Below are 57,671 nucleotides of genomic sequence, written 5' to 3' on the forward strand. Positions count from 1 at the left end.
ACTAACAATAGAAACAGTCAACTCTGTGCTGATTCACGGCAAAAAAGTGATAGTCGTAAAGCGTGAAGCGCCTCACTTTTTATTTTCATCACACCCTCTATCCGGGCAAGGTTGATGTCACAAAACACTACCCACGACCTATCAAACTGATTACACTGACAATCGTTTTTGTTTACACATATGTCAGGATGTATATGTTGGATCTCACCCTATTAAGCGCATTTATCCCTACTTTTTTCTTTGTTTCGATTACACCTGGTATGTGCATGACGCTCGCCATGACACTGGGAATGAGCATTGGCGTTAAACGCGCACTCTGGATGATGATGGGTGAACTGCTCGGGGTGGCTCTGGTTGCCATTGCGGCCGTGATGGGCGTTGCCACCGTCATGCTGAACTATCCTCAGCTTTTCAGTGCGCTCAAATGGGTTGGCGGTGCTTATCTGTTCTGGCTTGGCATTAATATGTGGCGCAACCGGGGTAAAATGTCACTGAACCTAGAGACACCCACAGTGACACAGCGGGGACAGCTCATTTCTCAGGGATTCATCACGGCCATCGCCAATCCTAAAGGCTGGGCATTTATGATTTCCCTGCTGCCACCTTTTATTAACATTGATTTGCCAATGGCACCTCAAATGGCCGGGTTGCTGACTATCATTCTGATGACCGAGTTCGTTGCTTTGCTGGTGTATGCGAATGGCGGCAAGAGTCTGCGTCTGTTCCTGACCAAAGGCGACAATCTGCAGTATCTCAACCGTATTGCCGGCACTTTGATGATGGGCGTCGGTATCTGGCTGGCGCTGGGCTGAGCCGGAAAATAAACGGAAACGCGAACAATTATGCCGACATTTGTTCGGCATTTTTTATGTCTGAATGTCGTCAATATATCGTCACACACCAGTAACCAACTGAAATAAATCGTCAAAATTCAGTCTTATTAGCGTCATTATCATCGTCTTCCACGAAATTTTGCGAGCAATATCACTTCCATTTGAGCAACGATGTGCATTACACTTTGCTTGCTGTCAAAAAACACACTAAAAAAGGAAAAAAAATGTGTTGTGATTCTCCCAATTTAACCAGGGTTAAACGCGCCATCTGGCAACGATTAACCTGTAAAGCCATCTATCTTTGCAAGAGCTGCAACAAAAAAACGAAAATCTAGCATCACGGCAGGTTCTGACTTCCTTTTCCCCACCTTTTGAACCTGTGACATTGTTATTTGTGGGAGCAAAGCTCCCATTCACCGACTGAACAACCCCCGGTTTCCAATCACACACACTCTCGCCTCATGATGCTTAATGTCTTGTTTATAAAGCGTAAAAAGCAAAAAATCGCTACCATAAGTCAATATTGCGTCACGCTACAGTCAGATTTGTGTCACCAATAAAGCTGATGTGATATATGTCACACTGATAAGCAACTGTACGGCTTACACTGCCGGCATCTGTCATTGTTGAACGATCTGAGAGAAAGATGTGTTGCGATAATCCAATGTTATACCGAGTGAAACGAACACTGTGGGAAAAACTGACCTGCCGTGCAATCTACCGCTGCAAGACATGCAATACGAAAATGAAAGTGTGAGAAAAAGGACGACTGACTTCACCAGTGACTTGTTGCGCTGAACACCATCAACCGCAGCAGCAACTGCTATGTTTGAAACATGGTGGTAAAACACTGCTGAGGCCGATATGCGCTTCCTGCCTGCTTACTTACTGGCACTGACATTAACAAGTTGTTCATTAACCGACGAATTCAGCCCCAATACGGTCAATGGCGTGCCCAATGTCAGTGTCACCGAATCAAAAAATGCACGCCAGCGCTTAGCGTCGGCGAACAGATTGTTTTTCGCCGTGAGAGAGCTGCCTTCGCTGAACTGCTGTGATGAATTACCCGTGCTTTTTACCCTCTCCAGCGATGATGTGATCTTAGAGCTATCCTCCGGACGCAGTTTCGTCAAACTGATAAAACTCAGCCCTCAGCTCAGACGGCAAGATCTGACACTGACGAGCCTGGTCAGCCAGACCGTTTTTGCACCACAAGTGCAGTTCTATACCGAAGATTTCCTGCTGATTGACAGCCTGACAGCCTACCGCTACCGCCCTTTCTCCTATCAGGAGCCGGATCGGCTGGAAATCACCCTGCCTCTCAGTCAGTACAACACTCCAATTCACTATGTACTGGTTTACACCAGCCAGAGTGAAATGGACACCTACACCCCTTTGCTGGACATTGAGTCTAAGTATGATCGCAACCTGGGTCTGGATATCATGCCCCGCCCCTGGTTCATTGCCCCGCACGCCCCCACCGGGACGCTGATTTTACATCGCGCTAAATAACCGGTTCCGATAAAAGAAGAAGCCAGTCAGCAAAACCGACTGGCTCCTTATTATGTATGCTTCTAGTGGATCATTCGGCGAACCATTTAGCTGATACGTTCAACCTGAGCACGACTTAACATCCTCCAATTCTGGGGTAACACACGCGTATTGCCGGTCACAGTGACGGTCGCAGACTGTGTAATGTCTGAGCTGGAATGACCAAACATCAGGTCAAATTCACCCGGTTCCACTATCCGCTCATGCTGATTATTCGTGAAATTCAGCATATCAACAGGGAGAGTGAAAAATACTCTGGCCGTCTCGCCCGGATCAAGCTCAACCCGCTCGAACCCTTTTAATTCACGTATTGGCCGCACCTGAGAAGCCAGCTTATCACGGACATATAACTGTACTACTTCGCAACCTCGGCGATCCCCCGTATTGGTCACATCGACAGACACCTGAACATCCCCCTGAATATCCACCTGCGGTGTTTGTAACAGTAAGTTATCGTATCGGAATGAGGTATAGGTCAGACCATATCCAAAGTTATATTTTGAGCCAAAATGGTATGGGATGGGCGTACCGCCACTTTTCAGTTTGTGGTTGTAGTAATACGGAACTGCACCGACATTTTTGGGAATGGATAATGTCAGACGTCCCGAGGGTGAAGCAGCGCCACAAAGAATATTACCAATCGCATCAGCCCCTTCCTGACCAGGCGCCCAGCAGTACAGAACGGCTGCGGCTTTCGCTTCCCATCCGTTCAGGTTATATGGCCGGCCACCGGTCACCAGTACAACTGTTGGCGTACCTGTGCTGATCACAGCTTCAACCAGTTCCTGCTGCACACCCGGCAAATCAAGCGTGGCTGCGTCTGAACCTTCGCCAACAGTGCCCGTCTGGAACAAACCTGCCAAATCACCGACACACACGACAGCCACTTCCGCCTGCTTCGCTTCAGCCACAGCCTGGCTGATTTGCGAGCGATCCTTCGATACCGGGGATTCCTGTGTCTGACTCAAAGCCAGATCCACATCTCCCGGAAAGACGGGCGCACCTGCATTCCGCTCGGTAAGAATGTCACAGCCTTTTGCGTATCCAGTCGTCTGAAAACGTTCCTCAATCGCTGCCCTGATGGTTTTGGCAACGTTGGATGTATCTTCAAGGCTGCTGAGAATCAAGTGAACCGGAAAGCTGTAGCCACCTAATAATGCCAGTTGATCATCTGCCGTTGGACCAATCACGGCAACAGAGGTCTCAGGAGCCAGAGGCAAAATACCCTGATTTTCTGTCATTACAACAGACTCAAGGGCCACCTGATAAGCCACTGCTTTCGTGCTTTCCTGCTGCAAACGAATCTTAGCGCTATCGGTATAGGGCTGCTCAAACAGACCCAACTGAAATTTCACCGACAGGATCCGGCCGACAATTTCATCAATTTTACGTTCCGTGAGCAGGCCCCGCTCTACCGCATCCCGAATTGACTGCGCACACAAATCATCCGGCAGCTCAATATCCAGACCGGCATTCAACGCCAGAGCGACAGATTCAGCCCGATCGGCAGTAATCGCATGATGAGAGGCCAGCAAATCAATGCCGCCGTAATCGGCAACAATCAAACCATCAAAGCCCCAGCGCTCGCGCAAAACCGTCGTCAGCAAATAGTGCGAAGCATGGCAAGGCTCGTTATCAATATCATGGTAAGCAGGCATGACTGACCCGGCATTGCCCAGTTTGACCGCCATTTCAAAGGGCAGCATGAAAGTATCATTCAGCTCTTTGAAACCAAGGTGAACTGGTGCATGGTTGCGTGCCCCCTCACTGAAGGAGTGACCCACATAGTGCTTCAGGGTCGCCAGAACATCCCGGCTCTGGCCCTGTAAACCCTGCACATAACGAGTCGCCAGTACACCGACATGATAAGGATCTTCTCCCAGCACTTCTTCGGTTCGTCCCCAGCGAACATCACGAGACACGTCTAATACAGGTGACAAGCCCTGATGTGCCCCAACCTGGCGTATTTCCTGCCCAATCGCCTCGCCCACTTGTTCAATCAGGACTGGGTTCCAGGTATGACCATAGTTCAGCGATGAAGGGAACAGTGTCCCTCCTTTTGCCATCAGGCCGACCAGGCATTCTTCATGCGAAATGGCAGGTATCCCCAAGCGCGTTTCTTCCACCAGATACTTCTGCAATGCATTTAATGCTTCAACACCCGTCTTTGCATCAACCGAATGTGTCCCTAATGGGCGGGTAATCTGGCCTAAACCGTGCTGCAGTCTCGTTTTGATATCTGCACGCTCAGCATCCCCTGTAAATTCCATCTCCCTTTCCTGATGCTCTCCTTCGGGATCAAGCATCAGCCATTGAGCATGCATCTGAGCAATTTTTTCTTCCAGCGTCATCTGGCTGAGCAAGTCTTGCGTTCGCTCGGCAACAGAATAAGCAGGGTCTTTATAAATACACATCGCTTTATCCTAACTCTGCATGATGAACTTTCACTGCAACGTCCTGAGTGTCCTTGGCATCCAATGCCAGCAGCGCTTTAATTTGCTTCAGCTTCTGACTATCCAGATCATAGAAAGCCATCACCAGTGCCAGCAGCGCGAAAATCACACCAGGGAAAACGGTATAGAGTAAATTAATCCAGACGACAGCTTCTGCCGACTGGCTTTCTGCCCCGCCGACATAACCGACAGCGGCAAGAATCCAGCCGACCATGGCGCCGCCAATTGCGATGCCTAATTTGATAGCAAACAGATTGGTTGAAAAGATCATGCCGCCCAGTGCACGGTTACTGCGGGTTTTCTCGTAATCCACTACATCGCTCATCATGCTCCACAGCAAAGGTGTTGTACTCATCTGAACAACCCCCAGCAAGATAACGAGAGCAAACACCATACCCACATTGCTTGGCTCAACCAGAAATAAAGCCGCTGACAGCAAACCAGACAGTACAATCAGTACCCGATACGTTTTCACCTTATCGAAGCGTCCCAGCACAGGAGCCGAACCAATGGCACCGAGAATATTTGCCAGCATGCCGGCTACCATAAATAAAGTGGCGATATCCGGACGCTCCATCACGTTATTGACGTAATACATGGTAGAGGCCCCCTTAAGCACCACACCGGTCAGCAGTAACACGTTGAGCACGAACAGCACCCGCCACTGGGTGTTTTTCCATAAGACTTTCATATCGGCAAAGACTGACTGCTGGACTTCGTTGGCTTCCGGTAAGCATCGCTCTTTTGTGTTTGAAAAACTGTAAAAGAACAGGCCAATCGCGCCCAGCCCCATCACCGCCATGGCTCCCAGATACCCCAGCTGTTTATTGCCGTCACCAATGATATCAACCAGCGGCAGAGCAATCAGTGCGACCACTAATCCCCCTGCTGTGCTCAGCGCAAAGCGGTAAGACTGCAAAGATGTACGCTCTTTGGAATCATTGGTCAGGGCATTTGCCATCGCGCAGTAAGGCACATTGATGGCCGTATACATCAGCGTCAGAAAAATATACGACACATAGGCATAGATAATTTTGCCGGTTTCGCCAACATCCGGGGTATAAAAAGTCGCCGTACAGGCAATACCGAATGGCACTGCCACCCAGGCAAGGTAAGGACGGTAGCGTCCAAACCGGCTTTTGGTCCGGTCGGCAATGGACCCCATCACTGGGTCTGTGACAGCGTCAATCACACGCACCAACAGGAACATGGTGCCCATGTGAGCAGGAGATAATCCGTAAATATCGGTATAAAAATAAGCGAGGAATAACATTACCGTCTGCCAGACAAAATTACAGCCGGTGTCACCCAGGCCGTAGGCAATCTTTTCCTTTGCCGTTAGCTTTATCGTTTCCATTTTTTTCTCCAGAGGTACAGGTCATTTATTTTTTTAATCTCCCTCTTATTGTTATGAATTATCCCTCCAAATCAATTTATGCAAAATGACATCAGTTTTACGATATTTCACATGTGTGAACCGAACTGTATTTCTACTTTTATCCGTCATTTTCAATTACTAAAAATCAATCAGTTAACATTTAAAATTTATTACTCACTTAACTATTACCTTCTTTTTCGGGAGCCAGAGCACATTAGTTAAATCCGTGAAATTCACTATTAAATTTCATAATTGCTGAGCCACCCCAAAAAGCAAAAGATAGATCTCGAACCGATCTCCGACGTATATGGATTATGACTATGACTGAATTTTTCAAAAACATCAGCAAGGTACAGTTTGAAGGAACTGAAACAACAAACCCGCTTGCATTTCGTCATTACAACCCAGATGAAGTCATTCTGGGTAAGACAATGAAAGATCACCTGCGCTTTGCTGCTTGCTACTGGCATAACTTCTGCTGGCCAGGTTCAGATGTATTCGGTGCCGGCACTTTTAACCGTCCCTGGCACCAGGCAGGCGATGCAATGGAAATGGCAAAAATGAAAGCTGACGCCGCTTTTGAATTCTTTTCTAAACTCAACGTCCCTTACTACTGTTTTCATGACGTTGACGTTGCCCCGGAAGGCAACTCCATTAAAGAATACGTCAACAATTTTGCCGAAATGGTGGATGTGCTGGAATCCAAACAGGCTGAGACAGGGCTGAAATTGCTCTGGGGTACTGCTAATGCCTTCTCTAACCCTCGCTATATGAATGGTGCCGGCACCAACCCAAATCCAGAAGTATTCGCCTATGCAGCTACGCAGATTTTCAATGCCATGAACGCGACTCAGCGACTGGGCGGTGAAAACTATGTACTTTGGGGCGGGCGAGAAGGTTACGAAACGCTGCTAAATACTGATTTGCGTCAGGAGCGTGAACAACTGGGCCGCCTGATGCAGCTAGTGGTTGAGCATAAACACAAAATGGGTTTTAAAGGCACCATACTGATTGAGCCAAAACCGCAAGAACCCACCAAACATCAGTACGATTACGACACAGCTACAGTGTATGGTTTCCTTAAACAGTTCGGTCTGGAAAACGAAATTAAGGTCAATATTGAAGCCAACCACGCCACTCTGGCAGGCCACAGCTTCCACCACGAAGTGGCAACGGCAACTTCTCTGGGCTTGTTTGGTTCTATTGATGCCAACCGCGGTGATGCGCAATTGGGTTGGGACACAGACCAGTTCCCAAACAGCGTGGAAGAAAATACTCTGGTGATGTACGAAATACTGAAAGCCGGTGGCTTCACCACAGGCGGTTTCAACTTTGATGCCCGCGTTCGTCGTCCGTCGATTGATGCCGAAGATCTGTTCCACGGCCACATCGGCGGCATGGACACCATGGCACTTTCCCTGAAACGGGCTGCCGCTATGATTGACAAGGATCTGCTGGCAAGCCACGTCGCTCAGCGTTATGCCGGCTGGAACAGCGAGCTAGGACAGCGAATCCTTCAGGGTAATCTGTCTCTGGCATCACTGGCTGACTTTGCGCTGACCAATGATATCCAGCCTCAGCCGATTTCCGGCAAGCAAGAATACCTGGAAAACCTAGTGAACGGTTTTATCTATAAATAACAAACTCTTATTGTTTAATCCTGGCCGGGTATATCACCCGGCCTTTTTCATTCTGTCAGTCACTGATTTAACGAATGAGCAGTGTGATGTCTGATAATGCTGCCACCCCCGCAACAGTCCCGTTCATTTTCTGCATGACAGACTCTGACAAACCAGCCAGCAACTTGCTCTTACCTGCTGTGAACCAGCGAATCCACAGCAATCCAACCAGATCCGGTGCTCTATTAACCTTCGGTGCGAAAGCCAAACAAAGTGCAAGAGCGCCATTAACCATGGATTTCACATCCCCTGTCCAGCACGAACAGGTGGCGGCTTACCCATCGCCCAGAAGTAAAAAAGCCCGCATTGCGGGCTTCAACATCAGTATCACAGGTGCTCAGAGATTAAACATACTCAGCTTTGCCTTTCACTTCAGCCGGTGTCCATAAACTCTCCAGCTGCTCGAGCGATTTTCCTTTCGTTTCCGGTACCCACCGGTATACAAAATACACAGTGAAGATCCCCATCACACCATAGAGCCAGAACGGAAACCCGCCGTTATAAGTCTGATATAACCAGCTGCTATGGTCATTCATCATAGGGAAGGTCTGAGAAACGACAAAATTGGCAAACCACTGGGCAAAAACCGCAATGGACAACGCTTTTGAACGCACACTGTTAGGAAAAATTTCAGAAAGCAGCACCCAGGTCACAGGGCCAAGCGATAATGCGAAAGCAGCAATATAACCCAGAACAAACACCAGCAAGTAGCCGCCAATGGCATTCATATAGGCTGCCGTACCAATAGCTAACATACTGATAGCCATTATCCCTGCACCAATCATCATTAGCGGCCGACGGCCAAACCGATCAACGGTAAAAATCGCGACGACGGTAAAGGTCAGGTTCACAGCTCCCACCAGTATCGTCTGCAGCAGCGCGATATCAATACTGGATTCGCTGAAGCCTTTGAGAATAGTCGGTGCATAATAAAGAAACACATTAATACCCGTTACCTGCTGCAGTACACTGAGCATAATGCCGATGATCAGCACACCCAGCAGCCCTTTTGACACAATGCCGCCAGTCGTTTTTTCTTGCAGTGAAACTTGGATGTCCTGCCACTGGCTTTCAATATCAGCACCTTTGTTCACGGCTTTCAGCAATGTGCGGGCTTCCTGATGACGTCCCTGCATAGCCAGCCAGCGAGGCGTTTCAGGTACAGTAAACAGTAACAGCAGAAAAATACCGGCAGGAAGCACTTCAGAGCCAAACATCAATCGCCAGCCCATCGTATTTAGCCAGATCTCAGAGCCCAGCTGCGCAATTCCGTAGTTGACGAAGTACACCACCAGCATACCAAAAATAATGGCGAACTGATTACAGGACACCAGGCTGCCACGGCGCTGTGGTGGCGCCACTTCGGCAATATACATAGGCGAGACCATCGAGGCGATCCCCACACCGACTCCGCCAATCACCCGGTAGAGAATAAACACCCAATAGTTTTCCGGGATTGCCGAACCGATGGCTGAGATCAAAAAAAGCAGGGCCGCAATGATCAGCGCGCCACGCCGGCCATATCGTGCACTCAGTCCGCCGGCAAAAATGGCACCGATAACGCAACCAATCAAGGCAGAAGAGGCAGCAAAACCTAACTCTGCCGCATCCAGTGAAAAGTAGGTCTGCAACGCTTCGGTTGCACCGGATATTACCGCGGTATCATAACCAAACAGTAATCCGCCCAGCGCAACCACCAATGTCAAATGCAGTACATTAGCAGGCTGTTTCATAGTTAACTCCGTGTAGGTTTTATAATGGTATGTTCCACCTACATATTGTGAATACGGAGCAATGATTAATATTACGATAAATAAAACATACTTTATGTAATTTTACTTATGTGAAGACTATCATTCATAACCTGTAAATAAAAAAGGCAGAAACTCACGCCCTGCCATTTTTACTATTAATAAATTCGCTTATTAGAAAACAGATTTAAGGTTGTGATATATACTTTGGTAATTTTTACGTTTTTTATTATAAAAATCCCGCATGTCAGTATTGGGTCTATGTTGCTGTACCAACTCGGGAACCGGGCAGATATCTGACAACGGTACACCGTCTGTCACACCTAATTGGGCAAGACGGGCTGCGCCCAGTGCCGGACCGACATCACCGCCGAGACGATAAACCAGCGTATGGCCCACAATATCGGCGAGCATCTGCCGCCAATATTCACTGCGTGCGCCGCCGCCAATCAGATTGATCTCTTCAGGAATATTCCCCGCGCTGTGTAAAGCATCAAACCCATCCGCGAAGGCAAATCCAACACCTTCCAGAACCGCACGGCATAAATCAACCCCTTGCGTACTATGGGTCATACCAAAAAAAACACCTTTCGCATTGGGGTTATTGTGGGGGGTTCTTTCACCAGACAGATAGGGAAGAAAAATCAGCGCCGAATCCGGACTTGAGTTGTTCTCCACATCTGCCAGCATGGCCGGCACTGAGTCATAACCAGTCAGCTCAGCAACCCAGTTCAGACACGATGCGGCACTTAAAATCACAGACATGGTATGCCATGTCGAAGGCAGCGCATGACAAAAGCTGTGCAACGCTGACTCAGGGTTGGATAAAAATCCATTACTCACAGAGAAATACACCCCGGAAGTTCCCAGCGACAGCATTGCCTGGCCCGGTTTTGTGATCCCCACACCAATTGCCCCTGCTGCGTTATCACCGGCTCCTGCAACCACGGGCACACACGACATCCCCCACATTTGTGCGATCTCAGGCGACAAAGTCCCGGTGACTTCACTGCCTTCATACAAGGATGGCATGTGTTTGCGGCTTAACCCTGTCGCAGCCAGCAGCGCATCGCTCCAATCACGTTTTGCCACATCCAGCCACAAGGTCCCTGCCGAGTCAGACAAATCAGATGCAAAATCACCGGTCATGCGAAAACGCAGATAGTCCTTTGGCAATAACACTGTCGCAACACGATGAAAGTTGTCGGGCTCATGCTTCTTTAACCAAAGCAGCTTTGGCGCAGTAAAACCAGGCATCATAATATTGCCTGTAATATCGCGACTGGCTGGCACCAAAGCTTCCAGTTCCTCACATTCCGCGAAACAACGGCCATCATTCCACAATATGGCCGGGCGAATAACCTCTTCATGGGTGTCCAGCAAGGTCGCACCGTGCATTTGTCCGGCAAGCCCAATCGCCAATACCTGTGACAGATCCATTTGCTGACGCAGACCATCCATCACTTCACAGGTTGCTTGCCACCAATCTTCAGGATCTTGTTCAGACCACAGTGGCTCGGGCCGCGATACAGATAAAGGTACTGTCTGGCTGGCCAGTACTTTGCCTTTGCCGTCCAGCACAATTGCTTTTACCCCTGATGTCCCTAAATCAATACCAATAAACATGGCTACCTCTTCTCCTGTATCTGTGCCGTCATCTGCAATAGAGACGTGCAAGCATTGTTTTCTCTATGCTCCTTTCACTGCAGAAAGTTCTCAATTACGTTTTTTCACACTCAAATTAACGGATTTCTTCTGTGTGGTGCGGGTCACACAGTAGCTGATAAGCCGCTGCTACACTCCAGTTACGTTTTTTGACAGGACATTAAACGAAGTATCACCATGAATAAACGCTATAGGATCACCCTGTTATTCAATGCCAATAAGGTCTACGACAGACAGGTTATCGAAGGAATCGGCGAGTATCTGCACGCAACCCAGTGTGACTGGGATATCTTCCTCGAAGAAGATTTCCGTGTGCATTTAGACAACATCAGAAACTGGGTAGGCGATGGCATTATAGCGGATCTCGACAACCCCGAAATTGAAGAAATCCTTAAAGAAATCAATATTCCCACTGTCGGTGTCGGGGGGTCTTACGAAAATGACCATGACTATCCGAACCTGCCTTATGTTGCGACAGATAATGCCCAGCTGGTGAAGATGGCGTTTCAACACCTCAGAGATAAAGGGCTTGAGAACTTCGCTTTTTACGGATTACCGCCCTGCCCGACTTCCAGATGGGCTGCGGAGCGGGAGAAATCTTTTCAGCGGATTGTCAAAGAAGAAGGATACGAAGGGTTCATCTACCGTGGCAATGAAACATCCCCGCTGACCTGGCAATATGACATGAACCGGCTCGCAGACTGGCTGCAAAACTTGCCGACCCCGACAGGGATTATTGCCGTGACTGATTCACGGGCAAGGCATCTGCTCCAGGTGTGTGACCATCTCAATCTGATGGTTCCGGATAAAATTGCTGTAATAGGCATAGATAATGAAGAACTTGCACGCTATCTGACACGCGTTTCTCTCAGTTCTGTCGGACAAGGCTGTAAAAAGATGGGATATCAGGCAGCCAAAATGCTCCATCACATTTTGCTCCGTAAAGAACAACAGGATACAGAAGAACACCCGCAACAGCAGATAATCCGCCACAGCAAAGTGCTCATTTCACCAACTCAGGTCTATGAACGCCAAAGTACAGACTTTCAGGCACTGCGCGATCCTTATGTCATACAGGCAATGCATTTCATTCGCCACAATGCGATCAAAGGCATCAAGGTCGATCAGGTGCTGAACTACGTTGGTGTTTCCCGTTCAAACCTGGAAACACGATTTAAAGAAGAACGTGGCCACTCTATTCATCAGGAAATCCACAGCTCTAAGCTGAAGCGAGCCTGTAATCTGCTGCGCACCACAGATCTGCCAATCGCTGAAATCGCTGCTTTATGCGGTTACCCATCCTTGCAGTACATGTATTCTGTGTTTAAAAAGAATTTCGATGTCACCCCTAAGGATTACCGCAAAGGCGAAGATAACGACACGGATATTGAGTAACGCCAATCACCTGACAGCAAGGCCGGTACGATATTCGGCCTTGCTGCCAATGATTAACGCTGGATTGCGATGATCTGATACGCCGTCGTCTGGCGGTAGCCTTTCCCCGGCCAGTAAAGACACTCCTCAGCATTTATCATATTGACCTGATTCGGAAAGCATTGCGCTTCCAGACAAAAACCATCATACCGGCGATAAGCTTTACCCCGGCCATGCTGCTCAGCCAATGCATTACCGGTATAGAACTGCAGGCCGGACTGGTCTGTGGACATGACTATACCCAGCCCCGTTTCAGCACATTGCACTTCAGCGACCTGACGCATACCTGAACCATTTAAACACCAACAGTGGTCAAAGCCGTTAACAGCTTTGACTTCAGCATCATTTGCCGCCAATCGGGAAGACAGCCGGGTTAAGGTACGAAAGTCCATCGGGGTATCTTCGACAAAACACTTCCTCTGCGGAATCGACTGCTGATCGATTTCAAGGTACATGTCAGCGTCAATCTGAACGTCATGATCAGCGATCCCATCCGCGCCACCATTGAGATTAAAATAAGCATGGTGAGTCAGATTCACCGGTGTTTTCCCGTCCGGATCAGCCTGGTAATCAATAACCAGAGTATTGTTCTCCGTTAGCGAGTAACAGACCAAAATACTGATGCTGGCCGGGTATCCGGCCTCTCCGGCATTCACTGAAGTGCTCAGACTTATCCGGTTTGCGGATATTTGCTGCAACTGCCAGCGCCGGTTATGCAAACCTGCGCCCGCTCCGTGAAGGTGGTTGCTCCCTTCGTTTTGCTCTAGCTGGATTGCTTTACCATCCAGCTCAAACTGACCGCTTGCAATACGGTTCGCCCAGGGACCCACAACACCGCCAATGTAAGCCTTTCCTTGCAGATAGGCTTCAGGGCTTTCATAACCCAGTACAATGTTCACAGGTTGGTTGTCTTTGTCGCGGACCACAAAGTTGACCAGTGATGCCCCCAGATCGCTGATATCAACCTGAGTTCCGTGATCATTCGTCAATGTATAGAGGTGGTAATCGCCCCACGCCTTAGCATTACAAGCCATGTTTACGGCCTCCTGATTTCTGCCTTGATCGATTTGCTATTTTTCAGCCAGACACCTTTATTCTCCATTACGAATTTTTGTTTCATGATGATGTTATTTCGCGACTGCGACTGCAGTATCACGCTCGCGGCTGTCCCTTGGGTCTTTCTGCTGCGCCCCCTGAAAAAGCGGCCGCAGACGGCAAATACAAAAACGGAAACCGTCTTGGAATAACAGCTCATCCCAACAGCAAACAGGCCCCGCAAGGCAATAAGCTTGCGGGGCCTGTTTTAGGATATGTTTTAGGATAATTGGGGCTGCGATCAGTTATCATACCGCCAGCGCGGCGGAAATGCCTGATTCATCACCAATGAATCATCCACCCGTTCGAACTGAAGTTTTGCTTCGTTTGTAGTGACGTTATCGACGATCAGACAAGCCTGAAACACAGACCAGTTAAAATCGACGGTCACAGTGACCTTTGTTCCCTTAATAGCAATGCCTTTTATCGTCATCGAATCCGGCACAATCGTCATGTGCGGATCGTCTGTCCAGGCCAGTTCATAAAACAGCGGCTGGAACTCATTTTCTGCCGCCTTCACCGCCGCGTTAATCTGCGCCTCACGATCCGGCAACTCAGTATTGAGTGCCAGTACCAGTGAAAGAGCTTGCTCACTCATGGTCTATCCTCGATTCAGTACTGATAGACAGCATACCAGATACCAGCCAGCCATTTTATCGCCCGCATGCACTTCCCCAATATCAGTGACTACACTTATTTCATCGGTTCTGTCGATTTGCAGGTACTTCTATGGATAGCAATGAAAAAGAGGCGGGAATTTTACAGGTACTGGCTGAACGCTTGGAATCCCAGCGGTTACCCAGAGCATTGGCGATGAAAAAAAGAGTCGATAATGGTGAAACCCTCAATGAGCTGGATATTCAGTTTCTCAAAGAAGTCTTAAACGATGCGCAGCGCGTCAAGCCGTTTGTGGAGAACCACCCCGAATGGCAAAGCCTGGCTGCGGGCATGGTTAACCTGTATCAGGAGATCACCACCAAAGCACTGGAGAATGAAAGGCATCAGAAAGGCAAGCCTTAGCCTGGCATGAATCATTGCCGTGCTGCTCTGTGTACCTAGCCTTATAGAACAAGCCGCAAAGAAAAAGCCCCCACCGAAGTGAGGGCTTACTGATCCGTCAGCCAATCATGCGTTCACAGCTTTGGTCATGCTCGTTGAGCAACACAGTCTGCGCACGTTTGAAGAAGTTAAAATCGGTCGCGGTCGCGCTGGTATAGGCGCCCATCATGCGGCCAATAATCAAATCACCGTTATCCAGTTTTGGCAGCATGATGTTTTCAGCAATCACATCAATGCTGTCGCAGGTCGGACCGGCCAGTACGCTCGGCGCGTACTCACCTTCCTGTTTCAGTGTCACCAGCGGGTACTGGGCATCGTCAAACATCAACCCACTGAACGAGCCGTAAATGCCGTCATCCAGGTAGTACCACATCTGACCGTCACGCTCAGCCTGTCCCATCACTGAAGCGACACTGGTGACCGACTGCGCCACAATAAAGCGACCCGGCTCTGCCAGTACCTGAACCGTTTCAGGCAGTTCGTTCAGCGCCTCGTTAATCGGCACACAGAACTGGTCAATCGGCATCACCTGCTGCGAGTAGGAAACCGGGAAACCGCCGCCGATGTCCAAGGTACTCAGTGCCGGTAAACCACGCGCCACCACTTGTTCCATCACCTTTTTGCAGGTGCGAATCGCATCGACGTATTTCTGCGAGTGCATGGTTTGCGACCCCACATGGAACGACAGGCCTTTAATGCGGATATTCCAGGCTTGCGCCGTTTCGATGATCGTCAGTGCCTGCTCTGGTGAACAACCGAACTTCTTCGACAAATCAGCAAAGGCTTCTGCATTGCGGAAGCTCAGACGCACCAGCAGTTCTACCTCGTTGTGATAGGCTTTGAACTTCGCCAGCTCATTGAGGTTATCCACCACAAACACATTGCAGCCGTACGCCAGCGCGTCGCGGATATCAGCATCACGCTTAATCGGGTGGGTGTGAATAGTACGCTCGGCAGGTACACCTTCCTGCGCCACCAGATCCACTTCACCACTGGTCGCCAGATCAAAACTGGCCCCTTCTTCGAGCAAGGTTCTCACCACAGCCGGGTGCGGCAGCGGCTTGAGCGCGAAGTGAAGGGTCACATTAGGCAGTGCATTGTTGAGCGCACGGTACTGCTGGCGGATCACATCACAATCCAGCAGTAATAACGGCGCACCGAACTGGGCTACTGAAGATTCAATTAACTGAACCTCGTCAGCCGCCAGTGTCTGAGCAGAGAAAGAATGAAAATCGAGTACAGAATGAGCATGAGCCATCGCAGGCCTCCAACAATCAATAGCACTTTTCATCCGCAATGATGAAAAGTGGAGCGTCAAAAAAAGCGCACAAGCGCAGTCAAAGTCACTCTTGGATAGTTGCTCTATCGCCTTGCCACAATATCAGCTGTGATGTACTCGGATTGGCTATCATCAAGAAGCGGCGCGATAGTAAAGTCATCATGTTTTCCACGCAATAAAAAAATCAGGTACACAACACAAAAAATTTTTGTGGTGACGATAGCATTTTATTATGGTGCGTAGGGGTGGCTTGTAGTGGTATGTCGCGCTTCAATCTCAGGGCACAACGCAGCATTTTCTGATGCGCGCCAGGTACGCTTTTCAGGCCAAAAGAGTCCCCAGAAATGCCTTTTGTTCTCTGGTGTTGTCCGGGTCGGTTAGGCGCTCCCGGCGCCGACAACCTGAAAATTCATCCATGAATTTTTCCCTGGTGTGGGGATTGCTTGGGCTGAAGTAAACGCGGTACTTCTCGCTCTGCTATCAAATGAGATAACAATCACGAGTTGAACAGTTGTAACCCTAACCTGAATTTAGAGGCACCCAAAAGGTGAAAGCGATTGGCGTTTAACGTTCCAACTCATGACCGGCTGCAATCTGTAAGAAATGGGAACGATCTTTGTACTTCGGATTTTCCTTTACCCTGTCATCTATTTTCTTTAGTAGCAGCCTGGGCAGGGTAACGTTTTTCTTTATCGCTCCCCCCAGATAAGGCTCGATATCAATTTCAACAACACCCCATACCCAGCCCTCATATTCAGCATCACTCTGCCAGTCTGACAAAGCTCTTGGCTTCGGCGGCATATCACCATGCTCAGCCAATCCCTCTAAGTGCAAGTGAGCTGCTTCTTTAGCATTTGCCATAGCCTCTTCTAATGTATCGCCGGCAGAGAAACAGCCTGGCAAATCAGGAAAAACCACACCATGAGTGTAATCAGAACCGCCTACTTCGATTGCAATTGGATACAACATAAGATCTCCTTCAACAATGAATCACAGATTAAGCGGGCTTTACAGTCCCGCCTGTTTCTTAATGGCTTTTACCAGCCCCATTCCTAAATCCTTTTTCGGATGGGGGACCGTTAGCGGCAGTTTGTGGCTTGGGTGTCTGAATTGATGATGACTTCCTTTCACTCTAACCAACACCCAACCTGCTGCTTCCAGTTCTTTAATTAAGTCTCTGCTTTTCACTGCTCCTCATCTATGCATTTCACCTAGAGTTATAATAACTCTACCTCTTGACATCGGTCAAATGAAGTAACCCTGATAACCCCTGACCATAAAGTTGCTTCAGTCGGTCCCTCCCCCGTACTCACGGGGAACACTATATACCGCTCGTGCCAGCAGGTCGCGGCATCGGTTCATCCCCGTACTCACGGGGAACACACCGTTTGTCCTGATTGCAGCGTCATGACCGACGGTTCATCCCCGTACTCACGGGGAACACCTGCTTGATTACTGGACGAGGGTTTAATGCCTCGGTTCATCCCCGTACTCACGGGGAACACAGAGTTATTAGCCTTTCCGCTACGCCTCTAGCCGGTTCATCCCCGTACTCACGGGGAACACTGTGCTCATTAGTATCCACGTTTCCCCCGCATCGGTTCATCCCCGTACTCACGGGGAACACCAACATATTTGGTATCAGATAGTGAATCCATCCGGTTCATCCCCGTACTCACGGGGAACACGCCCAGTTTTTAGTGAGAGATGTGATAGTTTTCGGTTCATCCCCGTACTCACGGGGAACACGCGCAAAGGGGTATTGATGGGGATCGAAATAACGGTTCATCCCCGTACTCACGGGGAACACTCCATGGTGGTGAAATACGATACAGCAACGACCGGTTCATCCCCGTACTCACGGGGAACACTCGGGTGATCGTTGCTCATAGCCATCGCCAAACGGTTCATCCCCGTACTCACGGGGAACACATTGCCCCGGCGAATTCAACTGAATGCACGAACGGTTCATCCCCGTACTCACGGGGAACACGTCGGATCTCCTCCCGCACGCGGCATCGCTCACGGTTCATCCCCGTACTCACGGGGAACACCCTGAAGCCTGAGAAGCAGTATCCGCAGAATACGGTTCATCCCCGTACTCACGGGGAACACGCAGGTGAGGGATAAAGGCATGCCGTGCTGCACGGTTCATCCCCGTACTCACGGGGAACACCGGATGGCAGAGCAAGAGGCTGTCGTCTGTGGCGGTTCATCCCCGTACTCACGGGGAACACACCTCTGAGTAGCGCATGGGACTGCAGCAGTTCGGTTCATCCCCGTACTCACGGGGAACACTGCGTTCATTACTGACCTACCAGGCGGGAAAACGGTTCATCCCCGTACTCACGGGGAACACATAGTCAGCCAGCTCAAGAAGTGCTGCGATGTCGGTTCATCCCCGTACTCACGGGGAACACTGAAGCCCCCAGTGGGGTTACAGTCATAGTTACGGTTCATCCCCGTACTCACGGGGAACACTTGTTCCAGAGTATGGTGATAAGAATGGGCGTCGGTTCATCCCCGTACTCACGGGGAACACTCTAATTTTAGATCATTGTTTTATAAGCACTTTTCTCACCTCAAAAATTCTACCAAACTTTTCGCTACCGAAAACTACGCATCTGGCGCATCAACCGGCTTGAACAGAACGAGGCGTAAACCATCTATATCAACGGGTTCGCGGCGATTCTCGCCGTAAGTCTGAAAATCGAATCCCGACTCGGTATTGGTCGCCCAACTCATCACGACATTGCCGTCTTCGGCCAGCTCAGACACCTGTTCCCAGATCATTTCACGCACCCGGCGCGACACATCACCCACATAAACACCGGCTCGCACTTCTAACAGCCAGACGGCCAGTCGCCCCCTTAGTCTGGGCGGCACGGCTTCGGTAACGACCACCAGCATACTCATGGTTATTTACTCCTGTGTCCGGCGTCCCCAAGTGACTTCGGCTCTGGAATCGCAGGTGGCTGCGCATCATCTGGCGGCAGCGGTGGTTCAATTTCTCCGGCGCTCAACACTTCCTCAATCAATGGAATCAACCGCTTAAGCACTTTGTCGGAACGAAAGAGTTCACGACAGGCAAGCCGGACTTCCCGATCTGGCGATCGAGGTTGCTTTGCAGCAATCTTGAAGGCAATCGGCACCACAGTCTCAAATTTCAGAATGTCCGCAATATCATAGACAAATGACAACGGCTTGCCCGTATGGATGAACCCAATTGCCGGGGCATAACCCGCGGCCAGGATGGCAGCTTCCGTTACTCCATACAGACAGGAGGTTGCAGCACTGATGCATTGATTAACTACATCGCCTTTTGTCCAGTCATTCGGATCGTAATTGCGGCCTTTCCATTCCACCCCGTACTGCTTTGCCAGAATTTTATAGGTATTACGAACACGGGAGCCTTCAATACCACGCAATTGTTCGACACTACGACGTTCCGGTGCAGGCTCGCCGAAACGGAGCTCAAACATTTTGCGTACGACTTTCAGCCGTAAGTCCGAATCCAATGCCAATTGCGCCTGATAAAGTAATCGGTCGCTACGCGCACCACCCGGCTGACCAACGGAATATAGCCTAACCCCCGCTTCACCAACCCAAATCAGCAAGGTGCCCGTCGTCGCTGCTAGTTTCACCGCAGCATGACTAATCCGCGTCCCCGGTTCCAGCATGATGCACACAATCGACCCGACCGGGATATGCATCCGCTCACCATTGACTTCATCGATCACCACAAAAGCCCCGTCGCGGACATCAATACGCCCCATCCCGACAAAAATCATCGAATTGCGATCTTTGATTGGGATGGGTTTGAGAGGAATAAAAGCCATGTCACCTCCTTGCGAATAACAGGGCCATGAAAATCATGGCCCTGAAACGTTAGAGTGGACGAATCAGCATCAATCCACACCCCATCCCTTTAGCGCGGCCAAAGCCTTGCGCATATTGAGCCAGAAAACGTTCCGGGTCTGTCACCGTCAGAATGCCCTGAAAATCAACGCTGGAGAACTGAACCTGGCGGCCAGATTTTTTCTGACTTTTATGCTGGGTATAACGCTCAACATCTGGCAACACATCCAGTTGAATCCCCCAGGCGGCTAAGCGTTTCTCATCGCAAATCCACTGGTGTGCTGCCTCATTCATCAACACGTTTGCTGTTTCCCGTTCAACTTTACCGGACTGTTTTGCCTGATGTTTTGCATGCATGATCACATCGTGACGGCGACTTTTGCCGTGTTCATCCGTGACACAAATCGTCGGGTTAACCCGCAGCTTGAAGGCCAGCCGCTGTCCGGTCTGAACCTGAGGGGAAAACAACTTGGTCTGCACCTGAAAAACCGGCAAGTCTTGCGTAGGCGCAATCTGAGACAGCACATAAAATTCAGGTCGTCCGCCTGGCCCGATTTCTTGCCGGAACAGGAAAGGGCGATCGCTTGCGTGTGTAAAGAGCTGCCATAACATCTGATGGCCTGAATAAGCACCATTGCCGCCGAACCGGGCAAACAGCGCCGCAGCCTGTCCCGACGAAGCGAGCGTCACTTTAGACAGATACATGCCCATCCTCCTTCCCTGTATGTTCAGAGCCATGCAATTCGGATGCAGCCGCTTCAGGAACCGACAACTGATACATGGTCCGCTGCCGGAACTGCCAGCGCTGGCGATGGACCGGTTCATCCCAAGGGTGCACCGTCAGCACACGTTTGTCTTCAATCGCATGCTTATCGCCTTCCCAAAAATAGGTCACCCGGCCGATATGGCCCAGCCAGAGTGCATCTTCTTTCTCTGAGCAGGTCAAAGCGGGAAATAACGTGTCCAGCGCATCTTTCAGCGACAAATTTTCGATTACTATTGGCATCAGCGGTAAGGCTGGCGGGCAGGATTTCCGCCCCAGACAAAGCGTGAATACTGGCTTGAGCAACGCGGCCTGCAGCTTCTCCAGGCTGAGGCTAGCCTTGTCGGTGAGTGACACTGCAACAATCCACAGGCCATCACAACGATAATCTCGGCTCGACAATACCGTATTCAGGTTATCTTCACTAAGTTCACTTTTTCGGCTTCTGTGTACCACTTTATTACGTTGTGACGGAACTTGCGCAGTATGGTAGTCCCGCATCAGAGAGCTGGGAACCGTCTGCTTCACGGCAATCTGTACACTTTGCTGCAAAGCTTTCAGCCCGGTCTCATCCTCACGCCGGATCCCCAGTGCCGCACCCAGCAGGCCAAGAATCGCTGAGCGGGTCGGCTGCACCCCGGTCGGGCGATCACCGCCCACCGCCGCCTGCCCCCAACTCGCCAGCGGGCCGTATAAGCGAAAAACCAAGTAGTTCTTCATCCTGCCTCCGGTTTATTCCGCCACAAAGTTCAGCAGTTCAGCCAATGACCCTTCGCCAGTCAGTGCGTTGAACGAATAACGGCTATCCGCACACGGGCCGTAGACCTGATCAAAATTGCCAGCCTGTTTCAACAATGCTGTTACCGCTGCGTCAGCCTGATCTTCATCATGAATTGGCTTTAGAAAAGCAACAGAAAGTTGACGCGGTTGCTGTTCGCCTTTTTCAGCCAGCGCAAAACTGGCGTAGGCACGAGAAGCAAAACTGTTTTGTTTACCGGTAGGCGATACTTTGACTGCCGCTTCTGTCAACGCCTGAATCGCACGGTTCGCCAGTGATTCATCACCACCCAGGTTTTCCGTCAGCAAGGTTTTGTTAATGCAGATGTAGCTGTAGAACAGAGCGGCGGCGAAACCTTGCTCACCAATATGGGCTGAACCTGAATCTTCTTTACCCGTGTTCAGATCATCCACCGCGGTAAAGTAGTCATCTTCAACAACCACGCTGTGCACACTGATCGCATGAGCAACCTGGCAGGCCGCTTCGACATTAAACGCCGGACTAGAGGCAAGCATTCGACCAAACAGGGCAATATCAACAGCAGTTTGCTCTGCTTTCAATACATTCAGCTCTTCTGAGTTAGGCGCTCGATTTTCAGCAGCAAGGACGGCAGCCAGTGATAACGCCGCATCCTGTTCAGATGGGCTGATATGGGCGAGCTGCTCAATGTCTAACGAGTCTTTTTTTCCTTTACCGAACACACCCGCAATCGTACTGGCCCACTCTTTAGCAGACTTCTCTTTCACTCCGCCCTGAATCAGAGCATCGAAAATCTGATGACCAAACCGTTTGGTACGAATACCCAGTTCACCTTGCATCGCCTGTTCAAACAGTTCGGATGTGCGCCAATGGCGCTTCAGGCTTTGTGAACTGACCCGCAGGCGATCAAATCCACCCATTTTGGCTGTTTTCGGACGGCCTAAGTCGTCACGGTTCAGGTTAGAGGGTGCGTATGAGGTTAACAGGTGAAGCTGAATAAACTGGCTCATGATCTTATCCTTATTGAATTAAATTATTTCCCTGACGCGGCGCGGTAATAGTCCATTGCCCAGCGCACACTGATGCGTTTATCGGCTTGGCGCGGACGAACATTGTTATGCTCGCGGAACCAGTGCTCGATATCCTCCGCTAAGGATTGCACAGATACCTTGCCGTCGACCTGCTGCAAAATACGACGCAGGCGACGTAAGAATTCATCGGGCGTTTTGGCGCTCTGCAACTGGGCAAAACGCAGTTCACTCACCACAGATTTATCACCCTCGCCTTTCAATCCAGCCGCAGTTGCCAGTTTAGTGCCGGTGTCGGCTTTAACATGTACCAGGGCTGCCGCAATCGTTGCCCAACACTCAAATGTATGGGCTTTATTGGTATCCTGAATCGATGTCGGTAATTGTTGCCAGAGCGCCCGAAAGCCCGGGGCCAGCAAAGCAGCATCGGCCGACTCACAACGCTTTAACTGTGCTTTTTGGCCGCTTGGTGCGGGTGCAATACCCTTTTCTTTAAGCTGCGAGGGAGACAGGTACATACTTTGCCACCAGCGCAGTACGGTATTTTGTGTCGCACTCTCCATCAGACGCTCTCCTTGTCGAATTCAATATGGTTATCTTTAATGAAATTCTTGATCTCTTTTCCACCAAACAACCAGCCCATTAATGCCCGGCGAGCCACAATTCGTTTAGCCATCGATCGCTCACTGCCCAATTCAGACAGTGCGTATTCATCGAACAGATCCAGACAAACCTGACGCAATGCAGTCAGCCAGTCTTTCGCCTGCTGCGAAGACAGATCAAACTCATCATGTTCAGCGCTTTCAATCAACTGCTGCACAGCAATGTAAAATGCTGACTCGCTACGCTGCCAGAATGCCAAATCAATAAACGAGGTATCTCCTTTCGCTTCGCCTGGTTTATCAAACCAAGCTGATTTAATTTGTGTCCGGCATTGCCAAAGGGCATTCGATGCCAGGCTTTGTAACGTTTTCACCCGTTGAACCATGTCTTCCTGTTGCTCAGGATCAAGCGTGAACAAAGGCATCAAATTGGAATACCAACAGCGGGCTTTCATGTTGTCCATATCGTATCCAAACGCCCAAAGTCTTGGGTAATAACCCATTAGCGCCGGATAGTTGTTACACAACGAATAAAAATGACGGATTACTTGCGCGCAGTGCAACCCTTCTGCTTCACTGCTCAGCGCAAGGCTGTCCCAGATTTTGTAAGTGATACCACCCGGCTGGCCTTTCACCGACAAGTGCTCTTCATCGGGTTTTTTCGGGTTGGATTTATACGGAGTTAAGGGGTGTGACCAAGTACCCGAGTAATTCCCGCCGTAGTTCAGGGTGCGATAGGCTGAAACACTTCGATCAGACGCTTCCCCGGAGATCTGGCAGACGGCTCGTTGTTCTTCAACACATAGCCGAATCCGCCTTGGCATCGCCCAGTACATGTGCAGCGGATGCACATCATGCTCATAAATTTCACTGCCTTTTTTCTCACTGGTCCGTGCGGGCACCAACCAGGGAAATACAGTGCCATCGGTAAAATTCGGGTCCTCGTAACGCCATTCATCCCGATTGATCACATTGAGCCACAATTTTTGCCACAGCGATGAAGCGTCTTGTGATGGCAAAATCAGGGTGGTTAAGGGGCCGCCACCGCGCAAACCGACCCGGTGCCCCGAACCACCGGAAGGTGCGTTAATCTGCAAGGTAAACAACGCTAATACTGCGCTCTCCAGTGACATCACTTCACCAATACCGCGTTTAATGAAATGATCCGTATTCAGCTTGATGCCGTTTGCCCCCGGTGCTTCAATCAAGAGTCCGGCTACTGTGGTGGGGTTAGCACTTTCCAGCAGGTCATAATCCTGCATAAACAGCGGGCCGTCTCCGGTCACGTTGAATGCGTGAGCGACCTTGTCAAATGCCTGTTGCAAGGTATCCGCAACGGGAGGCTGATCAAAAAAGTCCTGCCACTGGTATTTATCTTGTGGTGCAAAGACAGTTTGCAACAGCCCGATGGCAAACTGATACGCTGCGCCCTGAAAATCGGCCCTTGGCAGGGCAAAGTCCACCACATCAGGATCGCAAATCGCCGTAATGGGTAGTACCTTTTCACTGCCGTCACGCAGAGTGAAAGGTAACCATGAATCGTGAATTAGGTTCATCACACCTCCTGTGTATGACATTCACATAACCCTGTCGTTGAGTGATACGTAAAATTCGTGTCCGACTCTGGCAGCCAGACTGTCATGAATTCTGTTTGTCTGTAGCGCTGTTGTAACACGCCCAGCGCGGGTTGCAGATGGTTCGGTATCGGTATCAATTTGTCGGCATAAGTGGTTTTAGCCACTTTGACCGTACTCAGCGCGACAGCAAAACGAGGATCGTCAATCCAAGGAACCAGTTGCCCCGCTTTCGTTTCCCTGACTAACAGCACCTCAACGGTTTCCCGGTCGCTGTAACGGGTGCTGATATCCGTCCTGTCTTCGTGCCAACCTTTCGCACTGCGATCGCTGTAACCATAGTGTTGCCAGTCGATCAGATTAGATTTTGCTTTTGCACTGGTGCCCAGAGCGTTCCCAACATACTCATCTTCCATTTTCTGCATGGACGCGGGGATCTGGCTCTGTGCTTCTTCGCTATACACCGCTTCAATCAGCTCTCGTGCTTGTGCCGGCATTCGAATTGCACCCAGTTCTCTGAGAACGCGCAGCCCCAGCCATAAACGACCCGGCGAACGGTAAACAAATTGGGTAGGCTGAAAATCCCGGCTCAGCCAATCGGCCTCGGGTGTGTCGTCCCAGACCGGGGCATGGAGATAGAGCACAGGAGGCTGCCGGGCATCGTTGCAATCTTGCTGATATCCACCCAATACATTTCGGGTATGACGATGTAAACGCCCGGTGCGCTGAATCAGGTCGTCAATCGGGCAGAGATCGGAGATCATCACGTCAGCATCGGCATCCAGACTTTCCTGAAACACCTGAGTGGCAATCAGCACTTTGCCCCGGCGATCAGCAGCCTTAGCCTCTTTGCCAAAGGTCGCCAGCACCAGATCTTCCTTTTGTTTACGATCGGCCAAGACAAAGCGGCTGTGGAATAGCAGACAGTCGTCCGGATTCATCATCCGACTGCGTACCACATCGAAAGCCTCTATTGCATCGTTTACTGTATTACGCACCCACACCACGCACTGTCCGGCTTCCACTGCGCCAAACAAGACTTGCAGGCAAGCATCAAAGCTCGTCAACTGAGTCACGCTCACCTCGCGGCTGACTGAAGCGCGGCTTGCCAGTGGTTGTTCCACCACAGGTGAATCAGGATCAGGAGAAACCTGAGTCGCCAAAGGAAAATCGGATTTCTGTAATACATTCTGAGGCAGACAGGCCGACTTCAACCAGACATTACAAAGACGCTCACGTTGTTTGAGTGACAGGGTCGCCGTCAGTAAAATGGCCGAACCACCCTGAGAAAAATGCAGCGCCAGCAGACTTTCCAATAGCTCGAGCATGTACTCATCGGCAGCATGGACTTCATCAAAAATCAGGACTTTTCGGTTCAGGCCTAATAAACGCAGGGACTGGTGCCGACGCGGCAACACCGCGAGTAACGCCTGATCAATCGTGCCGACACCGACCGGGGCCAGCAGCGCTTTCTTACGGGAATCTGCCAGCCACTGATTACACTGTGCAGTGGCGCTAATATCACTGCGGTCATAATCGGTATCACTGACCCCGGATGCCAGTATGGCTTCACGAAACCGCTGGTTCATTTCGCGTGCACCGTGGGCCAGTACAATGCTGGGCTGTTGGTCGTCTTGCCATGCCAGCATCTTGTGATAGTGATCAGCAACCCGGCTAAACATGGCGTTGGAGGTCGCCATTGTCGGCAGGCCGAAATAGAAGCCATCGGCGATACCAGACTGCATAAGACGATGTGTCAACGTGAGTGCCGCTTCGGTTTTACCTGCGCCAGTGACATCTTCCAGAATAAATAGCTGCGGAGACTGACTAAGTGGAACAGTTTCAGCCCACGCCTGGAGCGGTGTCGGGTCAAACCCGAACAACTCCCGAACAGAGCTGAAAGGCAGAACGTCTGGCTGGCGGTGTAAATCCGTGTTCGCTAAAGCACTTTGCGCGTTGTTTAAGGCAATGGGCCAGTATTCTTCAAGTGGCTTTGGCGCATCGCAGTAATGAAAAAAGTGACGGTCAGAACCCACCCAATCAGCCAGTACGGCGATACCCGCGAACTGCCAACTTACCTGCTCTAACCGGCGACGCCATTCTTTAGATAGCAACTTATCCAGTGGTAACGCTGGCTTAAGATAATCCGCGACTTCAAGGATAAACTGCTGAGAATCAGCCAGATTATGTGTTTCAGTAAAACGCTTGATGGATCTGGAATCATTTTTATCGACGGGCTGCCCATGGTGACCCAATACACAATCCATCAGCACCAGAAAGGTATCAGCCGCTATTTCCTGCTCACGGGGGGAACATTCTGTTTCCCTGAGCAACGCTGTCATAATGACCGTTTTACTTTGTTCCCAGAAATACAACCCCATACGATCATGGCGATAGTCTCTGCCGTCGTAAGTTTTCACACGATTCGGTTGTTGCAGAGCTTTGTAGCCATTTGGATACAGTTGCTGAAACGCTGAGGCAAATTTTCCCAGATCATGCAGTGCCAGACAAAAGGCCCAGATTACACGCAACTGTGCTGGTTTGATATCAAGGAAGTCTGCCAAATCCTGAGTGAGCGGCTTGTTCGGATCCAGCAACAAGTAGCCGACTGCAGCAACATCCAGGCAGTGGTACGGAAGTAAATGATAATCTGCACCGGGCTGCTCAGGATCGCGTTTGGCTTTTCCCCAGTATTGAAAATAAGTTGGCATCACCGCCCCACAATCAATCATCTTAAGACGAACTATACAAATGAAATCAGATGAATACTGTGATTAAACGATGAAAGTCGATGGTATGAAATCAATCTCTTCATGCCATGCAGTAGATAACAGGGGGGCACACCTACACGGAGCATGCAGAGTTGTTGCAATCGTCATCCCCGTACACACGGGGAACACATTTAAAACTTCAGAGCGAGCACCTTTCTTTTCGGTTCATCCCCGTGCTTACGGGGAACACGTGGAATATGGCCTCGACCTCTTTCACCAACCCCGGTTCATCCCCGTATGTACGGGGAACACATTGATGCGAATGAGTTTATATCAGATGAAACCGGTTCATCCCCGTATGTACGGGGAACACACCTTTTGCAGGCGAGAGTCGCGAAAGTTGATCGGTTCATCCCCGTATGTACGGGGAACACAATATCCGTCAATATTTTAGCCATAACGTCACCGGTTCATCCCCGTATGTACGGGGAACACGTCAATGCAGTCTATCCCCAATGTTGATGCCACGGTTCATCCCCGTATGTACGGGGAACACGGGAAACGGGCGATCAGATTGTTATCAATGACCGGTTCATCCCCGTATGTACGGGGAACACGCAGCGTGAATCCATAAGTCAGCCATGCGCACCGGTTCATCCCCGTATGTACGGGGAACACTCAGCTTGGGGCAGTGAGGATGGCGGCATGGTCGGTTCATCCCCGTATGTACGGGGAACACTCTAAAATTATCTTACTGTTCTATAAGAATTTTATTGAGACTCAAAATGCTACCAGATTTTGAAATCCATCAAACCTTTCGTTGTCTATTTCTGAGTCATTGCCCCATGGATACAAGCCATCTTAGCTCAGGGCTTGCACATCAGTTTACAAAGTAATAATTATCATGCCTGATTTCACTGTCCAGACATGAGCGCCCTCAAGGCGCCGGGGGATAACGGAATCAACCCCACTTTCAGCCCAAATGGTTTGAAAACTTTATTCAGAATATCCGTGGTATAACTGCCCCGATCATTTTCTATTTCGGAGAGTGTTTTTCTCGACACATCAACCAGATTTGCATACGCCTCCTGTTTTAGGCCGAGCACACTGACCCGGAGCGCTTTGAGTGCCTGCCCCTGAGTCAACTCACCCGCCAGCAGCTGTTGTGTGATTTGACTGATCCTCTTTTGCCGCGCTTGTGCGCTGAGTGATGGCCCGTTTCTTGAGGCTCTTTTCGCAGCGGCCGGTTGTTTCGCGGTGCTCCCTTTTGCCTTATCCAACGTTTTCCCGCTGGCCTCAGATTGCGTTGGCTGACGTCTGGCCCGCAGACGAGCAACGGCGTCTGTGACGGATTCTTTTGCGTTTTGGTGCTTGCTCATTCGCTAGCTCTCACTTGTTGTCTCATTGCAACCCCCACTTCGCGAGCTTTTGGGGGATGAAATCTAAGCCAATCGCAGGCATGGTCAGGATTTGTTCAGGGACTCCGCGCTGTGTCAGCCGCTTTTTCAGATCGAGACATTGGTTTGCAGTGGTTCTGAGCGCGTCAAGTAATACATCGCTCGGCACAAGATCGGAGAGCGATTCAGCGATGCCAATAAAGTCGTAAGTGCCGCCCACTTCCAAGGGTGCTCGCCATTTTGTGGTTCTCGCAACGCCTTCCGGATCCGCTTTCATCGGCGCAAAGTCGTAGATCGGCGCAAGTTGAATTGAGCCCTTGCCCTTCACAAAGGACGTGTTTCTGCCATGGTTGTCACTGTTACCAAATAATATATTCAGCAGGTCTCGCTTGACCCACTCAATCACAAAAGCCTGAGCGTTAAACGCATACCCCTGAACGTTCACCATGTTGCTTTGGGAAATTTTGTGAATCAGAGATCTGATCGTCTCTTCATGGTCAAGGGTGACACCCGCCCCTTTGCCTAAGATTGAATACACAGATTCCATTCCCAAACGCTCTATCTGCTGCGCTTCATTAAACCGGATATCAAACCTTGGCAACCAAAGAGAAGGGTAGTTTAACCCTTCTTCCAAACGCATATCCTCAATCGGAATTGTCTCAAATCCCATCTCCGTCAGTTCATGGTAATAATGATACTCGGCGCGCAAGATATTGCAGTCGACGGTGGTTCTGGCCCCCCTTGGGTATTTAACCAGATAGTGTCGATCCTGATTGGCCGTATCATCCTGAAAGGTATCAATCCATATCTTGTCTTCACCCTTTGCACACCGTAAGAGTAATTTGGGTGCTTCACCACCGGCGCCCGTCGCACCACCGGCAGCAGCGCCCCGTTGCTGGGCATAATCCAGAAAGTCGCCCGCACGATTGAGCACGTCCTCACGAGAGAAATACAGTGAATCCGATACCTCAGAGCGCTCTGGCAGCGAGTCCTTTACCCGCCAGTTACCAACGGGCGACATGGTGCCGAATTTAAACAGAATATAGTTTTGTTCCTGAAAGCTCAGATCTTCAATATCCAGATATTTGACCCAATACCTTCGGCTTGCCCCGCTCGGCATGATGTCATCAATAAAGGTTAGCCAGCCGGGTTGCCCCAGGTCATCGAAGAAAAATGAGACCGGGTGATTGATGGAAACCGCATGTACATCATCAGTCTCGTGATACTGAAATGCATAATCACTCAGGTAATTGAGCTCGGTCACGCGGAAATTGCCTTCACCACTGGCAGGAAAGGCGATGATTGCTGCATCAACCCATGCTTGATTGATAAACGCCTGTATCGTCAGTTCTTCCATTGAGCCACCCAGATTTACCCTTAATGAGTAAAAGTTTATACATAAATGGCAGCAACCACAATTAACGCGTATAAATTTACACTTTAACGAATAAAAAGCCTTTCATGATACTTTTATTACGCATGATAGACTCCCCGTGCTTACGGGGAACACACATCCAAACCGTCAGGAATGGGCATCATCTTCGGTTCATCCCCGTGCTTACGGGGAACACACTGCAAAAACTGTCGCTGGCAATCTGAAAGCGGTTCATCCCCGTGCTTACGGGGAACACGCGCCGACACTGGAAATTCGCCCCGGTTATCGCGGTTCATCCCCGTGCTTACGGGGAACACTCTAAATATAGGTTATTGTTCTGACAACATTTATTCGGTTAACAAAATTCTACCAAGTTTTGACAGCAAGAATAGCTCATTCATTGCACAGTACGATATAGCTCATTCCACTGCTTTATCTCCACACAACCCCCGCAAATACCCCAACCGCGAAGCGCTCTGCTTCAGGCCACCGGGACGGTAGTGCTGGAGCCACAAATCGGCGTAGGCCTGTTCGACCGGGGCGAGTTTGTCCAGCATGCGGGCTTTGTCTTGCGGCGGTAAAGCAGTGAGATCACGGTGCCCGGCGTTGGCATAGCTCAGTGCGATCTGGCTGGCGAGCAGCATGCAATCGACTGTCCAGAACAGTTCGGCTTGCAGTGCGGAAGTGGGCAGCCCAGCGATGTCGGCTTTCAGGCCGGATAAGTCGTCGATGGCAGCGGCAATCTGCTCGGCGCTGGCGATCTCAGCACGGCGGATATGGCGGCCTGAGCGCTGGTCAAACACGAACGGGCCATAAAAGGCGCAGTTCGGCGTGGTCACGCCGCTGGTGAGATAGGCATCCTGCAGGCGATCAATCAAAGGCATGGCCTGCGCGTAGACTTTTCCGAAGTGAGTACGCACTAATAGCCCGGCGTCCACGTTTTCATGACGCTGAGGATCCCAGGCCATGGCGGCGCCGAACACGTAGCCGGATAAGGCGGTGAAATGTTGCTGCGCGTGGCCCATGTCGCCCCATTCGGAAATCTGATAACCGCAGGCGCCGTATTTCAGGGCCGATTCAGCGGCCCGCCGCATATGCACTCTGGAGGCCTGTCCCCGGCCTGCCACAGAGGCAAAGGTGTTGGTCGAGACCACCACCTGAAACGGGTAGCCAAACTCAGCCAGTTGCCTGTGCTCGTCATCGTAGGGATGATCTTCTTCATATCCCCAGTTCAGCAATTCCAGATCGTCAGGCAGATGAGGCAAAATGTCCGGGTACTGAAACAGCATGTCACTGAAAATCTGGCAGGATTTTCCCCGCGCATGGGCAAGACCCAGCACTGTCTTGAGGTAATTGAGGTAAACCTGCCCTTTGCCCTGCTGCTCGCAGGCCTGCTGGCTGGCTCCTGCGCCGAGATCCATGGTCTCATCAAAATTCAGATTCAGGGTATCGGACGTGAAGTTCGGCAACAGAGTGTCGAGCAAGTCGGCAACAAAATCAGTGACGGCGTCACTTAATGGATTCAGGCCAAAAGACTCCGGCCGGAAGTCGCCCCGATGATCATAAAAGCCGCTCGTCTGCTCAGCGAGATGCCGGTAATGCGGATGACACAACCATTTTTCCATATGCCCGAACGTTGCCTGATTGGGGATCAGCTCGATGCCCCGCTCCTGGCAGTAGCTATCCAGCGTCCGGATCTCTTCGGCTGTCATCGGCGAATAGTCCTGCCAGACGCTCTGGTGCTGCGGATAGGCAAACGTATGTTCTGTGTAAAGCTGTAACTGATTGATTCGCAATGCTGACCAGAAATCCACCAGCTGAAACAGCGTCGCCATGGTCGGCACTTTGTCGCGGCTGATATCAAGAATGATCCCGCGTTTGGCAAACGCCGGCTGGTCACCAATGGTCAGCGATGGTACCTGACCATGACAGAGCTCAATGAGCTGAGCCAGACACTGGTGCGCATACAAACGGCCAGGTTCGTCTGCCATGGCGATTTCAATACCACTGGCGGATACCCGGATCACAAAGCCCTGCCCGGGCAGATTGTCGTCTTGCCGATAGTTCACGCTCGGCGAGTCAATCACCTGCGCCAGTTTGACAGGGATCAAGGGCCGTAAAGCGCTATAGTTGGTTGGCGCGTCACGGCTCTCCAGCTCAAGGTTTGCTGGCTGCGGAAATAGCAGACTGAAATCCGGGGTCATGTTACGTCCTTACTGTGAAATAGGCTGGGCGTCTAAAACGTCGAACAGCACCAGATCTGCCGAGGTGATTTTACTCCACGCCAGTGCGGCAGCGCCCGCTGACACGGCTTGTGTGCCCAGTGTCGAGATCTCTGTGACAGGCTGCCAGGTCTGATGACCTTTATATGCCGCTAGATTGGCGTGAATCAGCCGTTCTATATCCCTGACATAAGGTTCAACCTCGCCACCAAAAACTATCTGGTGCACATTGAGCAGCCGGCCTAAGGTGGCTAACTTCTCAACAAACTGTGCCAGTATCTCAGGCTCGCTCACCGGGCTCTGGTGCGGGCCGGGCTCGACATCGAACTGGCCGGACAGACAGTCATCACCGTAAAACAGCTGACCGTTCAGTACGAACCCCAGCCCTATGCCCAAATGCCGGCTGTCGTCATCACGGTGATGTGAAGTAAACAACACGTACAACAGGTTATCGCTGCCCTGTGGCCGGGACAGCATCACCTGACCCCAGGCTGCACAGTTGGCGTCGTTATCACAGTACACAGGGTAGCCCAGTTGTGCCGAGAGCCTCTCTGCCAGTGCGACTGGCTCAGAGATTTCGAATGCGCTGGAAACAGAAACGACGCCGGTATCCGGCCTGACCAGACCCGGCATTCCCAGCCCGATTGCCAATACCTTACCCCATCGGCTTTCTACATCATTAAGCACAGGCGCCAGCACATCCCCCAACTGCTCAAGGGGTTGCGTGCCGGGGTGATAGCTGACTATCTTGCGATACAGAATCTGACAGGCCAGATTGAGCACTGACAGGTTGATCTGGCTGTCGGTTAACTCTATGCCAACCAGGACGCCGAGTTGCTTGTTCAGTTGCAAAGACACCTTTGGCCGTCCGCTCTGGGGCGGGCCGTTGCGGTTGGACACTTCAGTAATCAGTTGTTTATCTGCCAGCGAACTGACAATTTTGGTAATCGTGGACTTATCCAGCCCCAGCCGGTCTGCGATATCAATGCGGGAAATGTTCTGGCATCGCCACAAAACGTCTATCACGCGTGAGGTGTTAACCTGTTTGATGTTTGGTGCCTTTCCAATCATTTAGTTTCCAATGAAAACTTAGTATCTTGAAATTATTGTTAATCAATCCCTGTGCTGAATTCAAGGCTTAATTAAGCTTATTTCTCACTCTGTTAACCTGACCATGTATTCCCTGCCCTCCTCAAATTTGTTATTTGCTTGTTAACATAATTGTGATTTTGATCCTTGCATCCACGGTTAATTTCTCTACATTTTTACTTAGTTTCCAATCGAAACTAAATATCATAAGGAAGGCGATATGAAACGTAAGACAGGAATTACCGCAATCTCTGCCCTGCTGGGCTTGTTGGTGGCCACCCCCATGTCTGCATTCGCGGAAGAAACGCTCACGCTCTGGACCTGGCGCAAACAGGAGCGTCCGTTGTGGGAGGCGGTCTCGAAAGCCATGGATGATGTCAACATCAGGGTGGAAGTGTTCAAGGGCGTCGATTACAACTCCCGTTTACGGTTGGGCTTGCAGAGTGACAACGGGCCTGACTTGTTCCAGGGGCGTCCCGGCGCTTCATTTATCGATCAGTACGCCAATGCCGGCGTGATCACGCCTCTGCCCGCCACGGTTGATATCAGTGGCATTTCACCGGCTACCCTGGTCGCCGCCACCGGTTCTGACGGCAAGGTGTATGGCGTACCCTTCGCGGTCCAGACGGTTCAGATTATTTACAACAAGGCCATTTTCAACCGACTGAACCTCAGCGAACCAGAAACCCCCGAGCAGTTCGTTGCTGTGATGAAAACGCTGAAAGACAATCAGGTAATCCCGCTGGAAGTTCCGGGCCGCGCCGGCTGGGCATTGGCGATGATGAGTGCCGGGCTGGAGGCCGGTGTTTCGGGGGAAGACATGAAACAGGTTGCCAGCCGTCAGTCTCCCTTTACTGCAGACAGTTATCAGCAGGTGGCCGACACGTTCGCCAGCTGGCAGCCGTACATTAATCCATCGGCAGCAGCACAGGACTATAACGGTATGAGAGCCAATATCGCACTGGGTGATTCTGCCATGATCATTGATGGTTTGTGGTCCACCTCGCCACTTTCGACCATAGCGCAGACCGATCCCAGTGTAGAGCTAGGCCTGATGCCCATTCCGGGACACGGTGGAAAAGTGTATGCCTTTGCAGACGGCGCCTATCTGGTCAATGCCAACAGTAGCAAACGCGAAGCCGCTGACAAACTGCTGGCCTTTACTGCCACCAAAGCATTTGCCCAGCTGTTTGCCGATCATGTCGGCGAGCTGTCGACCTATGCCGAGGGCATCCGCTACCAGGGGAAATATCAGGCCGAAGCAGCCAGCTTCGTGTCACAGCATGCCCAGCCTTACCTGACCTGGAAAGGGCCTTTTAACGTGCAGTATGAGGAAATCGTCGGTCCGGCTTACCAGAAGTTTCTGGCAGGCAAAGTCGATGCCAAGGGTCTGACGCAGGAAATCGAAAACGGTTTTAAAGCGAAGAATCTGTAACCCTTTTCTGTTGGCCTGCGCTGGCAGGCCATTCCCCTAAACGGAGTCGTTATGCCACACGCCCCTAGCCCTGATGACTGTTCAGACGATCTGTCTGCTGAGCTGCTGCGCAGCGATGTTAAGAAAGCACAAGGTTTGAGTTTCCGGCAAAAAGAGAAACTCCAGTACGCCCTGCTGCTGATCCCCGGCTGTCTGTTATATGGCATTTTTAACCTGTTACCTTTAATCGGCACACTGGTGTTGTCTTTCTTTGACTGGCCGGGAATTGGGCCGGCAACCTTTGTCGGCTTCGATAACTTCACTAAGTTGCTCACCGATGAGTACATGAGCGGCCAGCTCTGGAATGCGTTTCAGCAGACCTTTGTATTTTTTGCCATTTGTATCAGCCTTTTTCTGGTATTAGGCACAAGCTTTGCGCTGTTGCTGAGCTGGAACACGGCCGGAAAATCAGCCTATAAATTGCTGTTTTTCATGCCTTATCCGCTGGCTGCGGTGGCCGTTGCTTTTCTGGGGCAACTAATCGTTGATGTACGCGGTCCGTTAAATCAGCTGATGATGCACTGGGATCTGATCAGCTCGCCGCTGATGTTTCTGGGTGAAGCCGATACCGCGTTGCCAACCATTGCCCTGTTTCAGTCCTGGCAGAAGCTTGGCTTCTCCATCATGCTGATTCTCTCGGCCATTTTGGGTGTGCGGGCTGATTTGCTGGAAGCGGCAGTACTGGACGGTGCCAGTCGCTGGCAATGTATCCGTCATGTGGTCTTTCCTGTGCTGGCGCCCGCCTTCGTGTTGATTACCATTCTGACCATGGTGGATGTCTTCAATAATGCCGAGTACGTGCTGATTCTGATGGGCCCGGATGCCGGTCCTTATTATTCCACCGATATATTAGGCACCTTTCAGTACCGCACCGCATTTGGTACCAGCGGCGGCTCCGGCACTGCCGATCTCGGGATGGCTGCCGCTATCGGTATGGTGATATCCGTGTTGATCTTGCCGGCAACTATTTATCTCGCGCTTCGCAATATGCGCAACCGATAGGACGAGTTATGGAAAGGATTTTTAAACTTCGCCCCATGGAACAGGTGCTGGTGCAGTTTCTGTTACTGGCCTGGGCATTGGTGGTTGCCATTCCCTTTGGTCTCGCGTTCATTAACTCGATGAAAGGCAGCCTGGGTCAGGTGATTCGCGATCCCTTTGCTTTGCCGGGCAGCTGGCAGTTTGATAACTATGCGAAGGCGTGGGAAATGGCTAATTTCAGCGGTTATTTTATGAATTCGCTGATTATCAGTGTCGGAACCGTGGCTGTTGCCGTTCTGTTCAGTACCATGGCGGCCTTTGTGCTGGCCCGGGTTGAGTTTCGCGGCAACCGCACCCTTTTCATTCTCTTTATGATCGGGGTGATCGTGCCGCTGCGCCTGGCCATGGCACCGTTGTTTGTGGTGGTGCAAAGCCTGGATCTGCTCAACTCCCTGCTGGGGATTATTCTGGTTCAGGCGGCCAGCATGATGCCGGTGGCAGTGTTCATTCTCAGTACCTTCTTTAAACACCTGTCACCGGAAATTGAGCAGGCGGCACGGGTTGATGGTGCCTTGCCCTTTCAGATTTACTGGAAAATAGTGCTTCCCCTGGTCAAACCGGCCATCGCAACGGTTGCTCTGCTGTCTTTTGTCAGTGCCTGGAACGAGTACCTCTTCCCGCTGCTGTTTTTGCAGGATCGCAGCTTATATCCGCTGACGCTGGGCCTGCAGGAGTTTCAGAACGAATTCGCCATCCAGTGGCACATGATGTTTGCCGGACTGATCATCATGATGGCGCCCACACTGATCGCATTCTTACTCGCATCAAAAGCCTTTATTCAAGGTCTGACTCAAGGTGGTATTAAGGAGTAACCATGGCTCACATCCAACTGAAAAATATCAAAAAACACTATGGCCAGACCGAGGTGCTGAAAGGCATCGATCTGGAAATCAACGACAGGGAATTTGTCACCTTTGTCGGCCCGTCCGGTTGTGGTAAATCCACTTTGCTGCGAATGATTTCGGGCCTTGAAGAGCCCTCTTCCGGCACCATTTTTATTGATGGCGAAGACGTCACCCGGGAAGCACCGGCCGACAGAGGTATCGCCATGGTGTTTCAGTCCTATGCCCTCTACCCGCAGATGACAGTGTGGGAAAACATGGCCTTTGCGCTCAATATTGATAAACAGCCCAAAGAACAGATAAAAGAAAAAGTCGAACTGGCCGGTAAAATGCTCAAGCTCGATCACCTGTTCGATCGTCTGCCCAAAGCGCTGTCGGGCGGGCAACGACAGCGGGTCGCCATCGGCCGGGCGATAGTGCGTAACCCCAAACTTTTCCTGTTTGATGAGCCACTGTCCAATCTGGATGCCGAACTGCGGGTTGATATGCGTATCCAGATCACCGAGTTGCACCGTTCACTGTCTGCCAGCATGGTGTATGTCACCCATGATCAGGTGGAAGCCATGACGCTGGCCGACAAAATTGTCGTGCTGCGTGACGGGCGCATTGAACAGGTGGGCGCACCGCTGGAGCTCTACTATCATCCGGCAAACCAGTTTGTGGCAGGCTTTATCGGCTCCCCCAGGATGAACTTCATTCCCGTGACAGTGCAAAGCAGCGATGCGTCCAGCACCACAGTCTCTATTGCCAATCAGTATTCGATCACCATTAAACGGGACGGCAGCACGCTGAATCCGGGTGATCACATCACGCTGGGCATACGCCCTGAGCATGTAGTGGTTGCAACGCCTGACTCAATGGATGATGGCAGCACTGTGTTAAATATGCAGATCAACGTGGCGGAATACCTTGGCGCCCTGTCGTATATTCACTGCTATTCCAGCAGCATAGACAAACTTAGCCTGATGATGGACGGCGAAAAAGCATTGCAGCATGACCTGAAAAACGGCGCCAGTATGGCCGTTTCCCTGCGTGCCGGGTATTGCCATTTGTTTGACCACAATGCGCAGTCATTACCGCCGGTACTTTGAACACACAGCACCTCTGTCATTCAGAGGTGCTGGTCTCTCCTCAACCAGATCAAACCAAATATCAATTGATTAAAAATGACACTTTCACCCGATTGAAAGTGATTGCGGGTATCAAAGGTGTTATTTGCAGCCCAACTTTATTTATTCACACAGACAATTAACCAGATTGACATTGATGTAATGAATAAATACGCGAATGATGTGAAATGGCGTAACTGCCGTTTTTCTGTCAAACAGTTGACGGTAAGAAAAACACAGCGCGCCCCTCACATCGGGTTACAAAGGCAGGCTGACACCGGCATACCTCCCACGTCTCAGTGTTATTCCGCCCTATACATTTTATGGATATGTTAATAAGAGATAACAATGCTAATAAATACACTGACCCTAAGAACAAAGCTGATACTCGCGGTATTGCTTCCGTGCATCATGTTATTACTTGTCGGCATAATCAGTTATTCGACCATGTCGCAACTAGGGCAAAAGTCTGATCGGCTTTATATGAATACCGCCACGCCAATGCGTGCTATGGCTGAAGTGGCATCACGTATTCCGCGAATGCGTGTGGGTATCGACATGATGTTGTTCCAGGAAATCGACGGTTTAAAAGACGCCAAAGGCGTACAGACCAGGATCAATGAAACGCGCTCCGAAGACATTCCGGAAATGCGTACTGCCATAGAACAGTCAGTCGCCGCTCAGATTAACCCTGAACTACGCCGGGAAGCGCAGAAATTACAACAGCGTTTTGAAGCAACAATTGCCTCAGATCTCAACCCCATGCTGGCGGCGTTAGAAAAAGGCAATCTGTCTGATGCCTACCGGTATTACACCCAGTATGCTGTCAACTACGGCATCATGCGAAAAGACACCAATACCCTGCTCGATACCCTGCTCACCCAGGCCGAAACATTCAATAATGAAGCCCACAGCAGTTTTAATGATGGGCAGCGCAATCTGGTGATCATTATCATCGCGGCGCTGATCATCTCTTTTCTTGTGTCTTTCATCATTATCCAGAACCTGCGTTCAAGGGTATCGATTCTTCAGCAAACCATTAAAACGGCTGAACAGGACATGGCACTTAGCACCAGAATTGAACTGGACGGTAACGATGAACTGAACGCCATCAGCCAGACGCTGAATAATTTCTTCGTCAAGATTCACCGCTCTGTGGAAGAAGTGGCGCAAAGCTCAAGAAACTTAGCCAAAACAGCACAAGCCGTCGCGACCACAGCTCAGACAACACAAAGCAACTGCTTAACTCAGCGAGACAGAACCATTCAGGTGGCAACGGCCATTAATGAGCTGGGGGCGACAGTCAATGAAATCGCCAATAACGCTGCCCAGGCGGCTCATATCGCAAAAGAAGCCACCACACAGGCCCAGGATGGCAGCCAGGTGGTTGAGCAATCCAGAGAGCAAATGAGCGAGCTGAGCAGCGACTTGGGCGAGATTACCGGTGTGATTGAAGCACTGGCCCATCAGGTGACTGATATCAGCGCCATTCTCGACACCATACGCAGCATTTCAGAACAGACCAATTTGCTGGCGCTCAATGCCGCTATTGAAGCGGCCCGTGCCGGTGAACAAGGCCGCGGCTTTGCGGTCGTTGCCGATGAGGTCAGAACCCTGGCTTCACGCTCTGCCGGTTCGACCGAAGAGATACAGGAAGTGATCAACCGATTGCAGAATGAATCGACCAGAGCCGTCAACGCTATCTCTCAGGGACGCCAGCAAGGCTCTCATGTCGCAGAGCAAGCGAACATGGCAACCGGCTCTCTTGCCCAGATCGCGACTTATATCGATCAAATCAGCGAGCAAAATATTCAGGTGGCAACCGCAACGGAAGAGCAATCCTCCGTGGTACATGAAATCAACCGCAATATTGAAGACATCAACCATTTAACCTCAGAAACTGCCGACATCGCCAACGAACTCACTGCATCCAGCGGTGAGCTTCAGGCCTTGTCGAAGCAACTTGATCAGCTGGTTGGTCGCTTCAAGCTGTAAAGCATTGCGCAAGAAAATCCGGCGCTTCCTGCCGGATGCAACAAGCCTCTTCAGCACTGAAGAGGCTTACTCACAGCACAGACCCCATCCCACTTTTCAACCGTCCGACCGCAGGGCGGATATCAATCTGAAACATAACAAAAAACCCCAGCCTTTCGGCCAGGGTTTCGTGTAGTGGCAGAGCGGACGGGACGCGATGGTCCGGCATTCCGGCCCGCGACCCAAAGTGCGCAGCACTTTCAGGGCGCTCAGATACAAAAAACCCCAGCCTTTCGGCCAGGGTTTCGTGTAGTGGCGGGCTGACGGGACACGATGGTCCGGCATTCCGGCCCGCGACCCAAAGTGCGCAGCACTTTCAGGGCGCTCAGATACAAAAAACCCCAGCCTTTCGGCCAGGGTTTCGTGTAGTGGCGGAGCGGACGGGACTCGAACCCGCGACCCCCGGCGTGACAGGCCGGTATTCTAACCAACTGAACTACCGCTCCAATTCTTCAGAACTCGTCTCTTACAAGACGCTTTCTTTGAAAGTGGCGGAGAGATAGGGATTTGAACCCTAGATACGCTATTAACGTATGCCGGTTTTCAAGACCGGTGCTTTCAACCACTCAGCCATCTCTCCGTAATTGCGGTGAATCATACCAGCTCAATTCACTCTGTAAAGTACCAAACCATTCAAATGTCTATTTTTTGAGCCACAAACCCTGTTTTTTATGTATCTGAACTATTTTTAATCACCAAAACCGTTATTTTTGTAGTCTCTTTGCCTTATAAGGGCGGAAACCAAGGTAAAATGGCCGGTGTTCACAGGTCAGATTGTGGCAAATTGTCGTTTCTGCTGGTAAATGCGAAACTAGGCACTAGCCTAAATACAGACCGTGCTGATAAAATCAGCCCCTACATATCGAAAGTATCAATTACAGAGAGTGATTCCCCATGGGACGCAGTTTCGAAGTTCGTAAAGCCTCAATGGCTAAAACACAAGGCGCTAAAATCAAGGTCTATTCCAAATACGGTAAAGAGATCTACATGAGTGCCAAAAATGGCGGTACAGATCCTGACAGCAACCTGTCTCTGCGCCGTCTGATGGAAAAAGCAAAAAAAGATCAGGTGCCAAGTCACGTGATCGAAAAAGCCATTGATAAAGCAAGCGGTGGCGGCGGTGAAGATTTTGCAACGGCGCGTTACGAAGGTTTTGGCCCTGGCGGCTGCTCTGTAATCGTTGACTGTCTGACCGACAACAACAACCGTACCTACATGGATGTTCGCCAGTGCTTTGTAAAGAACAACGCGAAAATCGGTGCTCCAGGTGCTGTTGCTCACATGTTCGATCACCAGGCAGTGTTCCAGTTCAAAGGCGATGACGAAGAAGCTGTGATGGAAGCTCTGATCATGGGTGATGCAGATGTGACGGACATCGAAGCTGAAGACGGTATGATTACTGTGTTCGCGCCGCACACTGAATTCTTCAAAGTGAAGAACGCCCTGGCCGATGCCATGCCTGACGTGACGATGGAAGTAGAAGAAATTACCTTCGTTCCTCAGGCAATGCATCCTGTCACAGGCGACGATGTGGCCACGTTTGAAAAATTCCTTGATATGCTGAACGACTGCGACGACGTGCAGAACGTTTACCACAACGCGGAAATCGAAGGTTAATCCCTTAACCAGACTGCAAAAACAGCCGGGTTGCATCACTGCTGACCCGGCTTTTTTTTTCTGCGTATTTTGAGAGGCTGTTTTGCTATCGGCTTCTGCCGCGAATCAGCAAGAACAGAAAATAACTGCCGCCTATCACAGAGACCAGAGTTCCAGCCGCGATTTGTGCCGGGAACAACACAGTCTGCCCTACCCAGTCAGCAATCAGCATCACGGCTGCGCCAACCAGTGACGCGACTATCAACTGTTCTCTGGCCTGTTTCGCGCCCAGCATCACCGCCATATGTGGCGCCAGCAAACCGACAAACGCCACCGGCCCCATAGTCGCAGTCACCAAAGCACACAATAAAGCCACGGCACCCAGCAGCAGAGCACTGCACAGCTGAACATTAAGGCCACGTGCCGCCGCAAACTGTCTGCCGGCGGAGATCAGTGTCAGCCAGCGTGAGGTGGCCAGTGTGAACGCCAGCAAGGTGGCCACGCCAATAAACAGAAAGATCGCTTTGCCTTCCGTCACCCGATACGTAGAGCCTGCCAGCCAGGTCAGTATGCTGTAGCTGTCCTGCGTGCCCTTTGCCAGCGCAAATTGCACTAAGGCGTCGATCAGGGCAGTCAGGGCTATCCCGATCAAAATCAGACTGGAAGGGGCGAACTGATGACGGCGTCCCAATATCAGCAACACTGCCAGCACCAACATACTGCCCGCAAATGCCAGCGCAGAGCCAACCGCAAAAATGTTCATGCCCAGAAAAACACTGGCGCCTACCAGAGCAAAGGTTGCGCCGGCAGAGATCCCCAGAATATCCGGGCTGGCCAGCGGGTTATAGATCAACCGTTGCAGCACGGTGCCCGCAATGGCTAACCCGACTCCGGCACTGAGTGCGGTCAGCATCCTCGGCCAGCGAAGTTCCCACTGATAAGCCGTTGGCAGCGCAACATGCCAGTTGTGGCCATCAGTGACAAATACCGCAGTCAGGCACAGGATGCCAGCGACAAGCAGCATCAGGGCTGGCAGGCTCAAAGCGGCAAGACGATCCCGGCTCGGCGGCAATTTTATCGATACCTGATCCTGCGCTTTCATCTTGCGACGACTGAACCACAACAGGGCCGGGGCACCGATGGCCGCTGCCGTGGTGCCGCTCGGAATTGCATCGACCGTCAGCTGGCTGAGCAGCTGAGCGGCAGCATCTGTCACCACTAAGAGCAACGACCCGAGCAACGCACTCATGGTGAGCTCAACCCTGGGTGTTCTGGCACCCAGTGCCCGCGCAATGTTTGGCGTCAGCAATCCGATAAAGCTGATCACACCGACCGCGGTGATGGACGCAGCCACCAGCCACAAGCCGACAGCCATCAGCACAATAAAAGCAGGGACGACATTCAGACCGCGTGCTGCCGCCCCCTGATGGCCCAAACGCATCAGGGTCAGAATCCGTGGTGCAAACACCAGCAGCAGAAGTGAAACGGACAATCGGGGCAGCAACCACTGCACAGATTCCCAGCCGTTCTGAGTCAGATCGCCGGCGCCCCAGATAAAGACGTTTTTAGCGTATTCCGCGTTCAGTAAAATGATCGCGCTTGCCACTGAGCCAAGCAGAATATTCACCACCATGCCCGACAGCACCAGGGGCAGCCCCGTCATGTTTTTCGGGCCGGCAATGAAAATCACCAGAAACAGAGACAGCATGGCGCCCGCCATGGCAGCCAGAGCACTGTGATCGCCCACCAGCTCAGGGAACCAGACGTTGACGATGATCAGCGCCAGCCAGGCACCGGAAGAGGTGCCCAGTGTCAGCGGTGAGGTCAGCGCATTTTGGGTCAGTTGTTGCATCAGACTGCCAACCAGTCCCAGCATAGCACCCACCATCAGTGCCATTACCAGGCGCGGAAGCTGGGCATAGCTGAACATGATGTCGGCAAATTCTTCAGCCTGGGTGCCGGTGACAATGGCAAGCTGGCGGGACAGTGAAAGATCAGAGCCAATCTGCAGACTGGCAACAACGGCTGACAACAACAGCAGCAGTATGGGAAAGAAGGACAAGGAGCGGGTCATGAATCAGTCCTGCCCGCCCTTAACGGAAGCAACCACATCCTGATTCGGCGCAATCTCAAACAGGCTGTCAGCCATGGCTTCAGCGATATAGCGGATCGACATGGCCCCGCCATAGTTCCAGACAGAAGCGACGCTGTTGACGTGCCTGGCGCGGACAAAAGGCATGGCATTCCAGATAACCGAACGCTGCAACTGCTTCTCTTCATTGAAAGGCCTGAAGTAGAGCACGTAGCTGCTGCCCGCTTTTTGCAGATCGGTCAGCCGTTTCTGCACAATGCCCCATTCGGTGGCAGGTAAAGGCATGGCCGGAGTCAGACCTAACTGCTCAAGCGCATAGTTAGTGGTGGAATTCTGGCCATAAATATACACAGAAGTCTGGTTGGCAAATCGCATCGCGACCACGCTGGGAGACTCACCATTAAACGCCTGATTAAGCTGATTTTTCAGCTCAGCAAAACGTTCAGACATGGCAGTGAGTTTCTGCTCAGCCAGTGCTTGCTGATTGAACACAGTGGCCAGTTGGCGGAAGTTCGCAATGGCAGCTTCTGCACTGTTCAGCGACTGACTGTAGGTTTCGTAGTACAACACAGGTGCCAGAGCTTCAAGGCGGGGGATCAGATCTTTTTGCGGTGAGGCGGCCAGAATCAGATCCGGTCTCAGCTCTGCAATTTTCTCCAGGTTCGGTTCAGTACGGGTGCCGATATCCGCGACCCCAGCCGGTACAGCCGGCTGAACTACCCATTCCTGATAGCCACTGATATTTGGCATACCAACAGGCGTGACATCCAGTTCCAGTACCTGTTCAGCCAGATCCCAGTTAAGGACAACCACACGCTGAGGTGGCTCAGCCAATGTGTGCTCACCTCTGCTGTCGGTGACAGTGATGTCGGCAAACACCTGGCCAGAGAACAGGCAGGCTGCCAAGGCAACCCCCTTACTCATTCGTGTCATCGGGGCCATTTCTTTCAACCATTTCTTCAACATAAAACGACAACTTCTCTGTTTTTCATGCAACTGCTATTCACAGACCACTGTTATTCACACACTACAGCGACTTTCTGACCCGTCAGATGTTCGGAATTAACCGGATGATCAATGAGTTTAATGTCCGTCTCATACAGTGCAGACAGTCTTGGCTCATCCAGTAATACTTCTTTCGGGCCGGTGAAGGCAATGCGCCCTTGCTTCAGCGCCACCACGTGCGTGGCAAAACGCAGCGCCAGATTCAGATCATGCAAAATAACGATCACACCGCAGCCTGTTTCACGATTCAGATCGGCCAGCAAAGACATCAGTTGGTACTGATGATGAATATCCAGTGCCGAGGTCGGCTCATCGAGGATCAGGACAGGCGATTGCTGTGCCAGCAGCATAGACACCCAGGCGCGCTGGCGTTCGCCCCCTGAGAGCTGGTCGGCCAGGTTGTCGGCAAAACGCAAAGTGCCGGTTTTATGCATGGCCGCTTCTATGATAGCGACATCGTCTTTTTGCCAGCGACCGAATGTACCACGCCAGGGGAAGCGGCCCAGTTTGACCAGTTCTCTGACCGTTAACCCGGCAACATCTGGCAGCTTTTGCGGCAGAAAAGCCACTTCTCGTGCCAACGCCTTGGCTGACAGCGCCGTCAGTGGCTGTTGGTTAAGCAAAATATCGCCTTCATCGGGCGCCATTTGTCCGGCAAGCAAATTCACCAGTGTTGATTTACCTGAGCCATTGTGGCCCAGCACCATGGTAAATGCCCCGCTGTCGATCGTGAGCTGATCGATACGTAAAATATCGCGTCCGCCGCGGTGTACAAGGATATTGTTGAGTTCAAACATAATTTTTTCTTATTACGTAACCTGCTTGCTTGTGACCGGCGCATCGGCCTGTGGCACAACCAGGCTTACAGTTTATTTCTCGGGCAATTTTCGCAATAACTGCCATCATCACGCCGGTAATGCATACAGCAGCTCACCCGTAATTGCTGCCACTGACCATCGGTTTCTGAGCGGTACAGTGTCTCAATATGCTTGGCGGGAAGGCCAAGACTTTCCAGCCACCACGCGGCATGCTGAGGAACATCGTCCGCCGGCATCGTATCCGGCGACTCATTGTGATAGCGCAGTAAAACGGCCAGAACAGAATCTGCCAGTAACTGACGGGTAAAACCGGGACGAATACGGGTATGGCGCTCCATCTGCTCACGCAGATCGTCATACAGTTCGCCCAGCTCACGACCCGCACACTGAATAAGTGTCCGGGGATTGCCTTCACACCAGCTACTGTTCTGGCTGAAGCTGTAGCCTGCTACCCAACCCTGGTTGTTGTAGAGCTGGACGATACGGCTCAGTGGCGGTACGGCCTGCACACTGTATACACAGACAAAAGCCAGGTAGAGCGGCTGCCAGGTCAGCATCGACCAGCTGCGTGTCGTCCAGTAAGGCTGCCCCGCTTCCGGATAGTTCTGCTGCCAGTACTGATACAGGCTGGCCAGCAACTGATCGTTATTGCCATCACGCGTGATACAAAACAAGGTGTCTGGCGCGGAAACACCTTTCATTATGGGTATCAAACGCTCCGCATCATTGAACAGCCGAATCAGGTTTTCCGGCTGGACGGCACGCGCAATGGTGCCGGGGAAGCGGTTAGGTTCAGAACTCTGTTTTGTATTCAACGCTGTTGTCATCCATTCACCAAACTATCATGGACTCGCTTGCTGCATCTTGAGCAAACGCAAATTATTTCCAGGCCAATAACACTAGAATAAATAATAAGTATTATCATTCAAGTTTAATTATCTTTTTGGGGCAAATTCCTTTGTACTGCTTCGGTGTAATCACAGCAGCGTTGTCGTGACACTCTGGAAAGTAATGGGAAGAATAATAACAATTATTATCAAAATGATCAGTCAAAAAAATTCCACACTGACATTGCTGCGGTATTGACGGGATCAGAAATGAAAAAACCAGCCCTGAGGCTGGTTTTTATCAGGTTTTAGGGAGATCGCCCTGGAGGCTGTAGTGTTCTTGCAGTGTCTCGGTCGCAATCACTTCACCAGCATCTGTCACCCGATCGCCTAGCTTCAGGGTGATGGTGGGAAGCTCAGTCTCGGCATCTTGGTTATCATGAAATAACACCGGGAAATGACGGGTTTCTATCTCCACAGTTTTACCGTCAAGGCTGCCAAGCGCTGACAGGAGCTGTGCATCTACCGTCAATACTTGTATCTGACGCAACGACTGATAACTGTGGAATGACAACGTATCTGGCATCATGCCGTAGTCTTCAAACCATGCCGTTCTGGTCATCAGGTATTCGCGATATACGGCCCCGACCAAGGGTTGCATGTCACGTACCACAACACTTTCCTGAACAATCTCTTGCTGCGAAATCGCAACAGGCTTTCCGGCAGCATCTAACCCGTAGGTCGTAAGCATCCGGCCAATGTCATCACGGCTGGGCAACCGGGCATAAGCGATAGCATCCCGCCGCCACAGTTGGGCTGACTGTTCGAATGCATCAGCCAGCACCGAGGCGGTGTTCTGGGATGATACCGCTTCCGGAACGGTTGCAATTACCGGCTCGCTGCTGGCTGCTGCGATAGTAGGGAGAAGCAAAACCGCCAGCAAAGGCAGGCGGTTGAGCATCACAAAAGGTCTGCATCTTGGCTTTTTGGTCATCTTCATTCTTATACTTACATCTCAAGCTGACATCAGCATACCTTAAGTCAATGATTTATGCTGCCTGATTACCGCGCAAACGCTGCCAGGCGGAAACGACAGCCAGTACCAGCAGGCCCGCAACGATACCGACTACCATGTTGGTCATCATGGGCACCAGCCATGACGACCCGGGCAGAGCATGCAACCGCTCAGTTAACAATTCCAGCCAGTGATGCGAATCGGGAATGCTGTGAACCACTATGCCGCCACCGACCAAAAACATGGCAATAGTGCCGACAATAGCCAGAAACTTCATCAACTTAGGCGCAGCCGCGATCAACAGCTGACCAAAGCCGTGTAACAGACTTTTCTCTTTATGCTGTTTCACCAGATAAAAACCACCATCGTCAAGTTTGACGATGCCCGCCACCAGGCCATAGACGCCCACAGTCATGGTGACAGCAATCAGACTGACCACCAGCAATTGCGTCATCAGTGACATGCCCTGAACCGTGCCTAATGCAATCACAATAATTTCGGCAGACAGAATAAAATCGGTTCTGATGGCACCTTTAATCTTGTTCTTTTCGTATTCCTCAACATTCATGCCCTCTGGCAACTGGTCGTGATCTTTCAGCGCTTCTTCCGCATCATCATGGGTGAGTTTATGAATGACTTTCTCTGCACCTTCAAAACACAAAAACAAACCGCCAATCAGCAGCAATGGCACGATGAGCCAGGGAGCAACAGCACTGATTAACAGAGCCGCCGGGACCAGGATCAGCTTATTTTTAAACGAGCCTTTTGCCACCGCCCACACAACCGGAATTTCACGCTCAGCTCTGACCCCGGCTACCTGCTGGGCATTCAGGGCCAGATCGTCCCCGAGTACGCCTGCCGTTTTTCGGGCCGCGACCTTACTCATGACAGCAACGTCATCAAGCACGGTTGCAATATCATCCAGCAAAGTTAACAAACTTGCACCAGCCACATCCCCTCCTCATTTTTTGGGAAAGCTTATCTTATTGACTATCAGGCCATTTTGCCTGAGTAACCTCTTTCATAGTAAGACATTTTTCGGTGAAACCCCGCTTTCTCATTTACGAATCGTCTGCAGAGAAAACCCCCAAAGCACTCGCACAGCATGGTGATGTCCGCTAAGCTTTTAATCAATATGACGACCAAACACAGCCGCTTTGTCTTTTTCTGACCGACAGCTGTGAATAAAGCCTACACTGCGCGGGCATCAACACGGTTTGACTTTCAGGGTTCGGGTTACCGATTTTTGTTCCTCTCATGGATGCGACCAATTTCGGTAAAAGGTGATATATGGCAATAGCCATTGCCCTGATCATTATGGTCTTCGCCTCCATTGCCTTCCATATTTACAGCCCCTGGTGGCTGACGCCCGCTGCGTCAAATTGGGGGGAGATAGATAATGCGCTGCACCTGACTCTGATCATTACCGGGGCGTTTTTTATCGTTCTGAATCTGGTGCTTGCCTGGCTGATCATTCGCTTCAGACACAAACCCGGCCGGCAGTCCCAGTTTCAGCCTGACAGCAAAAAACTCGAAGCCTGGCTGATCGGCATCACCTCGGTCGGCATCATCGCGTTGCTGGCACCGGGATTGCTGGTGTACGGGCAATTTGTCAGCGTGCCAGATGAAGCAAGGATTGTTGAAGTCGTCGGTGAGCAGTGGCGCTGGCGATTCCGCTTTCCCGGTGATGACGAACAACTGGGTAAAAGTGACACCCGGTTTGTATCCAATACCAACCCGTTAGGTATTGACCCGAATGATCCTGCCGGGGCGGATGATCGGATTATTCTGTTACCCGAATTGCACTTGCCCCTTTACGCCCCCTATAAAGTGCTGCTGCGCTCCAAAGACGTCCTCCATGATTTCAACGTTCCTCAGTTCCGGGCAAAAATGGATCTGGTACCGGGTACTGTCACCCATTTCTGGGTAAGGCCCACTGAACGGGGACAGTTTGACATCCTTTGCGCTGAACTCTGTGGTGTCGGGCATTTCAATATGCGCGGGCGAGTGGTCGTGGAAGACGAAGCAGAATTTGGCAACTGGCTGGCCGCACAACCGACGTTCGCCCAAACCCAGCGCCCCGCAGACACAACGCCAAGTGGCGAAGCACTTTCACAAGCTGATCTGATTGCGATGGGCGAGAAGTTATCTCAGATCAATGGCTGCATAGCCTGTCACAGCGACGACGGTAAACCGGGTATCGGTCCGACCTGGCTGGGGCTGTACGGCAAAACAGAAACCCTGTCGGATGATACGCAAACACAAGTCGATGAGGCTTATCTGAAACGGGCGATTCTGGAAGCCAATGCCGAACTAGTCAAAGGCTACCCAGCGGTGATGCCCGCGTATACGTTTAATGATCAGGAAATCGATGCCCTGATCGCTTATATCCAGTCTCTGGCGCAGTAGTGCTCGCGACAGGAGGAGATATGACAGCACAGACTCATCAACACAGCTCCGGGTATTCGCAATCGTTCTGGAGCAAGTATATCTGGAGCCAGGATCATAAGGTCATTGCCATTCAATATTCTCTGACCGCCATTTTTATGGGGCTGATTGCCTTGGTCATGTCCTGGATTATGCGCCTGCAACTGGGCTTTCCCGGCACCTTCGATTTCATTGATGCCAATACCTATTATCAATCTCTGACCATGCACGGCATGATCATGGTGGTATACCTGCTTACTGCGCTGTTTCTGGGCGGATTCGGTAACTACCTGATTCCGTTAATGGTGGGCGCCAGAGACATGGTTTTCCCCTTCCTGAACATGCTCAGTTACTGGTTTTATCTGCTGGCGTCACTGATATTGCTCGCCAGCTTCTTTGTGACCGGCGGTCCGACCGGTGCCGGCTGGACCCTCTACCCGCCGCAGGCCATTTTGCCCGGTACGCCCGGCACCGACTGGGGAATCGTACTGATGCTGATCTCGCTGGCGGTCTTTATTGTCGCGGCCACCATGGGTGGTCTGAATTACGTCACCACTGTGCTGCAGGCACGGACCCGGGGGATGACACTGCTGCGCATGCCACTGACCGTCTGGGGTATTTTTACGGCATCAGCCATGGCCTTGCTGGCTTTCCCTGCCCTGTTTGTCAGTGCTGTGATGATGCTGTTCGATAAACTGCTCGGCACCAGTTTCTTCATGCCTGCCGTAATTTCCATGGGGCAGCTAACCGAGCACGGTGGCGGCAGCCCTATCCTGTTCCAGCACCTGTTCTGGTTCTTTGGTCATCCTGAAGTCTACATCGTTGCCTTACCTGCGTTTGGCATAGTCTCGGACTTAATCAGCATTCATGCCCGCAAAAACATATTCGGCTACAAGATGATGGTGTGGGCGATTCTGGCCATAGGGGTACTGAGCTTTGTCGTCTGGGCACATCACATGTACGTCAGCGGCATGAACCCGTACTTCGGCTTTTTCTTCGCCATCACCACACTGGTGATCGCCGTTCCGACCGCGATTAAAGTCTACAACTGGCTGTTTACGCTCTGGAAAGGCGATATTCATCTCACACTGCCTATGCTGTTCGCTCTGGCCTTCATCAGCACCTTCGTGATCGGCGGCTTAACCGGTTTGTTTTTAGGCAATGTGGTGGTCGATATCCCCTTGTCGGACACCTATTTTGTAGTGGCTCATTTCCACATGGTGATGGGCGTCTCACCGATCCTGGCGATTTTTGGCGGGCTCTATCACTGGTATCCCAAAGTCACCGGCAGAATGCTGAACAACACCATGGGCCATATCCATTTCTGGTTTACGTTTCTGGGGACCTACGCCATTTATTTTCCCATGCACTATCTCGGTGTGATGGGGATGCCAAGGCGCTATTTCGCCTGGGAAGATTACAGCTTTATTCCCGAATCGGCGCAGCACCTCAATGCCTTCATTACCATCGCCGCTCTGATTGTCGGCGCGGCGCAACTGCTGTTTATCTTCAACATGTACTGGAGCTGGCGACATGAACAGGCAGTGGGCGGTAATCCCTGGCGTGCCACGTCACTGGAATGGCAAACCCCGGACACGCCTCCTAAACATGGCAACTGGGGCGATGAGCTCCCTGTGGTGTATCGCTGGGCCTATGATTTTAGCGTGCCCGGCGCCAAAGAAGATTACCTGCCGCAGAATATGCCACCCGACGATATCGCAACGGATGTGCCCGGCAGCGAGCCTGAGGAGTCAAAAACATGAGCCGTAAGCCTGCACTCACCACACTGGCGTCGGGCAACCTGAGTCCGGCTCCGAATGCCCACTACCAGCCTGCCGGCACCTATGCGATCGCCTCGACCGGTTTGTGGGTACTCATGGGCGTTATCGGCGCATTGTTTTTCTTGTTTACGGTGGCCTATTACATCCGCCACACACTGATTGACTGGCAACCGCTCAACGAACCATGGCAACTGATCCTGAGCACATCGCTGCTGGTACTGGGCTGCATTGCCATACATCTTGCCGGACGTAAAGCCCGTTTGCTGCCAGCCCTCACCGCCTGTCAGACGGAGCTGATAATGGCGGTCTGCTTCACGCTCGGTTTTATTCTCGCGCAGTTATGGGCCTGGCAGGCGCTGGTCCAGATCAATCAGGGCGTACTGGCTAATCCGGCGAACAGCTTTTTTTATCTCCTGACTGGTCTGCATGCACTGCACGTCATCGGCGGTGTTCTGGCCCTGGCTGTGGTGGTGTATCAGGTCTGGCAGGGGCAAAGGGACAATCTGCACTTATGGCTGCAACTCTGCGCACGGTACTGGCATTTCCTGTTATTCATCTGGCTGTTTCTGCTGGGCTTACTGCGATTAACCTAATCTTCGCTACCCGCAGAACGAGAGGTTTTGATTATGAGTGAAACCCAACCATCCCGGACGCCAACCCTGGGCAGTCAAACAGGTTGGACAGGTGTCGTCAGCGACTATGCCGGCGATCGGGCGGCATTTCGCGTCTCGGCCAGCAAAACCATGATGTGGATTTTTCTGCTCAGCGACACCTTTGTGTTCGGCTGTTTTCTGGTGGGTTATATGTCGGTCCGTATGACCACGACTGACATCTGGCCACCGACCAGTGAGGTTTTTGCCTTAACGATTGCCGGTCATTCCATCCCTCTGATCCTGATTGCCATTATGACCTTTGTACTGATCACCAGCAGTGGAACTATGGCGATGGCCGTTAATTGCGGCTATCAGGGAAAGCGCTGGTCCACCGCCCTGCTGATGCTGATAACCGCCCTATTAGGGCTGACCTTTGTCAGTATGCAGGCGTTCGAGTGGAGCAAACTCATTGCCGAAGGTATTCGCCCGTGGGGAAATGAAGAAGGCGCGTCACAGTTTGGCGCCGCCTTTTTCATGATCACAGGTTTTCACGGGTTACATGTCAGCGTGGGCGTGCTGTATCTGACGATAGTCGCCATTCGGGTCGCTCTGGGGAAATATGACAAGAAACAGGTGGATCCCCATGCCGCCGGCACACAGGGCGGAAGATACGAAATTGTTGAAATTACCGGACTGTACTGGCACTTCGTTGATTTAGTGTGGGTCTTTATTTTCGCCTTTTTTTATCTGTGGTAACTCAGGCCAACCGTCAAGGAGGCTATAATGGCAAACTCTGAACTCACTCATGATTCAGTAAAGCAGCAGCATCCAATCAGCCTGTATCTCAAAGTATGGGGGCTGCTCTTTGTGCTCAGTACCCTTTCATATCTGGTCGACTATTTCCATTTACAGGGCATGTTACGGTGGAGCCTCATTCTGCTGTTTATGGCACTGAAGGCCGGACTGATTGCCGCCGTATTCATGCACATGCGCTGGGAAAGACTCGCTCTGGTGTATACCATTTTCCTGCCGCCGTTAGTCCTGCTGGTTCTGGTGGGGCTGATGGCCAGCGAAGCAAACTATATTTTTGCCCTCAGAGAATGGTTTTTCAGTCTGCCGGGCGGATAATGACCCGGCAGACACCTGACCTGCGCCAGAGAACCAGGCGATTAAGGCAGGGTTTTCATCATGCGTTGCCATTTTTGCTGCATGGCAACCACCCAGTGCGGAGGAGATTTCCCGGTGCCGGCAGGTTTAAGTTTGTCGTGCGCCAGCGTAATGCTAGCCAACTGCAGTTCCTGCTCCGGCTCAACATCCACCATTAATACATGCTTGCCGGATTTCAGGACGTTTTTAAACCGGCGGAACTGATAATGCAGTTCCTGGAATCCAAACAATCCCCCTTCCCAGGTAATGAATCCCAAAATCGCAATCGCCAGTAAAATGAACGGTGCCCAGCCAACCGCATCCGTCACGCCCGATGCGTAAGCCGCAATTAAGATGCCCGCTGCGGCAATCGCCCCGATCACCGCGCCAATTTCAGTTGAGTGGACAACGTCATTGCGCATCACAGATTGCACCGGATGCAAATGCTTATGGCTCGACACATCAGCATCTTTGTTACTGAGAACATGGATTTGCGGAGAAGTAAAACCACTCAGTTCCAGCTCATGTTCCACCAGCTCAAGCTCATCCAGGTCATCACTGATATAAAAGACCCGTTTCATGTTTGCCTCCTGACAGGTAGCCAACGAAGAAGGTCGCAAAGTCAAAGGTTACTTTCAGTTTACAAGGCCTTTGCAGAACTTTTTATCAGAATGAAAACTATTTTTTCGCAATATTGTCAGATTATCCTGCCAGAAGAGGTTTTTTACAGATGCGATAATCATTGACATCAGGCTAACACAGGTCCTGCAAGAATCATGTAAAGTACCCGCTTTTCCCATTTGATGGCATTAATAATGAAATCATTAACCCTGTTTGGCTTACTGGCCGTCAGCCTGTCTCTTACCGGTTGTCAACTGACGCATGTTGAGGGCGAAGTAGACGGTGTGAACATCAAAGCCACCACTAATGGTGACTATGATGATCATCATCATGGCGGCAACGGCAGTTTCTGCCCGCCGGGACAAGCTAAAAAAGGCCGCTGTTAATTCAGCGGTTTTCCTCCTTCTCAGCCTTTACCGACAACACCATATCGCCGTCTGACATTGGCAGCTCTTTTTGCCATATTGCCTGAGTACACGCACGCTGCATTCACTGCTTCCCACTGACATGATGACAACTAGCCTTTGCCCGTCAGCTTGCCTTTGAGCCATTGAAAAGCATGAAGCAGCGTATAAAACACGTTGGTTGATGCGTTGTACTCTTCCAGATGATAAACATAATTAGAGCGAAACTTACCAACAGCGTCTTCTGCATTCTCCGCGTATATCACATCATCCTCGACCTCAAAGCCCTACTGGAGCAATGCCTTTTTTTCTTCAATAAAGCTCGAAGAGGACATATTCAGGTAAGTAAATTTTTTCCTGTCGGTATTGGGCACACAGAAAAATTGATATTTATTGGACATTTAACCCTCATTCACAGTGACGAATTACAAGGATGATTGGTATCTGGCCAGACTAACATCATCATTTCTTCATCGTATGATAACTCGCACATATAAAATACATTTATTATTCAACCGTTTGACTAACTCTACATAATCAGAAGCATCCAATCACAACCAGTCACTGAAAGCCTCAAAACGCTCACTTTTCTTATCATAGAACCACGACAGTACCCTGCAGGAATGACCCGGAGGGATAATGCTCTCCTTCATTAGGAAACAAGTTGTTACACTTCTGGCCGATTGATTCAGAAGCCTTTTTGTGAACCCTGCCAAACTCTGAACCATACTGAGGATTGTTAACAAAAAAATGGCTGGCTGCTTTTTAAATCAATTACATGACAAAACAGGATGAACAAATGAAAACAATCGTTAAAAAATCACTGATGTTGAGTCTGGCAATCACTTTATTAGGGACAACGGCCACCGCATATGCCGCGAACAGTGTGAAAGGTGCCAATCAGGATGTATCAGACGGCACAGTAACCGCGGCTATGATTGAATCCGATGCGAATGGCTGGCTGGTTGTGCATCGCACCAATAAAGATATGAAGCCCGGGCCTGTTGTCGGCTATTCACCAGTCAAAAAAGGAATGAACCAAGATGTAGTCGCCATTCTCATGGAGCCTGTCGACACCGGCGAGATGCTGATGCTCATGCTCCACGGTGAGCAGGGCGGGATGAAAACCGGCGTGTTTGAATATACCCTGGGCGCGAAAGAAGACGGACCTATCCGCGAAGATGGCAAGCTGGTGATGGATATCATTACAGCCGAGTAATACTGCCGTATATAAAAAGAACAGCCACGCAATTGCGTGGCTGTTTGGGGTTAATCGCCGATGATTACTGGCGATCCTGATCAAAGTCACCGTGGAAATGACCGTGATCCGAATGGCTCTCTGCGGCTTTCAGCTTCTCACCGATACGCAGTTTCTTCGTTGGTTTCATGTCGCTTTGCATGCGCGTCATGGTTTTCGCGGCAGGCTCTTCCACTTCAGGGAACAGTGGCTTGCTGAACGCATAGTAAGTCGTGACATAAGCCAGAGCCTGAGTATTAACAAACAAGGCTTTCTGACTGACATTGTTCAGATCATCACAGGCCTGGTGATAACATCTGTCGTAAGCCACATCAATTTCACCACCAAACTGATCCACTTCTTCAGCCGTTTTCACTTTCTCAGCACCAGTGAATAACCCACCAAACGCTACGCCCCAATCGGCAAAGCCTGCGTAATCTGACCGTTTTGACAGCGCCTGAGGCACAGTAAACTCAGATTTGGCTGTAAAGAACTCATTGAATGTCGCTTCAATATCAGAAGTACCGTATGGCGGTTTGAAGTCACCGGTATAGGCATTGTCCGGGCTGTCTTTAGTATCCGACAAATCGCCGTCCATCACACCGAAGATATAGTTTGGCGAACCAATCATGTCAAAGTTCAGGTACAGTTTCACTTTGTTCAGCTTAGTGTAGCGAGCTTCGACCAGCTCAATCTGTTCTTCTGTCAACTGGCTGGGATCTTCCAGACCCAGCTCTTCCAGAATCTCGTTCTGAGCCTGATCATAGATAGGGGCAAACAACTCGTTAGTGTAATACTCAGAGCCGACTAAACCAGCTTCCTCTGCCGCCCACCAGGCGAATCGGACTTTATTCTTCACTGGCGCTCTGGTGTCAGCCAGGGTCACTGCATATTCCAGCAAACCGGCCGTACCTGAACCGTTATCATTAATACCAGGCCCTTCCGGCACTGAATCCAGATGCGCACCCAGCATCACCACCTGATTCGGATTACCGCGTTTGGTTTCCGCAATCACGTTCTGGGTCACAACCATTTCATCTTTCACATCAACAGCCAGAACTACAGGCACTGGTTGAGTCTGGCTGGCATCGAACCACTGTCTGGCAATATCGAACCGGGCACCAAAGGCCGGGACTGTCGCCGCCGTATCGCTGCCCAGCGTACCATTGACCACAGCCTTACGGCCTTCATCATTACCCTGGTTGAACACGATCACGGCCTTAGCGCCGGCATTTTGCGCGTTCTCCACCTTAGTGGTGAAGTTACAGCCACCACGCTGAATCACAGCCACTTTTCCGGCGACCTCTTTACCTTCAAAATCAGTTGCTTCACAGCCATCGGTATCATCGTAATTCGGGCTGTCAAAGTTAAAATCCGGCGTGACAAAGACGATATCACCGGCCAGCTCGCCATTCGAGTCACCCGAATAGGACATCACTGCATAGTCTGCTTCAACACCTTCACCGGCTTCTCGAGTGCTAATCAGATCGATGCCGTCAACATTGAGCTTTGTTCCGGCCAGCTCTTCCCAGGCGCGGAAATCAAACTCCTGAGTTGACACTTTATAGCCATGTTCTTTCATCACTTCGATGATGTAATCAACAGAATACTGGTATCCGTCTGAACCGGCAGCACGGGTCACAGAGCTACCGTCAGATGTTGGCGTGGCACGTGCTTCCAACTCGACCAAATGCTCTACCACATCTTCATGTTCGATTTCGCTACTGACGTAAGCCGCGGCTTCTTTCGGGTCATCCCAATAACAACCGGTTAACATGGTTGAGCTGATGAGAGTGGCGAGAAGCGTCTTTTTTGTTGTTATGCATACTTGCATGTGTGACTCCTTGTGTGTTGTTAGCCCACACATTGTTGACGAAACACAAGGTTACAAGAATGTTAAGTTAAGGTTGTTTTGTTAAAACTCGACAGACCTCAAAATATGCTCATGCATGCTATGCAACAATAATTAAAGTTTTAACTCAAGATCACATCATGACTTTAGAAAAATGCTTTAATTAATGATAAAAATATTAACTTAAACTGCATTTTTGGTAAA

At 50.9% G+C, this 57,671-nt stretch carries 48 protein-coding genes, 2 tRNA genes, 1 pseudogene and 2 CRISPR repeat arrays; of the genes and pseudogenes, 18 read left to right on the forward strand and 33 right to left on the reverse strand.

Annotated elements, in window-relative coordinates; translation table 11 throughout:
- Positions 1 to 197: 197 nt before the first annotated feature.
- Both D6M16_RS13705 and D6M16_RS13710 read left to right on the forward strand, forming a co-directional pair.
- Positions 198 to 812, forward strand: coding sequence for a LysE family translocator (locus tag D6M16_RS13705; protein ID WP_205576932.1), 615 nt, complete (start codon positions 198 to 200; stop codon positions 810 to 812).
- Between the two features lie 885 nt (positions 813 to 1,697).
- Positions 1,698 to 2,345, forward strand: coding sequence for a MalM family protein (locus D6M16_RS13710; protein WP_120512429.1), 648 nt, complete (start codon positions 1,698 to 1,700; stop codon positions 2,343 to 2,345).
- Positions 2,346 to 2,431: 86 nt separating this feature from the next.
- Here D6M16_RS13710 and D6M16_RS13715 read toward each other — a convergent pair whose 3' ends face one another.
- Complete coding sequence (locus D6M16_RS13715) at positions 2,432 to 4,798, reverse strand: glycoside hydrolase family 3 N-terminal domain-containing protein (protein WP_120512430.1); 2,367 nt, start codon at positions 4,796 to 4,798, stop codon at positions 2,432 to 2,434.
- A 4-nt stretch (positions 4,799 to 4,802) separates the two neighbouring features.
- Positions 4,803 to 6,194: a glycoside-pentoside-hexuronide (GPH):cation symporter gene (locus D6M16_RS13720; RefSeq protein ID WP_120512431.1), complete on the reverse strand. Its 1,392-nt coding sequence runs from the start codon at positions 6,192 to 6,194 to the stop codon at positions 4,803 to 4,805.
- Between the two features lie 341 nt (positions 6,195 to 6,535).
- Here D6M16_RS13720 and xylA point away from each other — a divergent pair, with 341 nt between their 5' ends.
- The gene (xylA, locus tag D6M16_RS13725; protein ID WP_120512432.1) at positions 6,536 to 7,855 is read left to right on the forward strand and encodes a xylose isomerase; all 1,320 of its coding nucleotides are present in this window, start codon (positions 6,536 to 6,538) and stop codon (positions 7,853 to 7,855) included.
- A gap of 67 nt (positions 7,856 to 7,922) precedes the next feature.
- Here the strand turns inward: xylA and D6M16_RS22275 are convergent, their stop codons facing one another.
- The 3 genes from D6M16_RS22275 to xylB all read right to left on the reverse strand — a co-directional run bounded on the left by D6M16_RS22275 (position 7,923) and on the right by xylB (position 11,271).
- Positions 7,923 to 8,138: a hypothetical protein gene (locus D6M16_RS22275; RefSeq protein WP_162941040.1), complete on the reverse strand. Its 216-nt coding sequence runs from the start codon at positions 8,136 to 8,138 to the stop codon at positions 7,923 to 7,925.
- Between the two features lie 100 nt (positions 8,139 to 8,238).
- Positions 8,239 to 9,627, reverse strand: a complete 1,389-nt coding sequence (locus D6M16_RS13735) for a sugar porter family MFS transporter (protein WP_120512434.1) — start codon at positions 9,625 to 9,627, stop codon at positions 8,239 to 8,241.
- 192 nt (positions 9,628 to 9,819) lie between these two features.
- Complete coding sequence (gene xylB, locus D6M16_RS13740; RefSeq protein WP_120512435.1) at positions 9,820 to 11,271, reverse strand: xylulokinase; 1,452 nt, start codon at positions 11,269 to 11,271, stop codon at positions 9,820 to 9,822.
- A gap of 216 nt (positions 11,272 to 11,487) precedes the next feature.
- Between xylB and D6M16_RS13745 the strand changes: the two genes are divergently transcribed.
- Positions 11,488 to 12,705 (forward strand): XylR family transcriptional regulator, encoded by a 1,218-nt coding sequence (locus D6M16_RS13745; protein ID WP_120512436.1) that lies wholly within the window; start codon positions 11,488 to 11,490, stop codon positions 12,703 to 12,705.
- Between the two features lie 53 nt (positions 12,706 to 12,758).
- On the opposite strand, the gene D6M16_RS13750 is transcribed toward D6M16_RS13745, so the two are convergent.
- On the reverse strand, positions 12,759 to 13,778 hold the full coding sequence (locus D6M16_RS13750; protein ID WP_120512437.1) for an aldose epimerase family protein: 1,020 nt from the start codon (positions 13,776 to 13,778) through the stop codon (positions 12,759 to 12,761).
- Between the two features lie 302 nt (positions 13,779 to 14,080).
- Complete coding sequence (locus tag D6M16_RS13760; protein ID WP_120512439.1) at positions 14,081 to 14,437, reverse strand: hypothetical protein; 357 nt, start codon at positions 14,435 to 14,437, stop codon at positions 14,081 to 14,083.
- 131 nt (positions 14,438 to 14,568) lie between these two features.
- On the opposite strand from D6M16_RS13760, the gene D6M16_RS13765 reads away from it, so the two are divergent.
- Positions 14,569 to 14,859: a hypothetical protein gene (locus tag D6M16_RS13765; RefSeq protein ID WP_120512440.1), complete on the forward strand. Its 291-nt coding sequence runs from the start codon at positions 14,569 to 14,571 to the stop codon at positions 14,857 to 14,859.
- Positions 14,860 to 14,956: 97 nt separating this feature from the next.
- Here D6M16_RS13765 and D6M16_RS13770 read toward each other — a convergent pair whose 3' ends face one another.
- The 15 genes from D6M16_RS13770 to D6M16_RS13840 all read right to left on the reverse strand — a co-directional run bounded on the left by D6M16_RS13770 (position 14,957) and on the right by D6M16_RS13840 (position 33,535).
- Entirely contained in the window at positions 14,957 to 16,156 is a 1,200-nt protein-coding gene (locus tag D6M16_RS13770) for a type III PLP-dependent enzyme (RefSeq protein ID WP_120512441.1), read from the reverse strand.
- Between the two features lie 585 nt (positions 16,157 to 16,741).
- Entirely contained in the window at positions 16,742 to 17,146 is a 405-nt protein-coding gene (locus D6M16_RS13775; protein WP_120512442.1) for a type II toxin-antitoxin system HicB family antitoxin, read from the reverse strand.
- Positions 17,147 to 17,185: 39 nt separating this feature from the next.
- The gene (locus D6M16_RS13780) at positions 17,186 to 17,365 is read right to left on the reverse strand and encodes a type II toxin-antitoxin system HicA family toxin (RefSeq protein ID WP_120512443.1); all 180 of its coding nucleotides are present in this window, start codon (positions 17,363 to 17,365) and stop codon (positions 17,186 to 17,188) included.
- 166 nt (positions 17,366 to 17,531) lie between these two features.
- Positions 17,532 to 18,719: direct repeats of the CRISPR family, unit length 29 nt; unit sequence CGGTTCATCCCCGTACTCACGGGGAACAC.
- Positions 18,720 to 18,793: 74 nt separating this feature from the next.
- Positions 18,794 to 19,093 carry a type I-E CRISPR-associated endoribonuclease Cas2e gene (gene cas2e / locus D6M16_RS13785; RefSeq protein ID WP_120512444.1) on the reverse strand — a complete coding sequence of 100 codons (300 nt, stop codon included), beginning with the start codon at positions 19,091 to 19,093 and terminating at the stop codon, positions 18,794 to 18,796.
- Between the two features lie 2 nt (positions 19,094 to 19,095).
- Entirely contained in the window at positions 19,096 to 20,016 is a 921-nt protein-coding gene (cas1e, locus tag D6M16_RS13790; RefSeq protein WP_120512445.1) for a type I-E CRISPR-associated endonuclease Cas1e, read from the reverse strand.
- A gap of 49 nt (positions 20,017 to 20,065) precedes the next feature.
- Positions 20,066 to 20,740 carry a type I-E CRISPR-associated protein Cas6/Cse3/CasE gene (gene cas6e, locus D6M16_RS13795; RefSeq protein ID WP_120512446.1) on the reverse strand — a complete coding sequence of 225 codons (675 nt, stop codon included), beginning with the start codon at positions 20,738 to 20,740 and terminating at the stop codon, positions 20,066 to 20,068.
- Positions 20,727 to 21,518 carry a type I-E CRISPR-associated protein Cas5/CasD gene (cas5e, locus tag D6M16_RS13800; RefSeq protein ID WP_120512447.1) on the reverse strand — a complete coding sequence of 264 codons (792 nt, stop codon included), beginning with the start codon at positions 21,516 to 21,518 and terminating at the stop codon, positions 20,727 to 20,729. Before cas5e ends, cas6e begins: the two co-directional genes overlap by 14 nt.
- A gap of 12 nt (positions 21,519 to 21,530) precedes the next feature.
- A complete protein-coding gene (gene cas7e / locus D6M16_RS13805; protein ID WP_120512448.1) occupies positions 21,531 to 22,565 on the reverse strand; it encodes a type I-E CRISPR-associated protein Cas7/Cse4/CasC in 1,035 nt (344 codons plus the stop codon).
- Between the two features lie 23 nt (positions 22,566 to 22,588).
- Positions 22,589 to 23,146, reverse strand: a complete 558-nt coding sequence (casB, locus tag D6M16_RS13810; RefSeq protein WP_120512449.1) for a type I-E CRISPR-associated protein Cse2/CasB — start codon at positions 23,144 to 23,146, stop codon at positions 22,589 to 22,591.
- On the reverse strand, positions 23,146 to 24,741 hold the full coding sequence (casA, locus tag D6M16_RS13815; protein ID WP_120512450.1) for a type I-E CRISPR-associated protein Cse1/CasA: 1,596 nt from the start codon (positions 24,739 to 24,741) through the stop codon (positions 23,146 to 23,148). The genes casB and casA overlap by 1 nt, the downstream gene beginning before the upstream one ends.
- Entirely contained in the window at positions 24,741 to 27,470 is a 2,730-nt protein-coding gene (gene cas3, locus D6M16_RS13820) for a CRISPR-associated helicase Cas3' (protein ID WP_120512451.1), read from the reverse strand. The genes casA and cas3 overlap by 1 nt, the downstream gene beginning before the upstream one ends.
- A 221-nt stretch (positions 27,471 to 27,691) precedes the next feature.
- A CRISPR array of direct repeats spans positions 27,692 to 28,210; the repeat unit is 30 nt; unit sequence CGGTTCATCCCCGTATGTACGGGGAACACG.
- A gap of 174 nt (positions 28,211 to 28,384) precedes the next feature.
- Positions 28,385 to 28,849, reverse strand: a complete 465-nt coding sequence (locus tag D6M16_RS13825; protein ID WP_120512452.1) for a helix-turn-helix transcriptional regulator — start codon at positions 28,847 to 28,849, stop codon at positions 28,385 to 28,387.
- Between the two features lie 22 nt (positions 28,850 to 28,871).
- A complete protein-coding gene (locus tag D6M16_RS13830) occupies positions 28,872 to 30,224 on the reverse strand; it encodes a type II toxin-antitoxin system HipA family toxin (RefSeq protein ID WP_120512453.1) in 1,353 nt (450 codons plus the stop codon).
- Between the two features lie 437 nt (positions 30,225 to 30,661).
- Positions 30,662 to 32,446 carry a family 20 glycosylhydrolase gene (locus D6M16_RS13835; protein WP_120512454.1) on the reverse strand — a complete coding sequence of 595 codons (1,785 nt, stop codon included), beginning with the start codon at positions 32,444 to 32,446 and terminating at the stop codon, positions 30,662 to 30,664.
- Between the two features lie 9 nt (positions 32,447 to 32,455).
- Positions 32,456 to 33,535 carry an ROK family transcriptional regulator gene (locus D6M16_RS13840; RefSeq protein WP_120512455.1) on the reverse strand — a complete coding sequence of 360 codons (1,080 nt, stop codon included), beginning with the start codon at positions 33,533 to 33,535 and terminating at the stop codon, positions 32,456 to 32,458.
- Between the two features lie 238 nt (positions 33,536 to 33,773).
- Here D6M16_RS13840 and D6M16_RS13845 point away from each other — a divergent pair, with 238 nt between their 5' ends.
- From D6M16_RS13845 to D6M16_RS13865, 5 genes are all read left to right on the forward strand, one after another.
- Entirely contained in the window at positions 33,774 to 34,988 is a 1,215-nt protein-coding gene (locus D6M16_RS13845) for an ABC transporter substrate-binding protein (RefSeq protein ID WP_120512456.1), read from the forward strand.
- 51 nt (positions 34,989 to 35,039) lie between these two features.
- The gene (locus D6M16_RS13850) at positions 35,040 to 36,029 is read left to right on the forward strand and encodes a carbohydrate ABC transporter permease (RefSeq protein ID WP_120512457.1); all 990 of its coding nucleotides are present in this window, start codon (positions 35,040 to 35,042) and stop codon (positions 36,027 to 36,029) included.
- An 8-nt stretch (positions 36,030 to 36,037) separates the two neighbouring features.
- On the forward strand, positions 36,038 to 36,880 hold the full coding sequence (locus D6M16_RS13855) for a carbohydrate ABC transporter permease (protein WP_120512458.1): 843 nt from the start codon (positions 36,038 to 36,040) through the stop codon (positions 36,878 to 36,880).
- Positions 36,881 to 36,882: 2 nt separating this feature from the next.
- A complete protein-coding gene (locus D6M16_RS13860) occupies positions 36,883 to 38,001 on the forward strand; it encodes an ABC transporter ATP-binding protein (protein ID WP_120512459.1) in 1,119 nt (372 codons plus the stop codon).
- Positions 38,002 to 38,367: 366 nt separating this feature from the next.
- Positions 38,368 to 40,014 carry a methyl-accepting chemotaxis protein gene (locus D6M16_RS13865; protein WP_120512460.1) on the forward strand — a complete coding sequence of 549 codons (1,647 nt, stop codon included), beginning with the start codon at positions 38,368 to 38,370 and terminating at the stop codon, positions 40,012 to 40,014.
- Between the two features lie 408 nt (positions 40,015 to 40,422).
- Here the strand turns inward: D6M16_RS13865 and D6M16_RS13870 are convergent.
- Positions 40,423 to 40,499 (reverse strand) — tRNA-Asp (locus D6M16_RS13870).
- Between the two features lie 43 nt (positions 40,500 to 40,542).
- Positions 40,543 to 40,633: transfer RNA gene (locus D6M16_RS13875), tRNA-Ser, on the reverse strand.
- Between the two features lie 314 nt (positions 40,634 to 40,947).
- Here D6M16_RS13875 and D6M16_RS13880 point away from each other — a divergent pair.
- Positions 40,948 to 41,670, forward strand: coding sequence for a YebC/PmpR family DNA-binding transcriptional regulator (locus tag D6M16_RS13880; RefSeq protein ID WP_027251202.1), 723 nt, complete (start codon positions 40,948 to 40,950; stop codon positions 41,668 to 41,670).
- 85 nt (positions 41,671 to 41,755) lie between these two features.
- On the opposite strand, the gene fhuB is transcribed toward D6M16_RS13880, so the two are convergent.
- The 6 genes from fhuB to D6M16_RS13910 form a co-directional block, all read right to left on the reverse strand.
- Positions 41,756 to 43,723, reverse strand: coding sequence for a Fe(3+)-hydroxamate ABC transporter permease FhuB (fhuB, locus tag D6M16_RS13885; protein WP_120512461.1), 1,968 nt, complete (start codon positions 43,721 to 43,723; stop codon positions 41,756 to 41,758).
- Between the two features lie 3 nt (positions 43,724 to 43,726).
- Complete coding sequence (locus tag D6M16_RS13890) at positions 43,727 to 44,707, reverse strand: iron-siderophore ABC transporter substrate-binding protein (protein WP_420812249.1); 981 nt, start codon at positions 44,705 to 44,707, stop codon at positions 43,727 to 43,729.
- 50 nt (positions 44,708 to 44,757) lie between these two features.
- Entirely contained in the window at positions 44,758 to 45,543 is a 786-nt protein-coding gene (locus D6M16_RS13895) for an ABC transporter ATP-binding protein (RefSeq protein WP_120512462.1), read from the reverse strand.
- 65 nt (positions 45,544 to 45,608) lie between these two features.
- On the reverse strand, positions 45,609 to 46,391 hold the full coding sequence (locus D6M16_RS13900) for a siderophore ferric iron reductase (protein ID WP_120512463.1): 783 nt from the start codon (positions 46,389 to 46,391) through the stop codon (positions 45,609 to 45,611).
- A gap of 301 nt (positions 46,392 to 46,692) precedes the next feature.
- A complete protein-coding gene (locus tag D6M16_RS13905; protein WP_162941041.1) occupies positions 46,693 to 47,391 on the reverse strand; it encodes a hypothetical protein in 699 nt (232 codons plus the stop codon).
- 49 nt (positions 47,392 to 47,440) lie between these two features.
- Positions 47,441 to 48,358, reverse strand: a complete 918-nt coding sequence (locus tag D6M16_RS13910) for a DUF808 domain-containing protein (protein WP_120512465.1) — start codon at positions 48,356 to 48,358, stop codon at positions 47,441 to 47,443.
- A 338-nt stretch (positions 48,359 to 48,696) separates the two neighbouring features.
- Between D6M16_RS13910 and D6M16_RS13915 the strand changes: the two genes are divergently transcribed.
- From D6M16_RS13915 to D6M16_RS13935, 5 genes are read left to right on the forward strand one after another with little or no spacing between them, the layout of a single operon-like run.
- Positions 48,697 to 49,815 (forward strand): cytochrome c oxidase subunit II, encoded by a 1,119-nt coding sequence (locus D6M16_RS13915; RefSeq protein WP_120512466.1) that lies wholly within the window; start codon positions 48,697 to 48,699, stop codon positions 49,813 to 49,815.
- 20 nt (positions 49,816 to 49,835) lie between these two features.
- Complete coding sequence (ctaD, locus tag D6M16_RS13920) at positions 49,836 to 51,596, forward strand: cytochrome c oxidase subunit I (RefSeq protein ID WP_120512467.1); 1,761 nt, start codon at positions 49,836 to 49,838, stop codon at positions 51,594 to 51,596.
- Positions 51,593 to 52,207 (forward strand): cytochrome c oxidase subunit 3, encoded by a 615-nt coding sequence (locus D6M16_RS13925; RefSeq protein WP_120512468.1) that lies wholly within the window; start codon positions 51,593 to 51,595, stop codon positions 52,205 to 52,207. The genes ctaD and D6M16_RS13925 overlap by 4 nt, the downstream gene beginning before the upstream one ends.
- A gap of 33 nt (positions 52,208 to 52,240) precedes the next feature.
- Entirely contained in the window at positions 52,241 to 52,963 is a 723-nt protein-coding gene (locus tag D6M16_RS13930; protein ID WP_120512469.1) for a heme-copper oxidase subunit III family protein, read from the forward strand.
- Positions 52,964 to 52,990: 27 nt separating this feature from the next.
- Positions 52,991 to 53,335 carry a cytochrome C oxidase subunit IV family protein gene (locus D6M16_RS13935; RefSeq protein ID WP_120512470.1) on the forward strand — a complete coding sequence of 115 codons (345 nt, stop codon included), beginning with the start codon at positions 52,991 to 52,993 and terminating at the stop codon, positions 53,333 to 53,335.
- A 41-nt stretch (positions 53,336 to 53,376) separates the two neighbouring features.
- Here D6M16_RS13935 and D6M16_RS13940 read toward each other — a convergent pair whose 3' ends face one another.
- Complete coding sequence (locus tag D6M16_RS13940; RefSeq protein WP_046221762.1) at positions 53,377 to 53,934, reverse strand: hypothetical protein; 558 nt, start codon at positions 53,932 to 53,934, stop codon at positions 53,377 to 53,379.
- 234 nt (positions 53,935 to 54,168) lie between these two features.
- Between D6M16_RS13940 and D6M16_RS13945 the strand changes: the two genes are divergently transcribed.
- Complete coding sequence (locus D6M16_RS13945; protein ID WP_120512471.1) at positions 54,169 to 54,360, forward strand: hypothetical protein; 192 nt, start codon at positions 54,169 to 54,171, stop codon at positions 54,358 to 54,360.
- Positions 54,361 to 54,491: 131 nt separating this feature from the next.
- Here D6M16_RS13945 and D6M16_RS13950 read toward each other — a convergent pair.
- Positions 54,492 to 54,779: pseudogene (locus D6M16_RS13950) on the reverse strand (hypothetical protein).
- Between the two features lie 398 nt (positions 54,780 to 55,177).
- Here D6M16_RS13950 and D6M16_RS13955 point away from each other — a divergent pair.
- On the forward strand, positions 55,178 to 55,597 hold the full coding sequence (locus D6M16_RS13955; protein WP_120512472.1) for a DUF7282 domain-containing protein: 420 nt from the start codon (positions 55,178 to 55,180) through the stop codon (positions 55,595 to 55,597).
- Positions 55,598 to 55,661: 64 nt separating this feature from the next.
- Here the strand turns inward: D6M16_RS13955 and D6M16_RS13960 are convergent, their stop codons facing one another.
- Positions 55,662 to 57,449 carry a M28 family metallopeptidase gene (locus D6M16_RS13960; RefSeq protein WP_120512473.1) on the reverse strand — a complete coding sequence of 596 codons (1,788 nt, stop codon included), beginning with the start codon at positions 57,447 to 57,449 and terminating at the stop codon, positions 55,662 to 55,664.
- Positions 57,450 to 57,671: the final 222 nt, after the last annotated feature.

The sequence above is a fragment of the Photobacterium salinisoli genome, assembly GCF_003614885.1.
Lineage (GTDB): Bacteria > Pseudomonadota > Gammaproteobacteria > Enterobacterales > Vibrionaceae > Photobacterium > Photobacterium salinisoli.

What these genes read in the sequence shown, in the direction of transcription:
- D6M16_RS13710 (WP_120512429.1), top strand. Translation starts at nt 1,698, where the DNA reads ATGCGCTTCCTGCCTGCTTACTTACTGGCACTGACATTAACAAGTTGT.
- D6M16_RS13715 (WP_120512430.1), bottom strand. Translation starts at nt 4,798, where the DNA reads ATGTGTATTTATAAAGACCCTGCTTATTCTGTTGCCGAGCGAACGCAA.
- D6M16_RS13720 (WP_120512431.1), bottom strand. Translation starts at nt 6,194, where the DNA reads ATGGAAACGATAAAGCTAACGGCAAAGGAAAAGATTGCCTACGGCCTG.
- xylA (WP_120512432.1), top strand. Translation starts at nt 6,536, where the DNA reads ATGACTGAATTTTTCAAAAACATCAGCAAGGTACAGTTTGAAGGAACT.
- D6M16_RS13735 (WP_120512434.1), bottom strand. Translation starts at nt 9,627, where the DNA reads ATGAAACAGCCTGCTAATGTACTGCATTTGACATTGGTGGTTGCGCTG.
- xylB (WP_120512435.1), bottom strand. Translation starts at nt 11,271, where the DNA reads ATGTTTATTGGTATTGATTTAGGGACATCAGGGGTAAAAGCAATTGTG.
- D6M16_RS13745 (WP_120512436.1), top strand. Translation starts at nt 11,488, where the DNA reads ATGAATAAACGCTATAGGATCACCCTGTTATTCAATGCCAATAAGGTC.
- D6M16_RS13750 (WP_120512437.1), bottom strand. Translation starts at nt 13,778, where the DNA reads ATGGCTTGTAATGCTAAGGCGTGGGGCGATTACCACCTCTATACATTG.
- D6M16_RS13760 (WP_120512439.1), bottom strand. Translation starts at nt 14,437, where the DNA reads ATGAGTGAGCAAGCTCTTTCACTGGTACTGGCACTCAATACTGAGTTG.
- D6M16_RS13765 (WP_120512440.1), top strand. Translation starts at nt 14,569, where the DNA reads ATGGATAGCAATGAAAAAGAGGCGGGAATTTTACAGGTACTGGCTGAA.
- D6M16_RS13770 (WP_120512441.1), bottom strand. Translation starts at nt 16,156, where the DNA reads ATGGCTCATGCTCATTCTGTACTCGATTTTCATTCTTTCTCTGCTCAG.
- D6M16_RS13775 (WP_120512442.1), bottom strand. Translation starts at nt 17,146, where the DNA reads ATGTTGTATCCAATTGCAATCGAAGTAGGCGGTTCTGATTACACTCAT.
- cas2e (WP_120512444.1), bottom strand. Translation starts at nt 19,093, where the DNA reads ATGAGTATGCTGGTGGTCGTTACCGAAGCCGTGCCGCCCAGACTAAGG.
- cas1e (WP_120512445.1), bottom strand. Translation starts at nt 20,016, where the DNA reads ATGGCTTTTATTCCTCTCAAACCCATCCCAATCAAAGATCGCAATTCG.
- cas6e (WP_120512446.1), bottom strand. Translation starts at nt 20,740, where the DNA reads ATGTATCTGTCTAAAGTGACGCTCGCTTCGTCGGGACAGGCTGCGGCG.
- cas5e (WP_120512447.1), bottom strand. Translation starts at nt 21,518, where the DNA reads ATGAAGAACTACTTGGTTTTTCGCTTATACGGCCCGCTGGCGAGTTGG.
- cas7e (WP_120512448.1), bottom strand. Translation starts at nt 22,565, where the DNA reads ATGAGCCAGTTTATTCAGCTTCACCTGTTAACCTCATACGCACCCTCT.
- casB (WP_120512449.1), bottom strand. Translation starts at nt 23,146, where the DNA reads ATGGAGAGTGCGACACAAAATACCGTACTGCGCTGGTGGCAAAGTATG.
- casA (WP_120512450.1), bottom strand. Translation starts at nt 24,741, where the DNA reads ATGAACCTAATTCACGATTCATGGTTACCTTTCACTCTGCGTGACGGC.
- cas3 (WP_120512451.1), bottom strand. Translation starts at nt 27,470, where the DNA reads ATGCCAACTTATTTTCAATACTGGGGAAAAGCCAAACGCGATCCTGAG.
- D6M16_RS13825 (WP_120512452.1), bottom strand. Translation starts at nt 28,849, where the DNA reads ATGAGCAAGCACCAAAACGCAAAAGAATCCGTCACAGACGCCGTTGCT.
- D6M16_RS13830 (WP_120512453.1), bottom strand. Translation starts at nt 30,224, where the DNA reads ATGGAAGAACTGACGATACAGGCGTTTATCAATCAAGCATGGGTTGAT.
- D6M16_RS13835 (WP_120512454.1), bottom strand. Translation starts at nt 32,446, where the DNA reads ATGACCCCGGATTTCAGTCTGCTATTTCCGCAGCCAGCAAACCTTGAG.
- D6M16_RS13840 (WP_120512455.1), bottom strand. Translation starts at nt 33,535, where the DNA reads ATGATTGGAAAGGCACCAAACATCAAACAGGTTAACACCTCACGCGTG.
- D6M16_RS13845 (WP_120512456.1), top strand. Translation starts at nt 33,774, where the DNA reads ATGAAACGTAAGACAGGAATTACCGCAATCTCTGCCCTGCTGGGCTTG.
- D6M16_RS13850 (WP_120512457.1), top strand. Translation starts at nt 35,040, where the DNA reads ATGCCACACGCCCCTAGCCCTGATGACTGTTCAGACGATCTGTCTGCT.
- D6M16_RS13855 (WP_120512458.1), top strand. Translation starts at nt 36,038, where the DNA reads ATGGAAAGGATTTTTAAACTTCGCCCCATGGAACAGGTGCTGGTGCAG.
- D6M16_RS13860 (WP_120512459.1), top strand. Translation starts at nt 36,883, where the DNA reads ATGGCTCACATCCAACTGAAAAATATCAAAAAACACTATGGCCAGACC.
- D6M16_RS13865 (WP_120512460.1), top strand. Translation starts at nt 38,368, where the DNA reads ATGCTAATAAATACACTGACCCTAAGAACAAAGCTGATACTCGCGGTA.
- D6M16_RS13880 (WP_027251202.1), top strand. Translation starts at nt 40,948, where the DNA reads ATGGGACGCAGTTTCGAAGTTCGTAAAGCCTCAATGGCTAAAACACAA.
- fhuB (WP_120512461.1), bottom strand. Translation starts at nt 43,723, where the DNA reads ATGACCCGCTCCTTGTCCTTCTTTCCCATACTGCTGCTGTTGTTGTCA.
- D6M16_RS13890 (WP_420812249.1), bottom strand. Translation starts at nt 44,707, where the DNA reads ATGTTGAAGAAATGGTTGAAAGAAATGGCCCCGATGACACGAATGAGT.
- D6M16_RS13895 (WP_120512462.1), bottom strand. Translation starts at nt 45,543, where the DNA reads ATGTTTGAACTCAACAATATCCTTGTACACCGCGGCGGACGCGATATT.
- D6M16_RS13900 (WP_120512463.1), bottom strand. Translation starts at nt 46,391, where the DNA reads ATGACAACAGCGTTGAATACAAAACAGAGTTCTGAACCTAACCGCTTC.
- D6M16_RS13905 (WP_162941041.1), bottom strand. Translation starts at nt 47,391, where the DNA reads ATGAAGATGACCAAAAAGCCAAGATGCAGACCTTTTGTGATGCTCAAC.
- D6M16_RS13915 (WP_120512466.1), top strand. Translation starts at nt 48,697, where the DNA reads ATGGCAATAGCCATTGCCCTGATCATTATGGTCTTCGCCTCCATTGCC.
- ctaD (WP_120512467.1), top strand. Translation starts at nt 49,836, where the DNA reads ATGACAGCACAGACTCATCAACACAGCTCCGGGTATTCGCAATCGTTC.
- D6M16_RS13925 (WP_120512468.1), top strand. Translation starts at nt 51,593, where the DNA reads ATGAGCCGTAAGCCTGCACTCACCACACTGGCGTCGGGCAACCTGAGT.
- D6M16_RS13930 (WP_120512469.1), top strand. Translation starts at nt 52,241, where the DNA reads ATGAGTGAAACCCAACCATCCCGGACGCCAACCCTGGGCAGTCAAACA.
- D6M16_RS13935 (WP_120512470.1), top strand. Translation starts at nt 52,991, where the DNA reads ATGGCAAACTCTGAACTCACTCATGATTCAGTAAAGCAGCAGCATCCA.
- D6M16_RS13940 (WP_046221762.1), bottom strand. Translation starts at nt 53,934, where the DNA reads ATGAAACGGGTCTTTTATATCAGTGATGACCTGGATGAGCTTGAGCTG.
- D6M16_RS13945 (WP_120512471.1), top strand. Translation starts at nt 54,169, where the DNA reads ATGAAATCATTAACCCTGTTTGGCTTACTGGCCGTCAGCCTGTCTCTT.
- D6M16_RS13955 (WP_120512472.1), top strand. Translation starts at nt 55,178, where the DNA reads ATGAAAACAATCGTTAAAAAATCACTGATGTTGAGTCTGGCAATCACT.
- D6M16_RS13960 (WP_120512473.1), bottom strand. Translation starts at nt 57,449, where the DNA reads ATGCAAGTATGCATAACAACAAAAAAGACGCTTCTCGCCACTCTCATC.